Genomic DNA, 57,671 nt, shown 5'->3' on the forward strand with positions numbered 1-57,671 from the left:
CTTAGTGTCTATACATTCTTTAAATACTCCTTATTTATGGCCATTTTTTCCATTCAATCCACATGCGTTTTTGCATGTAGCATTCAGGCGATCCGTGTTATCATCAAAACTCCGTCCAAGCATCGTTCATCCATTGGATCGTTATCGCCAGCCAACCAATTGATTCTATCAATAGACACACCTCTTAGACATAAGTTGAATGATGAGGTGTGTTCTTCTTTGAGCCTTTCCTTTATTGCGGATTCTGAATGGGTATGATAAAGTAAATTTTAATTAAGCAAAGGATTAAAGGATGCTAGAGTGAATAGAGTATTTTTCACTTAACCAAAAAGCATGGAATGGGGGTCATTATGCTTTATCATGGAACAATGAAGATAAATGAACAAGGACATCTCGAAATTGGTGGCGTGGATTCTGTTAAAATTGTTGAAGAATATGGTACACCCGTTTATGTTTATGATGTTGCATTGATACGAAAACGAGCACGAGGATTTAAGCATACCTTTGATCAATTGGGAATAAAAGCACAAGTGGCTTATGCTAGTAAAGCCTTTTCCTCTGTTGCCATGATTCAACTTGCCGAGGAAGAAGGATTATCCCTTGATGTTGTTTCCGGTGGTGAATTATATACGGCAATTGTAGCCGAGTTTCCTGTTGAGCGGATTCACTTTCATGGCAATAACAAAAGCAAAGAAGAATTATCGATGGCGATTGATTATCACATTGGTTGTATTGTTGTTGATAATTTCTATGAGCTAGACTTATTGGCATCACTTTGTCAGCAAAAAAATCAAAAAATGAAAATTTTATTGCGCGTAACACCAGGAATTGAAGCACATACCCATGATTATATATTAACTGGTCAGGAAGATTCAAAGTTTGGTTTTGATTTGCAGAATGGACAAGTCGAAAAGGCGTTAAAGATTGCACTTGAATCTGAATGGTTAGATGTGTTGGGAATTCATTGCCATATTGGTTCTCAAATATTTGAAACAACAGGTTTTATTTTGGCGACGAGAAAAATCTTTGAAAAGCTAAATATATGGAGGGAGACACTCCGTTTTATTCCGACCGTCTTAAATTTAGGAGGGGGCTTTGGAATTAAATACACAGATGAGGATGCTCCTTTACAGCCTTCACAATATGTTGAAGCGATTATTGCCGAAGTAAAGGCAAATGCAAAGCAATTTCAAATGAACATTCCAGAAATTTGGATTGAACCGGGCCGTTCGCTTGTTGGGGATGCAGGTACGACACTTTATCGGATTGGTTCAAGAAAAGATGTTCCGCATGTTCGTCAATATTTAGCTGTGGATGGTGGTATGAGTGATAATATTCGACCAGCTCTTTATCAGGCAAAATATGAGGCAATCCTAGCCAATCGACCGTTGGAAAAGGTGGAAGAAACCGTGTCGATTGCAGGGAAATGCTGTGAATCCGGGGATATGTTGATTTGGGATTTACCGTTACCAAAGGCGGATAGCGATGATATTTTGGCTGTATTTTGCACAGGAGCATATGGGTATTCTATGGCCAATAATTATAATCGGATTCCAAGACCTCCCGTTGTTTTTATTGAGGATGGAAAAGCCAGATTGGTCATCAAGCGTGAGTCTTTTGCAGATATGATTAGGCAGGATCTTCCCTTAAAGGAAACAGCAAAAATGAGAGGATGACAATTGTCACCTCTCATTTTTTTTTAAGAGAATAAAGATTTTATGGCATCAATTAAAGATACAAAAAACTCCTTAAGCTTATCTAAAAACCCTTGACCTTCATCACTTTCCAGATATTTAGATATTTTATCCTTCGCTTTATTTAATTGGTCTCCCACTTGATTCCAATTAATATCTAAATCCTTTAGTTTATTGAATAAGTCAATTAAGCTTTGAATCTGCTTCTCCGTTAAGGTAATTCCTAAATCCTTAGCTGCGTCTTCGATAATTTTTCTTAAATCTGCCTCCGTTTTTGGAGGGTTTTTCGCCATTTCTTCTTTAATTTTGGCGAATAAGGCAGTTGCATTTTCATTTCCAATTGATTCCCCAAGCTTTGCACTTTCCACCATTTCCTCATTAGCGGCTTGTTTAACATCCTCTGGAATGGTCTTATCAGCAGAAATTTCGTATGCTTTAATAATACCTGTAAGGGCAGCAGTTCCGGACACTGGAATAGGGGCGGTAATATAGATGCTTGCATCCTTAACGCCAGCTGTAATTAATGCATTGATATACATTTCATCGGTTACCCATGTAATGTTTTTCGTTTCAACTTCTAAGCCTGAGCCTTGTGGGGCTATGGTTATGGCAGAGGAGGAGATGGCTCGAGTGCCAATTAATGATTTTGCTACATAGCTTCCTAAATATTTATGTTCTTCTTCATTAGATACCGTGATAATCTGTGCATCTTTAGGAGCCTTCATTTCGGTAAGAAGTGCATTTTTTTGCGCTTCTGTTAAATTTTCTCCTAGTGTGATAATGACGTCACCTTCTGCAACATCAGCAAATCCTTTCAGTGGCCAGGTTAATAGTAACGCTAGAATCATGACAATAATCTTACTTTTCTTCATTGGGTCCTCCTTCAAGCTTCAAACAATATGATTCATTCATATATTGAATTATAGCCGAATCGAAGAATAATTACATCTTGCGAACGAAAAGGCAATGGCATTATTATCTTTTTTCGTGTAAAATAATTACGGATTGTCTTTCCGTTAAGGTTTTTTATCCCACTCTTAACGGACAGTAAGATTCCCACTTCAAGATTTTGAGAATACGAAGAAGATAAGTGGGAGATCAACTGTCCGTAAAGGTCCGACGAGGGATTAAGGTCCTAGTCAGGCGAAGCCACAGGACGTGGCGTTATGAGCGTGATAAGTGAAATAAGATTTTTCTTTGGGCTTCAGCCCTTAGAAAAATCAATCAGGCTCTGCGTGACTAACCATCAGTGGGGGATGAATGGCAGACTAAAAGCGCGACGTCAACACACAAGTCTGTACACTTCACGTCCTGTGCGTCGAAAACCCCCACTGATGGAAGTTTCACTTTATAAGGAGGATTTTTATATACGATGAGACGGAGTAATAGGGCGCTATTCTTCTTTTTATTCGTCATTGCCCTTGCGTGGGGATTGGTTTACTGGCTGTTTATCGCATAAAGAAAACTCGCCGATTGGCGAGCCTTCAGGCGAAGATTAGGCGTAGTTCACCGAAAAAAGAAGAACGCTTTTTTCGGCTGCGAAGCGTCTCTCAGAAGCCTCCCTTTGTGCACTTATACTTTATTCCTAAAATTGGCTTCTACGTCGAATTTTTATCATTGCTGCCAATTTATAATTTCTTTAAGTATAAAATAAAGAATTGGATTGAACATCTATTTTAAGTTTTGTATGATTATATCATTATATAAAGAATTAGAACAAAGATTTAATCAAATACATATAATATGGAAAAAGAGTTTAAATGAAATAAATTAGGAAAAAATAGTCTATTATGTTCTTTTTAATAATGAGGGATAATTATGTTAATTCGCTATAAGAAATCATTTGAGAAGATTGCAATGGGTCTTATGTCTTTTATGCCAAATGAAAAAGATTTGAAAAGACTGCAACAGACGATTAAACAATATGAGGAATCAGAGGCCTGGCAATTGTTTTTATGGAAAGAGGACGATGACATTATTGGGCTAATTGGCGTCCAAATTAAATCGAATGAAATCGAAATTTATCATATTTCGGTTAATCCTTCCCATCGACATCAAGGGATTGGCAGACAGATGGTGAAGGAGTTGGATGAACTTTATCCAGATAAGCTCCTTCATGCAAATGAAGAAATCGCGTTATTTTTTGAAAAGTGTAAAATGATGGATTAAATTCATTGATGGTCTAATAAGGGAGAGTTTTAGGTCTGATTCATGTTTCATGAGTCAGACCTATTCTTTTTTCTTTTTTCTAAAGCAAAATTCCTCTCTAAAATGACACTCGTACGATCCCTTTGCGAATGCCGATGAATGAGCGCTTCATTTGCTAAATCACTTTGTGTTCCCCAAATGATTCCTTTTTCTTGGCAAAGGGAGAAGCACTGGTTTGTTAGATTTTGATCGATGATTGGTAGATTCATGCTTTGGTAGCATTGTCCAGCCTCTATTTCTTCTCGTCTTGAACGAATTAAGCTTAAGAATTGCTCCTGATTGATTCCTAATCGTTCTAGTTGGTCTGCTTTAGTTAAAAAAATATGGATGGCCTTTTCTATGGTTCTTAAGGCACCACTGAAGTTTTGACGGCGATGATGATATAATGATACAGATAATAAGATAAACCCAACCCAAATGGAGCTTTTATCTTGTGGTGTTGAAGTTTTCCAATATTCCTCTAATATTTCGTGGCATTCAAAATAGTCACGATCGCCATGAAAATGTACTAAGAATTCGATGTATTCCTTTGGAAACATTGGTTCTCCTCCTAATTTTCTTATCCATAGTTTAACATATGTATCCTGAGGATGAAAAAAGAAAACAGAGATTATGGGCACGAATAAGCAGGGTTAATTTTCTATTGGACAACACCACTAATCCTCTATACTATTAATATGAATGAAGAATCATATCATGAAAAAGAAATATTGGTGGAAATTATGCAATATAAAGTAAAAATTGATGCATTTGAAGGGCCGCTTGACCTATTGCTTCATTTGATTAATCGTCTTGAAATTGATATTTATGATATTCCGGTAGCAGAAATAACAGAACAGTACTTATTATATATACATACGATGAACGAGCTGGAGCTGGATGTGGCTAGCGAGTTTTTAGTTATGGCAGCGACACTTCTTGCGATTAAGAGTAAGATGCTTCTTCCAAAACAAGAAGAGGAATTACTAGATGATGAATTTGAAATGGAAATGGAAGAGGATCCTCGTGACGAGCTTGTTGAAAGATTAATTGAATATCGAAAATATAAGGAAGCGGCAAGTGATCTAAAGTATTTAGAATCTGAAAGAGGCTTAATTTTTACTAAACCTCCAAGTGATCTTTCTGAATACTCCAAAGAAGCAAAGAAAGAAGTAAAAGACATAAATGTATCCTTGTATGATATGCTTGCTGCTTTTCAAAAACTGTTAAGAAGGAAAAAACTACAAAAACCTTTAGCTACAAAAATAACCCGCCAGGAAATTCCAATCGAAACAAGGATGGGGGAAATCATAACGGTTTTACAAAAAAGAAAGCAGAGGATGAATTTCTTTGACCTATTTCCTTTTGAAGATAAAGAGCATATTGTTGTTACTTTTTTAGCGATTTTGGAATTGATGAAGAGAAATGAATTATTGGTAGAGCAGGAAGCAAATTTTGCAGATATTTTTGTGATGTCAGGGAAGGAGTGAGTTCAGTTGAGCATCGTTAATTGGAGTGGCATTGTTGAAAGTCTTCTTTTTGCTGCAGGTGATGAGGGCCTTACTACTAAGCAAATAGCGGAAGCAATAGAAGTGGAAGAATATGAAGTTGAGGAGATAATCCACAACCTTCGTGAAGAATATGAGACCAGTGATTCTCGCGGAATCAAAATTGTTCAACTTGCAGGTACATATCAATTAGCAACGAAAAAGGAAAATTCCAATTACTTAAAAAAACTAGTCGATTCTCCGAATACTTCTACCTTATCTCAAGCAGCATTGGAAACATTAGCGATAATTGCCTATAAACAACCCATAACAAGAGTGGAAATTGAAGAAATCAGAGGGGTAAAATCTGAACGGCCAATTCAAACCTTAGTTGCCAAGGTATTAATTAAAGAGGTAGGACGAGCGGAAGGCAGCGGAAGGGCCTATTTGTATGGAACAACAAAAGAATTCTTGGATTATTTTGGCCTGAGAAATATAAAAGAATTGCCCCCACTTCCAGAGAAGCTTGAAGAAGAATATGTTCAGGAAGAGGCAGACTTGTTTTTTGATCATTTTAAAGAGTCACTCGATTCTTGATTTTCTCGACCATTCCTGATGGATTATGATAAAATGAAATTACGAATTAGATATAGGGCTGACAGGTATAATGGAGTCAGCCTTTTTCTATAGGATGGCATTTTGCCTTTTTCATTTCAGGTTTCTATTGATTTAGAAACTTTTTCGGGGGAAGGGATGAATTCTGTTGATTATTAAAGAGTGCAAGGGCTATGAATTAAAAAAGGAAAAACCAAATACTTCTGAAGATTTTTTTAACAGAAGTGAAGTTACATATCTTCAAGATGGCAAGGAACAAACATTGCATGTATTATATGTACGTTATTTTGAAGAACAAATCTCAGCATTTACGCCTTTTAAGGAAGATCCCGTTTTTACAGCAGGGAATCGGGATGTTTTTTTTAAGGAGATTGTGGCAATCGTTTGTTTATTAAAAAACCCAGGATTAACGGAAAGAAAGCGAATATATATAAATGCACAAAGGGAATTTCAAGCGATTTTTGAGGGAATTGATTTTAGTAAGCTTCCAATAATATTTCAAAAACTGGAAGAAAACCAATCTTATGAGCTACAATCACCCCGAGATTTTTTTCAATCATAAAAAATTATTTCTAAATACGGAGGTATCTTAATCATGGGGAATACAATGGTAAAAACACAGTTAGAGGAAGTCAGCCTCTTTTTAACAAATGTTGTGGCAAAGATAGAAAATTTTCTAAATGAAACAACGATTACTGAATTGATGAAGGAAAAGAATGGCGATGAGCTATATTATAAAATGTTGCTAGCAAGTTTTCGTAAAATCCTTGTTTATTGTGATGAAAGCTTAGAGGCCTGTAAGATTGTTTTAAAATCCGAGACGTTCCCAAAAGGGGCAGCAGAAAAAACTCTATATAAAATTTACCATCAGTGCATTGAAGAGTTTTTCACCCCCAAAAACGATGCGTGGTATGAGGACAGTCGTTCAGCTTATACGGGAAGGAATTCGATTAAATTTCATCAGGAAGCGCCTGAGTCCATCAAAAAAATGTTGAAATCACTAGAAGGCGGTTTCCAAAGAGTTCGTGAGGAATTAGAATATTATGAAACAGATTATCGTACTAAAATGATTCAATCTAAATAATATCTAAAGTGAAAAAGTGGTCATTCGTACCACTTTTTTTATTTATCCCACTTTTAACGGACATTTTGACTCCCACTTCAAGATTCTGAGAATACGAAGAAGATAAGTGGGAGATCAACTGTCCGTAAAGGTCCGATAAGTGAAATAAGATTTTTCTTTGGGCTTCAGCCCTTAGAAAAATCAATCAGGCTTTGCGTGACTAACCATCAGTGGGGGATGAATGAAAACCCCCACTGATGGAAGTTTCACTTTATGATTCGAGGGTCAGGCTCTCTTTTCATATGATAGTGAGGAAGAAAGTATTGTGGAAAAGAGGGAATAAAGAATGAGCAAATTCGAGGACTATATTAGAGAGGTAAATCAGTGGAATCACGAAATCCAATCGTTGTTAGAATTTGAATCAATCAATAAGGATGAAGAGGTATGGAAAAGTCTTGATCGCTTTACAAGTATGATGGAGGGGCTTTCAACCTCGAATGAGGAAGATATGGTGCAGTTACAGCGAGAGGTGGAAATGCTGCATCAAAAGATGGAAGGCTATTTCAGTAAAAGACAGCAGATCGGCTCTATTTTCATAAAAGAGTCCTCTATTCCCATAGGTGAACATCGCTTGCCACGCTTGCCCTATGGATATAATGCCCTTGAACCTTATATCTCTGCTGAAATTATGGAGCTTCATCATACGAAGCATCATCAATCTTATGTAGATGGGTTAAATAAAGCGGAAAAAATGTTGGAAAAGGCTAGGAAGGAAAATGATTTTTCTCTAGTGAAGCATTGGTCAAGGGAATTAGCCTTCCACGGCTCAGGGCATTATTTGCATACCATCTTTTGGAATAATATGAGTCCTAAAGGTGGTGGTAAGCCACAAGGAAGCTTAATGGCAAAAATAGAAAATGATTTTGGCAGCTATGATGCCTTTGTCAAGCATTTTACAGAAGCAGCTAAACAAGTAGAAGGGGTTGGGTGGGCAATTTTAGTTTGGTCCCCAAGATCTCGTCATTTAGAAATTCTGCAATCTGAGCGCCATATGCTTTTAACTCAATGGGACACCATTCCACTATTGGTTTTAGATGTATGGGAACACGCTTATTATTTGCAATATAAAAACAATCGAGCGGATTATATCAAGAATTGGTGGAATATTGTCAATTGGCGTAATGTGGAAGAGAGATGGGAGCAAGCAAGAAAACTAAAATGGACAGCTTATTAAATCATGATGATGGCGAAAAACATAATTTGGTTTTTCGCTTTTTCCTTGTTTGGCCTTAAATCAATGAAGAAATTAGGAATTTGTCATATCCGTTTATCTTTGGCATAAACTTGTACAAACCATAAAAGGAGACGAGGTTTGTATGATGTTAACAAAATCGAAGTTATTCCTCCTTTTCCTCGCAATCTCATGTGTGTTCGAAATTATACCACAAAAAGCTCAGGCCTCCGTTTCGGTTAGCGCCAAAAGTGCCATTTTAATAGAGCAGGATTCTGGAAGAATTATATTTGAAAAAAATGCTAATGAGAAAAGAAGAATTGCCAGTATAACCAAAATCATGACGGCCATTTTAGCCATTGAATCAGACAAGCTAGATAAGACGGTGACAGTTAGCGAAAATGCGGTTTGGGCAGAAGGGTCATCCATTTATTTAAAACCCCATGAAAAGATTAAACTGAGTGATCTAGTATATGGAATGATGCTGCGATCTGGAAATGATGCCGCTGTTGCTATTGCCGAAAATGTTGGTGGAAGCGTTGATGGGTTTGTGTATCTAATGAATCAAAAAGCGGAGGAAATTGGCATGAAAAATACCCATTTCGCCAATCCACATGGTCTGGATGACCATGAGGACCATTATTCTACTGCTTATGATATGGCATTACTCACTCGGTATGCAATGAATAATCCTACATATCGTTCAATCTCCGGTACAAAAGTTCATAGAGCTCCGAACCCGGAGGAAAAATGGGATCGCGTCTGGAAAAATAAAAACCGTTTATTAACAGAGCTATACGAATACTGTACAGGTGGAAAAACAGGTTATACCAAAAGAGCGAAGAGGACCTTAGTTACGACTGCAGAAAAAGGAGATATGAAGTTAATCGCAGTCACTTTAAATGATTCTAACGATTGGAATGATCATATCCTTATGTATGAATCCGCATTTAAGCAATACGATATGGCAGAGGTGTTAGAAAAGGGTACCATTGACGATTTGAAAAATTCTTATTATCGTGGGAAAACTTATGTGAATCATTCTGTTACTTATCCAATAACCAATGAGGAAAAGGATTTATTTCGTATTGAATACAAAATGCTGAAGCCACAAAAAAATTGGAAGCATTCAGAAAATATTCCAGAAATCGTTGGGAGAGCGACTATCTATTTTAATCAACAACCGATCAAAAAGCTTCCAATTTATTACCGACAGAAAAAGGAAAAAGATCAAACTTCATTGGGGGAGTTTTTCAAAATAATCATTACGACAATGGTTGGAGTTAGGGAATATGGTTAATTTGATATGGGTTGCGTTAACAGTGATAGGAATTGGTTATGCGATGTTAAATGGAACCATAGATGAAGTGAATGAATCCGTTTTTAATGGAGCAAAGGAAGCAGTCACTCTATGTATAGGTTTAATTAGTATTCTTGTTTTTTGGCTCGGAATGATGAGAATTGCCGAGGATTCTGGCTTATTAAAAAAACTTTCCAGCCTATTTCGTCCAATAGTAAGCAAGCTTTTTCCGGAAGTGCCAAATGATCATCCGGCAATGGGGTATATCTTATCGAATATGATGGCGAATATGTTTGGACTGGGAAATGCAGCAACACCACTAGGGATAAAAGCAATGGAAGAATTAAAGAATTTAAATGGAGGGAAGAATGAAACAACGCGATCGATGATAACGTTTTTGGCTATTAATACCTCGAGTATTACCTTAATTCCCACTACCGTTATTGCGATTCGAATGAACTATCATTCTGCTTCTCCAACAGACATCGTTGGTCCAACCCTAGTGGCAACAATCATTTCCGGAATAGGCGCCATTTTGATTGATCGATATTTTTATTATAGAAGAAGCCGAAAAGGATGAGTAGGGATGGAAATAATTTCAGCTATTTCACTTTGGTTAATTCCGGTGTTAATCGGATTTATTCTTATATATGGAACAATGAAGAAGGTCCCTACGTACGAGAGCTTTGTCGAAGGTGGGAAGGAAGGCATTAAAATAGCGGTTTCAATTATCCCTTTTCTTGTTGGGATGCTGGTGGCTATTTCTGTTTTTAGAGCTTCAGGGGCATTAGATGCGATGATGAAATGGCTGGGTCCTCTGCTTCAGGCAATCGGAGTTCCACCGGAAGTTGCTCCACTAGCCATTATTCGTCCCATCTCTGGGACAGCAGCACTTGGCATGACTAGTGATTTAATTGCAACCTATGGTCCTGATTCTTTTATTGGAAGATTAGCAGCAGTTTTACAAGGAAGTACAGATACGACTTTTTATGTCTTGACGGTCTATTTTGGAGCAGTTGGCATCAAGAAAATGGGGGATGCATTGAAAGTGGGGCTGCTCGCTGATTTAATAGGGATTATTGCGGCAATTGTGATCGTGAAGATGGTTTTTGAAGGATAGGTGAAACCCAATTGAATAAATTTACAATAGAATACGTTGTTTGCGGCTAACTGTAGTGTTAGCCTTTTTTTTATTTGAAATGTCAGTCTTACTTTGAAAATAGGTCAAATTGTGTCATAATTCTTAGGATGGGAGTTCTAAAAATTATTATAGAAAACTATTTATGAGGTGAAATAGATGGAAAGGCTTCAAAAGATGATTGCACATGCAGGCTTTGCGTCGAGAAGAAAAGCAGAAGAAATGATACTCGATGGTCAAGTAAAGGTTAATGGGAAAATTGTTCGCGAATTAGGAGTAAAGGTTTCCACAACCGATAAAATTGAGGTGAATGGAATTCCTGTTGAAAGAGAAGAACCAGTTTATTTTCTTTTTTATAAACCACGTGGTGTGATTTCGAGTGTGAAAGATGAAAAAGGAAGAAAAGTCGTAACCGATTTCTTTCAAGCAGTGAAGGAGCGCGTTTACCCGGTAGGCAGATTAGACTATGATACATCAGGGCTTTTAATCGTAACTAATGATGGTGAGTTTGCCAACCTACTCATGCATCCGCGAAATGAAATTGAGAAGGTATATGTTGCAAAAATTAAAGGGGTTCCGACTCGTGAGGAAATCAGAAAAATAGAGGGCGGGATTATGCTTGAGGATGGAAAGACTGCACCGGCAAAAGCAAAAATATTAAGCTTTGATAAAAAGAAGGGGACATCCATTGTTGAATTAACGATTCACGAAGGCCGGAATCGCCAAGTAAGAAGAATGTTTGAAAAAATTGGTTATCAAGTTGTGAAGCTGAAAAGAGAAAGATATGGCTTTTTAACATTAAACAATCTGAAGTCGGGGGATGCAAGAGAACTTACGCCTCATGAAGTAAAACAATTGAGAGCATTAGCAACCAGCAAATCTTAAAAATTCATAGAAGTTTCACAGTTTGAATGAAACGTTTACAATATCAACATGTTGAAAAATGTTATAATGAAAGCAAAATGCGTGTATTTAGAGACGAATACAAATGGGGGGTTGTAAATGAAAAGAAAGAGGTTAGTGATTCGAACGGTTATTTTAGCCATTCTCGCAGCTGCAGTTATATATACGCTCTATGCCCATTTTTCAAAAGATGATATCGATCAAGTAGAGCTTGGTAAAACAGCACCTGACTTTGCACTAGTGGATTTGAATGGTCAAAAGCATCAATTATCCGAATACATTGGCCAAGGGGTATTTCTAAATTTCTGGGCTACGTGGTGTAAGCCTTGCGAACGCGAAATGCCTTATATTAATAAACAGTATGAAAAATATAAGGACCAAGGGGTTCAAGTCCTTGCTGTCGATGTTGGGGAATCAGATTTAGCGGTTAAGAATTATGCGGAAAAATATCATTTGAATTTTCCTATCGTAAATGATAAAAAAGGAGATGTCATGACGGCTTATGGCATTGACCCGCTTCCTACAACTTTTCTCATAGACAAAAATGGAAAAGTCGTTAAAATACATAAGGGTGAATTAGCAAAGGAAAAATTAGTCCAACAATTTATGGAAGAGATTAAACCATAAGGGTAAGAGGAGTTTTTTTTATGGATCAAGTTAAATGCGAATGTGGTCATGTCAATCCTCACGGGACGATTTTTTGTGAATCATGTGGGAGAATTCTTAAAGAACACGAAGGTGAAAAAGAAATTCTTGACATGCGCTACGAAGGAAGTGCAAGACGGTCACAAACTTATAATAAAACATTCATCGATAAAATCTGGAATTTCTTTTCTTCTGTAAAGGTTGGGGTTTGGCTTATTATTATTACGCTAATTGCTTCGGCAATCGGCACTATTTTACCGCAAGAAATGTACATTCCAGAAGTCGTGCCTCCAGCTGAATATTATGAACAGCAATATGGCTGGTTAGGAAAAATATATTATCAATTAGGCTTTAATAATTTATATGGCTCCTGGTGGTATTTAATATTAATTGCCATGATTGGAGTTTCCCTTGTTATTTGTAGTTTGGACAGGGTGATCCCTTTATATCGCGCTTTAAAGAAACAGCGCGTTACAAGGCATGAAGGTTTTTTGAAGCGGCAACGTGTATTTGGAATAACGACAGCTGATGTCACAGATGAAGATGTGACAAAGGTAAAAGAGAAATTAAAAAGGAAACACTATCAAATTCGTGAAGAAGACGGAAATATTTTAGCAGAAAAAGGACGCTTTTCCAGGTGGGGTCCATATATTAATCACGTTGGATTGATTATCTTCTTAATTGGGGCTATGCTTCGATTTGTACCAGGGATGTACATTGATAAGGTATTATGGGTTCGTGAAGGGGAAACGAAAGTTATACCAGAAACAAACGAAGAATATTATTTGAAAAATGAAAAGTTTGTCTTAGATTTTTATGAGAAGAACAAAGATAATAAGGTTTTTGAAAATGCCATCGAGAAGTCCGGTGGGATGGTGGCGAAGAACTATCAGTCTAATGTTGTTTTATATAAGAAAAAAGGAAATACGGTTGCTGGTGAAGAACCTCAATTAGAGAAAGTAAAGGATTTCAGTATCCGCGTCAATCAACCTTTAAAGTTTGATCAATTTTCACTCTATCAAGTTTCTTATAAACTAAATGAGCTAAATAAAATGTCATTCTCTTTAATAGATAAGAAGACTCAGAAGGATTATGGGAATATAACGGTTGATTTATATAATCCACAAAAGAAATATGATTTAGGGAATGGCTATTCTGTGGAAATTATGAATTATTTCCCTGATTTTGAATTTAATGATGAAAAAGAGCCTACAACGAAATCTAAAGTACCAAATAATCCTGCGTTTGTCTTTAAGATGTTCGCTCCTGACAAAAAGGATGGAGAAATAAGTTTTGTTGCCATTAGACAAACACTAGAGCCATTTGGCGATAATAAATACAAAATGGCATTTAAAAATATAGAAACGAAAAATGTTTCAGCGTTAACCGTTAGGAAAGATTTGACTTTATGGGTCATCATTCTTGGAGGTATCATTTTCATGATTGGTGTTGTCCAAGGAGCCTATTGGAATCATCGAAGAATTTGGTTAAGACGTGCTGAAGGGGAAGTTTGGGTTGCAGCACATACGAATAAAAACTGGTATGGATTAAGAAAAGAGATTCAATCCATTCTTTCGAATACACAGATTCAAGTGCCTGTTGATAAGCTGCACAATGAGAAAAACGAATAGGGAGATGAGTGCGGGATGGTTAGTTTAAGTTCTAATTTATTATACATTGCCTTCGTCCTTTATTTGGTAGCGACCTTATTTTTCGGTGGTGCCATTAAAGATAAACGAAATAAACAAGATGGTCCAAATCGTTGGGCAAAACTAGGAATTATTATTACCATGATTGGATTTATTTCTCAACTTGGTTACTTTATTACACGCTGGATTGCTGCAGGTCATGCTCCTGTCAGCAATATGTTTGAATTTGTGACATTCTTTGGAATGGCGCTGGTTGGAGCGTTTATTGTCATTTATTTTCTATACAAGACACCATTATTAGGCTTATTTACACTCCCAATTGCGATTTTGATTATTGCGTATGCGAGCATGTTTCCTAGAGACATATCACCATTAATTCCTGCGCTACAAAGTGATTGGCTCCAAATTCATGTAACCACTGCAGCGATAGGCGAAGCGATACTATCGATCAGTTTTGCTGCTGGATTGATTTATTTAGTAAAAGTAGTCGATCAAACGAAGGCCAATAAAAGAGCAGCATGGTTAGAGGTTGTGATGTTTGCACTTGTGGCGGTGGTAGGATTTATCGTGATTTCGACAACTTTTACCGTAATGGGGTACCAATCTAAATTTGATTGGGTTGATAAAAATAACAATCAGGCAACATTAGAATATACGATGCCTGCACTTGTTGGCCCTCATGAAGGGGAGCTTAAAACCGCAGGCCATTTTGAACCTCTCTTTGAGGTACCAGCCTATATAAATGCTAAAAAACTTACAACCGTCATTTGGTCGCTTGCTACTGGACTTATTTTATATGTTCTTATTCGTTTGATTTCACGCAAACGGATTGGTGCATTACTACAACCTTTAGTGAAGAAAATAAACTTAGACTTAGTCGATGAAGTGGGCTATCGTTCTGTCCTCATTGGTTTTCCGGTATTTACTTTAGGGGCCTTAATTTTTGCGATGATATGGGCTCAGATTGCATGGACGAGATTTTGGGGTTGGGATCCAAAAGAGGTATATGCCCTCATTACATGGCTGTTTTATGCAGCATTTTTACATTTACGGTTGTCTAAAGGATGGCATGGAGAAAAATCTGCTTGGCTAGCGGTTATTGGGTTTGTTATTATTATGTTTAATACGATTGTTGTGAATTTAGTTATTGCTGGTCTCCATTCCTATGCAGGTTCTTAATTCATATTTTTAATATTCACAAGTGTTTCGTCTCATCCGTCAAAATATATGAATAAAACAATGGAATAATAAAGAATACTCATTTAAATGCTGACACTATGATTTGCAAGGGGGATTATCTAAATGGAAAAAGATGTCCATATTTTAATTGTTGATGATGAAGAAAGAATTCGACGTTTGTTAAAAATGTATCTAGAGAGAGAAAATTATATAATCGATGAAGCTGAAGATGGAAATGAAGCATTATCAAAAGCTATTACAAATGATTATGATGTCATTTTATTAGATTTAATGATGCCTGGAAAAGACGGGATTGAGGTTTGTAGAGAATTAAGAGAAAAAAAGGCTACTCCTGTTATCATGTTGACAGCTAAGGGTGAAGAAGTAAATAGAGTCCAAGGTTTTGAAGTTGGAACGGACGATTATATTGTGAAGCCATTTAGTCCTCGTGAAGTTGTGTTACGGGTGAAAGCATTATTACGCCGTTCTTCGAAAACAAGCTATTTGCAAACTGAAACCACAACGAAGGATGTTATCGTCTTCGCACATTTAACAATTGATAATGATGCCCATCGCGTTTTAGCAGATGGAAAAGAAGTGAGTTTAACTCCGAAAGAATATGAGCTTCTTTATTTCCTTGCAAAATCTCCAGATAAGGTATTTGATCGTGAACAGCTTTTGAAAGAAGTCTGGCACTATGAATTTTTTGGAGATCTTAGAACAGTTGATACACATGTCAAACGGTTACGTGAGAAATTGAACAAGGTTTCTGAACAGGCAGCCAGAATGATTGTAACCGTTTGGGGAGTTGGGTATAAGTTTGAGGTCGTCAATGAATGAGACTCTTTCGAAGTGTTGTAGGTAAGCTTTGGATTACCATTCTTTTATTAGTATCCTTTGTCTTATTTATCTTAACAATCTTGCTACTGGAATTTTTCGAAAATTATCATATTGATGAAATGAAACGGGAATTAACATCCAATGCTAATAAAATCGCCAATGTTTTAGAATCAAGAAATGAGGCAATTGGTCTGGATGTTTCTTGGGGATTTTTGGATGATGTGACAAAGGTTGTTGTGGTGAAAAAGGATAAAATTTATTATTCACCCGATAATGAGAGTTCCATCCACTTGCCCGCCTCCTATTTCATAAAAGATAAGAGCTTAAATAACGTGCTTGAAAAAGGGAAAATGGTTCAGAAAATTGCAGATATTTCTAGTAAACATGTTAAGAATCCGGATGATTCCAAAGTATTAATAGTGGGTGTTCCGATACAAGTTAATGATCAGCAATCTGGAGCTGTTTACATTTATCAATCTCTGCAAGATATGAAAAAAACTACAGATAAAACAACGAAATTTATTTTATTAGCGGCAGGTGTCGCAATTGTTTTAACGACCATATTTGCTTTCTTCCTTTCTACAAGGATTACGTTGCCATTAAGAAAATTAAGAGAGGCTGCTTTTGAGGTAGCCAGAGGAAAATTCGATACGAAAGTACCTATTTTGCAGCATGATGAAATTGGGGAGCTTGCGATTGCGTTTAATCAAATGGGCAGACAATTGAAATTTAATATGGACGCATTAAAGCAAGAAAAAGAACAGCTTTCCAGCATATTAAGCAGTATGGCAGATGGAGTCATTACCTTTAATCGGGATGGAACGATATTGATTACCAATCCACCAGCTGAGCTTTTCTTGCAAAGTTGGGTTTATGATCAGGATCAAAATGTCGGTACAAGTGCGGTTCCCTCAGAGGTGATGGAGCTCTTTCAATCGGCAGTTGACACAGAAAAGGAACAAATTGGTGAGGTATCAATTCAAGGTCGTTTTTGGGTGATTATTGTTAGTCCTCTCTATAATAATAAGTTTATCCGCGGTGCCGTCGCCGTGATTCGGGATATGACAGAGGACCGGCAATTAGATAAGTTAAGAAAGGACTTTATCGCCAACGTCTCTCATGAATTAAGAACTCCAATATCCATGATGCAAGGCTATAGTGAAGCCATTGTTGATGGAATTGCTGAAAGTGAAGAAGAAAAGAAGGAAATGGCGAAGGTTATTTATGAGGAATCGCTCAGAATGGGGCGCCTTGTTAATGAGTTATTGGATCTTGGAAGAATGGAAGCCGGTCATATTCAATTATCGATTGAAAAAATTAAAATCCATCCGTTTATTCAAAGAATTATTCGTAAGTTCCAAGGACTAGCTAAGGAAAAAGAAATATCGATTAATTATATGATGAGCGACCAGATTGATTATTTTGATTTTGATTCGGATCGGATTGAGCAAGTATTTACGAATTTAATTGATAACGCCTTAAAACACACCCCTACAGGTGGGCGAGTTGATGTTATTGAAAAAGTAAATGAAAAGGGACTTCATTTTGAAATTTGTGATTCAGGTTCCGGTATACCCGAGGAAGATTTGCCTTTCATCTTTGAAAGATTCTATAAGGCTGATAAAGCAAGAACACGTGGTTCTGGTACCGGATTAGGACTAGCTATCGCGAAAAACATTATCAACGCTCATAAGGGCAGTATTACCGTTCATAGCAAGTTAGGACAAGGAACGACATTTTCCTTCTTTATTCCGCGAAGGAAAGCGTAATTTCGGGATAGATGACGATTGTTCTTGATTCACAAGAAACAATTTATAAAGTGAAACTTCCATCAGTGGGGGTTTTCTACGCACAGGACGTGCTAGTGTAGACGTCGCGATTGACGTCGCGATTTTAGTCTGCCATTCATCCCCCACTGATGGTTAGTCACGCAAAGCCTGATTGATTTTTTTAAGGGCTGAAGCCCAAAGAAAAATCTTATTTCACTTATCACGCTCAAGGGACGCCACGTCCTGTGGCTTTCGCCTGACTAGGACCTTAATCCCTCGTCGGACCTTTACGGACAGTTGATCTCCCACTTATCTTCTTCGTATTCTCAGAATCTTGAAGTGGGAGTCAAAAGTCCGTTAAGAGTGGGATAAAAGTAACGATTCATATTAAATGAAAATTCAGCTCATAAGTCTTAAGAGTAATAGATGAAAATGTTAAGGAAGGATTTTCCTAAAAAAATCCTTCCTTTTTTTTATGAAAAATAATATATTTTAAACATGTAACTTTATTATTTAATTGCTCGACTAATTAGGTGAAACGGGGAGGAGATACCAATGGACTCCGTTTTTGATGAACTATATAGAAAATATCATCATGACGTATTTCAATTTTTGTATTATATGGTGAATAATAGAGAGCAAGCTGAAGACCTTGTTCAAGAAGTATATATTCGGGTTTTAAAATCCTATAAGCAATTTGAAGGAAAAAGCAGTGAAAAGACATGGTTGTTTTCGATTGCGAGAAATGTTGCCATCGACTCTTTTCGCAAGCAAAAAAATTGGCGACAACGCATTTTGGAAAAATTTGATTGGTCTGAACAACAGGTCAAGGATGATGCCCCAATCCCTGAAGAAATAACATTACAGCAGGAAGAAATTCAATTTGTTTATCAATGTTTAAATGATTGCACTTTAGACCAAAAAATGGTCATTATCATGCGTTATATTCAAGAGCTATCAATCACGGAAACTGCAGTCGTATTAGACTGGACAGAGAGCAAGGTAAAAACCACTCAGCATCGTGCACTGAAGGCATTAAGGCAAAAGGTGGAGGAAAAACTAGAAAAGGAGGGAAGTCGCGGTGAAAAAGTCAGAGTTGAGCGATAAGCAGCTAATTGAATGGTTATCGAACATGCCAGAAGTGAAAGATCATCGCGATCCTCGTGACATCTATCAAAATATTTCACTAAGATTAGCTAAAAGGAAAAAGAGAATAGTATGGATTATGCCAACAATTGCTGCAGCAACTGCTATTATTCTTATCTTTATTTTAGCCTCTAATCAAGTAATAAATTCCGATTCAAAACAAATTGCGCTGAAAAGTGAAAATAACGTAAATAAAAATGAAAGACTGGATAAGGCAACTCCAGTAAAAGAGGATTTAAACCAAGATAATAAAAAAGAAAAACAAGCGGAAAAAGTAGAGACTGCTCAAGATGAGAATAAATCTGATCATGTAAAGGGCGAAAATCGATTCGCTGCAGGAAATATTGAAATGGATGAACTTGATGGAACAACTGCTGTTTATCGAGAGGATCTAGAGGATCATGATGTATTAACATATGGGATACCAGATGAGAGTGCACAAGTCGTTGTTCCGGTAAGTGTCCTGGTACCGAAAAGTGGAAAATCCTTTCTAGAAAAATGGAAGGATACCATGTCTGAATTAAAAGAAAAGGAATGGGGACTAAGTGACTATTATCCGATAAATGGAAATATTAGCTTAGACGAGGATGACAATCAATTAAATGTGGATGTTCCTGCAGATCAGCAGTATGGAATGGGGAGCGTAGCACCAATCCTATTTAAGGATGTCTTATTACAGCTTCTTAATGATATGAATTTGAAAAAAATGAACCTATCTACTGAAGGAACTCCGGGTATTCATTTAGGAAATTTAGGAGATATGACGGAAATTACAGCAGAAGCAAAAAGAAATCATGCTTATTATTTATTTTCCCCAAATAATCGTACGGAACCATTTATGGTGCCATCCGCTGAAGAATTTGATTCAATTGAACAAGCGTTAGTCTCCATGAAACAAGATGCCAATCCTGACTTAAAGGCTTCGATTCCTGAAGATATTGATGTAAATTCCATTAATACTTCAGGTGATTCCTTAATTATTAAACTTCGAGATAGCAAGGAGTTAGAAAATAATAAGAGAACTCTGCAGATGATTGAAGCAATATTACTAACAGCAAAGGACTTCAATTATGATAAGGTAAAATTTGAAAATCCGCCTACAGAGCAAATTGGAAAATTTCAAATTTCAAAGGACTTAAATGTTCCTGTAGCGGCAAATAAAGAGTTTATCAATCAATAGTGGGATTAGAAAAACTGACTTTTATAGGTCAGTTTTTTTGTTTTCAAAAATATTATTGTGAGATTTTTGCATAAAAAGGTGAAAAATGTCCAAATAATAACAAATGTGCTTTTGGATTTGTACTCTTAACTGACGTGAAGTTCTAAAATAGAACATGTTGTCATAATGTAAAAAGGGGGTACAAGAACAAGGAGGAAGAGAATGCGAGACTATTTAAAAAGATTATTAATTGCAGGGTTAATGGCGCTCTGTGTTAGCTTATTATTTCTTGGAGGAAAGCACTCTCAAGCGGCAACATTTGATATTTCAGAAGCAACAAAGGATTGGGTATGGCCGGCAAATGGTACGATTACGGATCTATATGGAACAAGAAATGGGCAACATAAAGGCATCGATATTGCAGCCGGCTATGGGGCTCCTATCCATGCCGTGGATGACGGAGAAGTTACTAAATCTTATTACTCGACATCTTATGGAAATGTGATATTTATTAAGCACAAGAACCATACAGAGACGGTGTATGCACATTTAAAGAGTCGATTGGTTGAAGAAGGAAAAAAAGTTAACCAAGGAGAGCTAATTGGAGAAATGGGGAATACAGGAGATTCATCCGGAGTTCATCTCCATTTTGAAGTACATAAGAATAAATGGACATTTGACAAGAAGAATGCAATGGACCCAGTTTTTGCCTTAGGAGGAGGGAAAATTGGACAAACCGTGTATGCTTTACATAAAAGAGTGTTAAAAGAAGAAGTAATAGAGGCAGCTGCTCAGCTGCGTCTCTCAAATGAAAGAGTAGAGAATAAAGAACATAAAGCAATTGAAAAGAAAAAATCAGATTCAGAAAACCATTTTCATATTGTCAAGCAAGGGGAAACATTATGGTCGATTGCCAAGAGCTATGGAACAACCGTTGAGATGATAAAATCAATGAATAATCTTGAAGCGGATGAGATTAAGGCTAACCAAAAATTAATGGTACGTGAACAAAACAAGCGCTATATTGTCAAGCAAGGGGATACACTCACAATGATAGCGAAAAAGGCAAATACATCTGTTCAAAAAATAAAGGCACTGAATCAACGAACAAATGATATCATTAGACCGAAAGAAATGATCAAATTACCTTGATGCAATAGATAAGAATTGTCTACAATATAAAGTTAAAATAAGCGGGAAAAATGAGTCTATTCTTCCCGCTTATTTTTTTTAAAGCAAAATTCGGTTAATGGAAATAATATCATCCTGCTGACTTAAAAGTGTAAAGGATTCATCATCTAATGGCTTATCAAAAGTTAAGACCATGATCGCATCTCCACCTGCATTTTTTCTACCTACCTGCATAGTGGCGATATTAATTCCCTTTTCACCTAAGATATTTCCAACGCGTCCGATGACCCCAGGACGGTCAATGTGTTGGATATACAATAAATTACCTTCAGGAACAAGGTCAATATTAAAACCATTTAAGAAGACAATTCTTGAACCGTAATGGTCAACATAAGTTCCACGAACGATAAATTCAAAATCTTCCCCTTTTGCCTTCACTTCAATGCAATTATCATAACCAAAAGAATTGGTTGAAACTTTTTCACCAACTGTCATCCCACGTTCCTTGGCAATGACAAGCGCATTTACTTCATTGACATTGACATCAATGCGATTTTTAAAGAAGCCAGAAAGTAATGCTTTAGTTAAATAATTCGTTTCTAGGTTTGTAACGGATCCAGAATAGGTTACCGTTAATTCAAGAATAACGTCTTTTTGTGATTGAGAAACGATTGAACCAATTTGCTTTGCAAGGCTATGGAAAGGATGGATCTTTTCATAAATATCTTTAGACATTGCTGGTAGATTAATAGAATTTGAGACAGGCTTTCCTTCAAAGAAGGTTCGTACCTCTTTTGCTACTTGAGTTGCAACATTTAATTGTGCTTCTTTTGTAGAGGCACCTAAATGTGGAGTAAAGATTACATTATCAAATTTGAATAAAGGATGTTCACCTGGTGGTTCAGTTACAAACACATCAAGTGCAGCACCGGCTACATGACCGCTGCCAATGGCGCTTGCTAATGCCTGTTCATCAATAATGCCACCGCGAGCACAGTTTAAAAGGTAAACGCCTTTTTTCGTTTTGCGAATGGCTTCTTCATTGATAAGTCCTTTTGTTTGTGGTGTTAATGGGGTATGGACGGTAATGATATCTGCCTGTTGTAAAACTTCATCCAAAGTGCAGGATTTAACCCCCAAGTTTGCTGCCCGGTCTTTTGTTAAAAATGGATCAAAAACAGCGACATCCATTCCAAATACTTTCGCACGTTTGGCAATTTCAGACCCAATTCTGCCTAAGCCAATAATACCTAAAGTTTTACCATGTAATTCAGTTCCAATAAATGCATTTCTTTTCCATTCAAGATTTCTGACTGATTGATAAGCTTGCGGGATATTTCTCATTAATGATGCCATCATCGCAAAGGTATGTTCAGCAGTTGAAATAGTATTTCCGTCAGGTGCATTCACAACGATGACCCCGCGCTTTGTCGCTGCAGGCACATCAATATTATCAACACCAACGCCAGCACGGGCTATAATCTTTAATTGTGGCATTTTTTCAAGTAATTCTTCTGTTACTTTTGTCGCACTTCTAACGAGGATGGCGTCAATTTGGTCTAAATCGACCTCCGCATCATTTACTTTTTTCTGAATAACCTCTGCAGACTCCATTTCTAATAATGGCTGCAATCCAACTTCGCTTATGGCATCTGCCACTAATACTTTAAACATGATTTAACCCCCAGAAAAAACGATATAATTTTCTGATTATTGTACAAAACGAATAATTATCTGTCAATTGCAAATGAATGTTCGCCATTAAATGAAAACGCTTTATATCAATAAAGTCATAAAAAATTTAAAATATGATATATTTTTTTGAAATTGGTATGTCATATTTATTTGTGCTTTAAAAAGATGATATGTTAAAACGCAGCCCATTATGGGCTGCGTTTTTTGAAAAAGGAGTAATCTTAACCACGTGCATTCAGAATATCTGTTAAAACTGGAACAATTTGTTTTTTTCGTGATACGACGCCTTTAAGAATGGCTGTATGGTCCTTCAATTGTACTTGGTAAGCTTCTTCAACAGCATCAGCAGAACGTCCAAGAGCGATTGCAGTAGAATCATTATTTAAAATATCCGTAATGACAAACAAGAATAGGTCTAAATTTTTGCTGTCAATGATTTTATTTAGGGCAGCTTCAACTTCTGATTTACGAGAAAGAACATCTTGAATATCAACAGCATTCACTTGCGCAATTTCTACTTTTTGACTACCCATCTGGAATTCTTTTGCATCAAGCGAAATTAATTGTTCTACAGATTTATCGCTTAAATCAGCTCCTGCTTTTAGCATTTCTAAACCGTAGCTTTCTGCATCTACTTCGGCGATTTCAGCTAATTCACGTGCAGCAGCAATGTCTTCTTCTGTGCATGTAGGTGACTTGAATAATAAAGAATCGGAAATAATGGCTGAAAGCATTAATCCAGCAACTTTTTTCGGGATTCCTATACCGTGTTCTTTATATAATTTTTTCAAAATGGTTGCTGTACAGCCGACAGGTTCTGCTCGATAGTATAAAGGATCACTTGTTTCAAAGTTAGCAATACGATGGTGATCAATAACCTCAAGTATACGAACCTTTTCAATATCGTTTGCACTTTGTTGTCTTTCATTATGGTCGACAAGGATAACTGCATTTACTTCTTCAGCTACATTTTCCACTAATCGAGGGGCATCTGCCTTAAAAGTATCTAAAGCATATTGAGTCTCACCGTTAATTTTTCCTAAACGAATAGGTTCTACATTTAGACCTAATTTGCTTTTTAAATCAGCATAGGCTAAAGCAGAACAAATTGAATCAGTATCTGGATTTTTGTGACCGAAAATAAGAATCTTTTCCATGTTAATCTCCTTTATTTATCAATCTTTTATGTATTTCATATTTACCCTATAAATTTATCATAAATTAGTATTTTCAACAAAATATTTTACAAATTGACCAACTTTTCTTCACAAAAAGAGAATAGTGAGTTATAATTAGCTTGATTTTAATATGGTTCTATCTTCGGGGCAGGGTGTAATTCCCGATCGGCGGTAATGAAAATTTTCTTCTAAGCCCGCGAGCCTAATCGTTTAGGCAGGATTTGGTGCGATTCCAAAGCCGACAGTATAGTCTGGATGGGAGAAGGTGGAGGTTCTGCAGATGTTCAAAAATTGCAGGTTTTGAATGTTTATTAGGCGTGCCTTTGTAAATTCTCCCTCAAGTGATGTGCTTGAGGGTTTTTCTATTTACAAAAGCATGAAACTGCTGAACCTTTCTTCTTTAGGTGAGATGGGATCCTAAAAAGGAGAGAGGAAAAAGATGAAAAAATTTAGTATTAAAGCTTTAGTATCAATTGGGATGTTAAGTAGTTTGGCGTATGTGCTTATGCTGTTAAACTTCCCAATACCACCATTTCCAAAATTTTTGATGATTGACTTTAGTGATTTACCTGCATTAATTGCTACTTTAATCATCGGACCATTAGCTGGAATCTTAGTGGAGTTCTTAAAAAATGTTCTAGATTATTTTATGACTGGTAGTGAAACAGGGGTGCCTGTAGGTCATATCTCTAATTTTGTTGCTGGTATATTATTTGTCTTACCAACCTACTATATTTACTTGAAATTAAAAACGAAAAAAGGCATGACACTAGCATTAATTATTGGTTCTGTAACCATGGCGATTTTGATGAGTTTTTTGAATTATTTCGTTTTCTTACCAGCCTATACTTTCTTTTTAAATTCACCGGCTATGTCCGGACCACAGTTGCGTCAATATATCGTAACGGGTATTTTGCCGTTTAATATTGTGAAGGGCTTAGCAATGAGTATTGTCTTTATGTTAATATTTACTCGTTTACATTCATGGATAGGAAGACAAAGTTCATACCGAAATGCATAATATAGATTAAAAAGCAACGGAATAAACTGTACCGTTGCTTTTTTTATGGAAGGCATTTTTGAAGACTTTGTTTTTGGGATAAAATAGTTAGAGACCATTCGGATATTTGCACAAAAACGGATTATGTCTGAATCAAAGAATTATTTGGACAGCTTTAGTGAAATCCAAAGGAGCCGAGTCCAAAACAGCGATTCAATTGGACAGGAAAAGGAGATTTCGAAGCAATTGAGTCCGAAACAAGGGTTTATTTGGACAGGAAAGGGGATTTCGAAGCAATTGAGTCCGAAACAGTGGACATTCGGACAGTTTGGACGAATCCAAAACAGTGGAGTCCTAACCACAAGCTCTATGGAAAGAGTTTAATAATGAAATCAAAAAGGACAGCCCTCATGAAAAGAGCTGTCCTTTTTTTGGTATTATTCAAATTTTGTAGGGTTTCCGTCAAAAGCTTCTTCAGCAACTTTAATGGAATCAGTTGGGCATCCTTCAAATGCATCCATCATATCATCGATTAATACATCTGGAATTTCAACAATTCCTTGATTATCGTCTAGAGTAACGAAGGCAATACCTTCATCGTCGTAATCATAAATATCTGGTGCTGCTGCCCCGCATGCCCCACATGCGATACATGTTTCTTTGTCTACAATTGTATACTTTGCCATGAAAAATAACCTCCCAAAAAATAAACATAGTGCCTTTATTCCATCCCATGGTAAAACCATATGGAATCCATTCCTCAAACCTATTGTAAAACTGTATGCTTAACTTTTCAATAGAAAAAATACTGAGATTGGTTATTATTATAAGCTTTATGACAAAATTTCCTAATTTAATACTTAATTCATTGTTTCTCTTATATTCATGTTAAAATGAATCATAACCAAAAGAATGGCTTTTATAGGATGACTCGCGAATAAGAAATTATGTAAAATCGGACAAACCATAAATTGGGTGATTATAATGAAACAAAATTACTTTGAAATTATTGTTCTCTATTGTTTAGAAAAAATCAAATCAGAAAGAACAATCTACTCGATCTTTCATTTATTAAAAGGGAAGAAATCGGCACAAACGATTCAAGATTCCCACATGTATCAGTTGACCTCATTTTTTCAACTCTATCCCTACGTAACAAGAAATAGGTTTGATGAAGCAATTCGGTCTTTGCTTTCAGCTGGTTATTTAGAAGAATTAAATGATCAATATTTTATTCTAACGGATAAAGGGAGAGAGCAATTACATAAAAACTTGAAAATCTATCCAATTCCAAAATATTTAAATGGATGGAAATTTCATCCCCAAACAGATATCTTTTGGAAAAGGCTATCTCTGCTCGTTCAAGTATGTTCAAATCTAAATCATCATCATACACAATATATGCCAGTTCAAAAAGATAAGGACATTCAACTATGGCTAAAGAAATTTATTCATCATGCAACATTAAAAAAAACAGAAATGGCAAAATGTTTATATCAGGAATTAATGCTTCTTTTGCAAGACTCCAAAAATATTCTTCCATCTGCCTTTGTCATTCGGCTATCAGGTTTCGAGGCTTTTGGTTTAACAGCTACACAAGCATCAGAACGATTGCAGTTAGATGGCTATTATTATGAAGCTCAGTTTACAAATGTCATTCATTATATGCTCGAAAGGATGCAATTAAAGCCGACAGAGATTCCTTTCCTTTGTAAGATTATTGAGGATATTCCGATGAAAGAGCCATTAACAAAATCCACCAAAAGGACATTTGCATTGATTCAAAAAGGTTACAAAATTGATGAAATTGCCCTAATGCGAAATTTAAAGAGGAACACCATTGAAGACCATTTAGTTGAACTTGCCATAAACTTGAAGGATTTTGATATTCATCCATATGTCAACGTTGAAAAACAGAAAAAAATCATGAATGCAGCGAAAAAGGCCTCTTCAAGGCAACTCAAGCAAATTCGCCAGTTTGCGCAGGAAACAAGTTATTTTGAAATTAGATTAGTATTAGCGAAAAATGGAGTGGAAGAATGAATATTGAAGAAGCGTTGCACACTTATTTTCAATTTAATGCTTTTAAACCGGGTCAAAGGGAAGTAATATCCTCTATTCTTGAAGGAAGAGATACTGTAGCTGTTCTGCCAACAGGCACGGGAAAATCTTTATGCTATCAACTGCCAGGCTATTTATTATCTGGTAGTGTCGTGATTGTCACGCCATTATTATCATTAATGCAGGATCAAGTTGAGCAAATGGCCATGAGGGGTGAAAAGAAAGCTGTTGCGCTGAATTCATTTTTGAGCTCAAATGAGAAGAGAAAGGTATTATCAAATCTACACACATATAAATTTATTTTTATTTCCCCAGAAATGTTATCCTTCCATTCGATCCTAATACGATTACAGCGACTTGAAATTTCATTATTTGTCATTGATGAAGCTCACTGTATATCACAATGGGGATACGACTTTCGACCAGATTATCGCAAGCTTGGGAATATTCGCGAACAACTCGGTTTTCCGATCACTCTTGCACTTACAGCAACTGCCACAAAGAAAGTAATTCTGGATATCACAAAAACTTTAGAATTAAATTCATGGAAAGAATTTATTCTTTCAGTTGATCGTCCAAATATTTCGATGAAAATCGAAAAAATGAAGGATTTCTTCGAAAAAAAAGATAGATTGCTGGAAATTGTTCAAAATATTAAGGGACCAGGGATAATTTACTTTTCTAGTAAACGTTTAGCAATGGAGATCGCCGAGTTTTTAAAAAAAAATGGTCAAACACGTGTTAGCGCCTACCATGGAGGAATGAATCAGGAAAATCGGATTCTTATTCAACAGCAGTTTATTCATGGTCAGCTGAATATAATATGTGCGACTAGTGCATTTGGAATGGGAATTAATAAAGAAAATGTGAGGTATGTTCTCCACTTTCATTTACCGTTACAATTAGAATCTTATTTACAGGAAATTGGTAGAGCGGGGAGAGATGGGAAGCCCAGCCTTGCGATTTTACTATATTCTGATGGTGATGAACAGCTCGCTTTTCAATTAATTGAACGAGAAATTCCGCGTCGGGAACAGTTAGACTGGATATATCAAAAGCTTCAGGAAAATCCAAAATTACTGGAAGAAATCGAATCAAATGCAGAGAATATTTGTTCCTCTATTGGGGCATCTGAAATTCAATGGAGAATCATTCAGGATTTTTTAATGGAATTGTCTGAAAATCGGACTTTTTCTGAGCAAGCTTTTGCAGAATTTCAAGATTTTATTAGGTCAAGAATCGAAACAAAAAGAAAAAATGTGTGGGAAATGGTAAAATGGGTACATTCTACTAGCTGCCGAAGAATGGGAATCCTTTCTTACTTTGGCGAAGAAAAAACCGCTACAGTGGAAAATTGCTGTGATCATTGTGGAATTGATTTTCGATTATTTCAGCAGCATCAAATAGTAGAGGATACCCTTCCCTTCAATTGGCAAGATTATTTGAAAGCACTATTCTATTAGATTGAGTGAGTTGTTATATATGAAAAATAGACAAGCAGAAGTCATTAAGCAATTAACAGATAAGGAATTGTTATTTCATCTCTATGCCACTCAAATTTTGCTATTAACGATTTCCTTTATTTTAGGTATGATATTATTTGATAGCTTGACAGGTTTTACTCAGCTTTTTCACTTCAATCAGGTTAGTAGTTATGTAGTAGGTGGATTAGTGGGCTTGGGGGTTGTTCTACTTGATTCGATTTTGATGAGAGTTCTTCCAGAACGGTATTATGATGATGGCGGTTTAAATCAACGGATTTTCCGCACTAAGGGTATTCTTCATATTGCTTTTATTGCAGGAATCGTTGCTATTAGCGAGGAAATTCTGTTTAGAGGTGTCATACAAACCCATGTTGGGCTCTTGATTTCAAGCTTCATTTTTGCCTTCGTTCATTTCCGCTATCTTTATAATTGGTTTTTATTTCTTAATATCGTTGCATTAAGCTTTTTAATAGGCTTTATCTATTATCTTTCTGGAAATTTAGTAGAGACCATCTTTATGCATTTTATTATTGATTTTTTATTAGGATTGAATATTCGATTGGCTGAAAAGAAGAAAGAACTTGGACAGGAAGGGATTACCCATGAATAAAGAGGATCCATATCGTGATCAGGCAGAGCGACTAAGACAAAGAGTTGTTTTACATAAAGAGGAAGAAAGTACACTCATTTCAGATACTTTACCGTCAAGATCTGAAACTCATAAGCAAAAGCAAAAAAGAAAAAGGACCAAAATAAAAATCAAATATCCACTTATTCGTATTTTAGTTCTGTTTTTTATTCTTCTTCCCATTACCATATATAGTATCTATTCTTACCTTGCTGATCAAAATAACGGAAGAACGAAAGATGCTTCTACCGATAACGGTAAATTTGAAACCGTTAATCTCGATACCAATCAATCTGATGAAGAAATGACAGATGATTCGCAAACGACTAATGATCAATCAAGTGATTCAAACTCTACTGATTCAGATGCAAAAAAGCAAAATGAGAATCAAGGATCGTCTGATACGAAACCAGAGATAAATACAGAAACAGAAACTAAAACAGTACAGCAAACCAATCAATCGAAAGAATCTTCTTCAACTCAGAGTTCAGAAGTTGAGAAAGAAAGAACAGTTGCAGCTAATCCTCAAACAGAAACACATCAGAATCAAACAGAAAACGAGGATAAACAGAAGATTATCTATCATAAAGTGCAACTTAAAGAGACTCTTTTCAGTATTGCAATGAAGTATTATTATTCACAATCAGGAATTGAAATCATCAAAAATGCAAATAATCTCCAAGGAGAAGAAATCCAAGTGGGACAGGTCTTAAAAATCCCCCTAAATAATGAATAATCCATCAATAAGGTGTATACCCATCAAGCAGTATATACCTTTTTTATTTTTCAAAGGCTTTGACAGTTTAAGGTCATATTTCATAAGACGAGCTCATACATTATTTTGACAAGGAAAAGTGCAAGCCAATACAAAGCATCAATATGAACAAGTTTAGGAGGGAGAGAGATGGAGGCACCGATATTGATGTTGGATGAACATACGGATCAAGCTACGAAACAAATGCTTCAAAAAGTCGTTGATAAGAAAAAAAAGTTTGATAAGTATAAATTTAGACATAACATGGTGATATGGTTAACGATTATGACGGCATTTATCTATCTTCTTTATTTGTATTATTCCATCATATTGCCCTATTCGTACTCCTTTGCAGCGATGTTTTCGGCCTTTGTAGATAATTCTAAAAATCTCTATATGCTGATTTTAACGATTGGACTTTACGGATTTATGAATTTACTAAGGCAAAAGCAGGAAAAGGCAGAAAAGGAATTTCTTGATTTACGAAGGGAAATTGTTGATAAGAGCAAGGATTTATGGAAAAAGGAAGAAGCATGGAAAAGTCGCCATCATGTTTTTGAAATGATGAAGAAACATTACGATATAAATCTATTCTACGAAAGCAAATAAGAAGCAGCTTTAGCTGCTGCTTCTAATCTCATTAAAAGACTTTCTTTTTTCCCTGCTCTTCTTTCAATATTTCAACTGCCTCTCTAAAGCGTTGCGAATGAATAATTTCACGTTGTCTTAAAAATCTTAGCCCATCGTTTAAGTCTGGATCATCACTCATATTGATAATCCATTGATAAGTGGCCCTGGCTTTTTCTTCAGCGGCAATGTCCTCATAAAGATCGGCAATTGGATCGCCTTTTGCCTGAATATAAGTGGCTGTCCATGGTGCACCTGCGGCATTTTGATAGAATAGGGCGTTATCATGATTTGCATAATGGCCGCCTAATCCTGCTGCCTTCATTTGATCCGGAGTAGCATCTTTTGTTAATTTATACACCATAGTCGCGATCATTTCTAAATGTGCAAATTCTTCCGTTCCGATATCCGTAAGGAGACCAATGACTTTATCCGGGATGGAATAGCGCTGATTAATATATCGCAAGGCAGCAGCAAGCTCTCCGTCAGCTCCGCCATATTGTTCAATTAAAAATTTGGCAAGCATTGGATTACATGTGCCAACTCTTACCGGGTACTGCAGTTTCTTTTCATAAATCCACATCTCTCATTCATCCCTCCTTAAAAAATCTTATAATTGCCATGGCCACGGTGGATCATTCCAATTCCAAGGGGTTCCTGAGTAGCTGTTTCCAAATTGCATTAAGGGTCCATAATTTGCTTCAATTAATTTTTTTAATCTTTTTCTTTCCTTCGCAAAATGGTTAAACTGGTTGATCGCCTCCGTGTCTTGATCATGAGTATCTAAATAAAGGGTTAATTCCACTAAAACAAAATCGACTGCTTGCAATTGCTCCATTAAATGATAAAATTCATTTGGCAGTTGTTTCACGGATTCCCTCCCTCCCTTGGTTTCTCAATTGGACTATAATATGGATCGTAAAAAACTTTCCATAATGTTCCTGCTTTTAATGCTTCTATAGGAGAAAATTGTGGGAGATTTGGAGGCTGAAATCCGAGATAAAGATTAGGTGGTGTTGAGTAGGTTTTAACAGTAATGGGAGTACAAGGATCAAACGGGCTCACATAAGGATAGTAAACTTTATGGTGCGAAAACATGTTTATCCTCCTTTTGATAAATTAATACGATTAAGCAGGCATGATTGGAAGAGGTTAGACTAAAAAGAGTAAGATAAACAAAGGATATCCATTTGCTAAGTAGTATTTATTAATTGGATGGATGACTTAATCAATTGATTGTATGTAAGGAATTTTGTTTTTATGTTGATAATAGAATGAAATAAAGGAAATTTAAATGGCATTGTGGAATTATATACATAGGTGAAATAACACATGAGGTGATGACGATGTTCGTTAAAAGTATTATGATACCAACACATTTGACGATTGCTGTACAAGAAACGGATACGTTAAAGATTGCATTGGAGAAATTAGAAAGTCACGGGATTGATGGGTTGCCAATATTAAATGGAGATTTATATGTTGGCGTACTTACTCGTTTTAATATTTATGAAAACTATTTCAAATCTAATTTGGCAAAAGAAGATTATTTAACTCAAACATTAGCAAAGGATATCGCATCACATCAAAATCAATATTTATTAGGCAAAGAATTATTTGAAAAAACTTTATTAGAGTTAAAAGATTTTCCACTGCTTGCAGTTGTAGATGAAAATCGTAAATTTTTAGGGGTAGTTACACGAGCAGATGTTTTGGAACAATTTGAATCTGTTTTTGGAACAAACCGACCAGGTATTCGAATTACCTTTACATCAGTTGAAACGGAAGGAAGACTAGCGCGTTTATCAGAGATTGCGCATAATTTTCGCATTCATGTGATCTCATTAGTAACCTTTGATGAAACGGATAAGCTTGTTCGCAGAATCGTAATGAAAATAGAGCCAAGTCCACATAAGGATAAATTTATTCAAAAGTTAGAGCAATCGGGATTTAGAGTATTGGATATCCATGAATTAGGTTAATTCATTTTGGATAAAGTGAAACTTCCATCAGTGGGGGTTTTTATTCATCCCCCACTGATGGTTAGTCACGCAGAGCCTGATTGATTTTTCTAAGGGCTGAAGCCCAAAGAAAAATCTTATTTCACTTATCGGACCTTTACGGACAGTTGATCTCCCACTTATCTTCTTCGTATTCTCAGAATCTTGAAGTGGGAGTCTTACTGTCCGTTAAGAGTGGGATAAAGATTCCCTTCCAAACCTTTGTTTGGGAGGGATTTTCGTTAAAGCGATCAGATTTTATTCCATGCTGGAATGAACATTGTGAACAAGGAGGAGAGGTTTATCATCTTCGTCTTCATTATCGGGGTATCATTGATATGTGCTCTTATGGTTTATATGTATAAGGAAGCTTATGAGAACAGAGTGGTTTATCATGAATTAATCTTTCCTCATTTTCCAGAAGGTTTCGGAAAGATTCAGATTTTTTTTATTTCGGATATTCATAAACGAATTATCGATGATTCCATCGTGACAGAAGTGAAAGGGAAAGCGGATATGGTCATTATCGGCGGCGATTTACTCGAGAAAGGAGTAAGTTTGAGCAAAGTAAAAACGAACTTAATGAAGCTAAAGGAAATTGGACCGGTCTTCTTTGTTTGGGGAAATAATGACTATGAGATTGATTATCATTTACTTGATGCTGTTTTACTTGAGCATGGAGTTAAAATTCTAGATAATACAGCTGCTGTTTTTGAATCAGAAGAAAATGAACGATTTGTTTTATTGGGTATTGATGATATTAGTCAGGAAAGAGACCGCCTTGATTTAGCACTGCTGGATGCAGGAAGTGATAGTTTTAAAGTATTAGTTAGCCATAATCCAAAGGTTATGAATCAGATTCAAGAGGAACAACATATTTCCCTTGTCCTTTGTGGGCATACACACGGTGGTCAAATTCATATATTCGGTTTTAGTCCATTTAAAAAAGGGGGAATTGAAAAAATTGAAAATACACTTCTTTTTATTAGCAATGGCTATGGAACAACTAAATTACCGCTAAGGCTGGGAGCAAAAGCAGAAACGCATTTGATTTCTTTAAGAAAAAAATAAAAAGTTAAATGGTAGAGATTTGCGGTTATTTTCTTGGTTAAATCTCCGGCGATAAAATCTAGACGAATCACCAACTAACAAATGATTCATACACTAAAGCAAGAGTTCTGTTCAGGGCAGGAGGCATAATGATGCGCTTGGAACGATTAACCTATAATAAAATCAAAATATTTTTAACAACAGATGATTTATCGGATAGAGGTTTAACGAAAGAGGATATATGGAAGGATTCCCTGAAATGGCATCAACTTTTTCATGAAATGCTGGAGGAGGCAAATGAAGAATTTGGCGTAGATTTTCATGGCTCAGTAGCGGTAGAAATATTCTCCATTCAAGCAACTGGGATGATCATGATTGTGACAATCGAGGACCAAGAGGAAGAGAACCTCAATGATTCATTCTTAGAAATGCATGTTTCCTTCAATGGCAGAGAGGAATTGTTATTTGTCTTTCATGACTTTGAAGATATCATTCAGTTAGCTAGAAGGCTCCAATCAGTTGGATATTTGGATGGAAGCATTTATTTTCTGAACGAAAAGTATTATTTTTATATCAACAATATTCAAGATGATTCTATTGCTTCCGTAACGGCTATTCTTTCAGAGTTTGGACAATGCTCGTTTCTAAGCATCCATTTTATCGAGGAGTATGGGAAGAAAATAATCGATCATCATGCAGTTCATGTGATAACCCATTACTTTCAAAATTGAATATGGGCAATGTTTTTAGGCAAGCAGATGCTTGCCTTTCATTATGAAAAAACCACGTTATATTAAGATAGTTTTAATTAACATAAATTATGCATGAGCTACCCTTTTTTATACACATAAATAGGTGGAAGATGGCTAAAAATATGGAGATTATATTAGGGATAAATGCTTTATATATTAGGGATGGTAGCGATTACATTATTTTGTTATTATATTTAGAATAGTCTTTTTTTCTTCTTGCATAAATTAAACAAAGGTGTATACTTGTGACTGAATGCGCCATATACGCAAAAGTGATTTTTAGGAGGTTTACAAATGGTAGCCGAGAAAGGTACTGAAAATACAAAACATGATGTATTAAAGTCAACACAAACTGTTATTCATAAAGCCTTAGATAAGTTAGGTTATCCCGAAGAGGTATATGAGTTATTAAAAGAGCCTTTAAGAATGTTAACGGTAAAAATCCCTGTCAGGATGGATGACGGTTCTGTAAAAATCTTTACTGGCTACCGAGCCCAACATAATGATGCAGTAGGCCCAACTAAAGGTGGAATTCGCTTTCATCCAAATGTAACAGAGACAGAAGTTAAAGCGCTTTCGATATGGATGAGCTTAAAATGTGGAATTGTTGATTTGCCTTATGGTGGTGGAAAAGGTGGAATTGTATGTGATCCTCGTGATATGTCCTTCAGAGAATTGGAGCGATTGAGCCGTGGCTATGTACGTGCCATTAGCCAGATTGTCGGACCTACAAAGGATATACCAGCTCCTGATGTATTTACAAACTCGCAAATTATGGCTTGGATGATGGATGAATACAGTCGCATGGATGAGTTTAATTCTCCCGGATTTATTACGGGAAAGCCTCTTGTACTAGGCGGCTCTCATGGAAGAGAATCAGCAACGGCAAAAGGGGTAACCATTTGCATTCGCGAAGCGGCAAAGAAGAAAGGGATTGAATTAAAGGGAGCTCGTGTAATTGTCCAAGGATTTGGAAATGCAGGAAGCTTTTTATCTAAATTTATGCATGACGCCGGTGCAAAGGTTGTTGGTATTTCCGATGCTTATGGAGCACTATATAATCCGGATGGACTAGATATTGATTATTTATTAGATCGAAGAGATAGCTTTGGTACGGTTACAAAACTATTTAATAATACGATTACAAATAAAGAATTGCTTGAGCTGGACTGTGAAATTTTAGTACCTGCAGCGATTGAAAATCAAATCACGGAAGTGAATGCCCGTAATATTAAAGCGAGTATTGTTGTAGAAGCTGCAAATGGTCCAACCACTTTAGAGGCTACACAAATCCTTACAGAAAGAGGAATTCTGTTAGTTCCAGATGTCCTTGCTTCAGCTGGCGGGGTAACGGTTTCCTATTTTGAATGGGTTCAAAACAATCAAGGCTATTATTGGACGGAAGAAGAAGTCGATGAAAAATTAGAAAAAGCAATGGTGAAGTCTTTTAATAATATTTATGAGACTGCACAAACTCGCCGAGTGGATATGCGCCTTGCTGCTTATATGGTTGGGGTAAGGAAAATGGCCGAAGCTTCAAGATTCCGTGGCTGGATTTAATATAAGGATTGAAAAGATTGCATCAAATCAAAAATTCTCCTATCATGAATTGGTAGGAGAATTTTTAATGATGAGTGTCCTTTTAGGGAGTGACAAAAAGTGAAAAAAGAAGAGGCTATTATTATTGGCGGCGGGCCATGCGGTTTAGCGGCAGCAATTTCGTTAAAGGAGATAACCAAAAATCCTTTGGTAATTGAAAAAGGAAATGTTGTCAATGCTATTTATCATTATCCAACACATCAAACTTTCTTTAGCACAAGCGAAAAGCTAGAAATTGGAGATGTACCATTTGTGACAGAGGAGTATAAACCCAAACGAAATCAGGCGCTTGTATACTATCGTGAGGTAGTGAAAAGAAAGGATATTCGAGTTCATGCATTTGAAAGAGTATTGACTGTTGAAAAAGGAGAGAATGAACAATTTATTGTTCGTACCGAAAAAGACGAATATATGACGCCATACGTCATTATTGCTACTGGATATTATGATCATCCAAACTATATGAATGTCCCGGGTGAAGACTTACCAAAAGTATTTCATTATTTTAAGGAGGCACATCCTTTTTTTAATAAAGATGTTGTCGTCGTTGGCGGAAAAAATTCCAGTGTTGATGCAACGATTGAGCTTGTTAAAGCAGGAGCAAGAGTGACGGTAATCTATAGAGGAAGTGAATATTCTCCAAGCATTAAGCCTTGGATTTTGCCGGAATTTGATTCTTTGATTCGACACGGGATCGTTAGGATGGAATTTCAGGCAAATATTAAGGAAATTCAAGAAGAGTCGGTTATTTATGTAAAAGACGGACAAGAATATCAAATAAAGAATGATTTTGTTTTCGCGATGACAGGTTATCATCCTGATCACAGCTTTCTCCAAACAATGGGGATAAATGTGGATTTTCACACAGGACGTCCCGTCTATAATGAAGAAACCATGGAGACAAATGTCTCGGGTATTTTTATAGCGGGAGTGATTGCTGCAGGTAATAATGCCAATGAAATCTTTATCGAAAATGGCCGCTTTCATGGTGGACAAATTGCCGCGGCGATTCAAAGCAAAGAAGATGATAGATAAAAGCAAGATAACCAAGGACCATGATGGTTGCCTTGGTTATTTTTGATTTGCACAATGATTGATTTGTTTAAACATGAAAAATAGCTTCAATCTCTTTCAGATTATTCGTTGTTTCTAAGGCAATGAGTAATTTTAGACGAGCTTTTTGACCATTCAAGCCATTAGAGAAGATAACGCCTAAATCTTTCAAATGTTTTCCTCCTCCTTCATATTCATATACATCTTGTGCAATACCATTAAAACAGCGGGATACGAGAATAATAGGAATTTTATCAGCCAATAATGCCTTGATCCCGTTAATGGTGGCAGGTGGTAAGTTACCTTGACCAAGTGCTTCAATGACAACACCATCAAAGCCAAGGTCTTTGATTGCCAATAATAGTGCAGAGTCCATTCCAGCATGGGCTTTCATTAAAACTACTTTTTTGGTTACATCAAGGATAGGGTAGCATTCTCTTTTAGTCGGTGCATGATGAAAAATTATGCCGCGCTTTGTGACAATGCCAATTGGACCATACTGTGGGCTTTGAAAGGTAGAGACATTACTTGTATGGGTTTTCGTTACATTCTCAGCGGTGTGAATTTCATCATTTAAAACAACGAGTACACCTTTATTTCTTGCCTCCTTGCATTTAGCTACTTTAATGGATGAAATTAAATTGTACAGCCCATCCGAGCCAATTTCATTACTAGAACGCATTGCACCAGTTACCACAATAGGTAGTTCCGTTTTTACAGTTAAATCTAAGAAATAGGCAGTTTCCTCTAAAGTATCCGTTCCATGAGTAATGACCACACCAGAAATTTCTTTTTTTTCAAGATGCGTTTCAATAATCTCCTTAATCTGCAGCATTTCTCTTGTTGTTATATGGGGGGAAGGCAATTGAAAGGGCTCTTCAATAATGAGATCAGCAAGCGTCAATAATTCTTTTGAGTTTTCTTTAATAGGATTTGTTTCACTTGGTTTGACAGCACCGGTTTCAAAGTCCTCGCTCATTGAAATGGTTCCGCCTGTATGAATGACTAAAATCTTTTCTTTCATGGTTCTCCTCCCAATCGATGTCGAAAATAAGATTTTCCCAAAAATGAATAATCCATTTTCTTTCTTCACATTACATGATACGATTAAGAAAACAGATTGAAAAGAGGATTCTCATGCTGGGAATATTATCCGCAGGTATAGCTCCTGGGTTAGCGTTATTAAGCTATTTTTATTTAAGAGACCAATATGAATCTGAACCTATCCCAATGGTCTTTAGAACCTTTATTTTTGGTGCTTTACTTGTTTTTCCAATCATGTTTATCCAGCATGTTTTAAATACAGAAAACCTGCTGAATTCAAATATAATAAATGCTTTCTTATCGACCGCTACATTAGAGGAATTTTTTAAATGGTTTATCCTTTTTTACACGGCATACCAACATGTTGAATTTGACGAGCCTTATGATGGTGTGGTTTATGGCGCATCTGTTTCATTAGGATTTGCTACCGCAGAAAATATTCTATACCTTGTTTCCAATGGTTTGGGATTTGCTCTTGGCCGAGCGTTACTGCCTGTATCTAGTCATGCTCTATTTGGAGTCATTATGGGCTATTATATGGGAAAAGGGAAATTTACGTCAAAGTCAAGAAGTACATGGCTGATTTTATCATTAGTCATTCCTATTCTTCTTCATGGTGTTTATGATTATATTATTATTGCAATTGAGCATTGGCTGAATTATATATTACCGTTTATGGTTTTCTTATGGTGGCTCGGATTAAAAAAAGTGAAAAGCGCCCGGGTCTTAAGTGCCCAATATGCAAGAAAACAAATTGGAATACAAAAAACCCTTCATTTATAAAAAATGGAGGGTTTTGTTTTGGAAATTTTAAAAGGATGATAAAAACAGGACAAGAATCTTGCATAAAAATCCATCTACTACAAAAAATAGGTTTACTGTTAAAAAGATTTGCATCTGGGGGTTAAATATATGACATTAAAATATTTGAAAGTTTTGATTATTGTTACTCTTTGTATTTTGATTCTCCCTTTTCGCCCTTTTGAACAAAGAGCAAGTGCGTTTTCAAATCAAGTCATTCAGCAAGGTGCAACAGGAGATGATGTGATTGAATTACAAGCAAGATTACAATATTTAGGATTTTTTACTGGGAAAATAGATGGAGTATTTAGTTGGAGAACGTATTGGGCATTAAGAAACTTTCAATATGAATTTGGTTTACCTATTGATGGACTCGCAGGTGCAACCACAAAGGCAAAATTAGTCAAAGCGTCAAAATATAATAAGCAATATGTCATGAATCAGATTGCGAAGGGTAAATCATTCACACATTATGGAGGAATGGATTTAGCAAAACAAAGTAAACAGCCAGCAAATAAGAAATCAGCTCCTGTGAAAAAGCCAACTTCAAAAGCTAAAACAAAGCAAAGCCCAACGAACCCACCATCTCAGGCTAGAACAAATGCTAATCCTAAGTCGAAGGCATCAGCAGCAAAGGGTGCCACAGCAGCAAATGTCCCAAATGGGTTCTCTCAAAACGATATACGACTAATGGCCAATGCTGTTCACGGGGAGTCGCGTGGAGAGCCATATATTGGGCAGGTTGCAGTAGCTTCCGTTATTTTAAATCGAGTGCAAAGTGCCTCTTTCCCTAATACCGTTTCTGGTGTCATTTTTGAGCCAGGTGCCTTTACAGCTGTAGCAGATGGTCAAATTTGGTTGACTCCAAATGAAACATCCAAAAAAGCCGTTTTAGATGCCATCAATGGCTGGGACCCAACAGGTGAGGCGATTTATTACTTTAATCCAGATACAGCAACGAGTGCTTGGATTTGGGGAAGACCACAAATAAAACGGATTGGAAAACATATTTTTTGTAAATAGTGAGGTGATTGATTTGTTAAGAGGAATATTGATTGCAGTGTTAGTATTAGGAATTGCTGGAACAGCCTTTTGGGGATATCAAGAACATCGTGAAAAAAATGCCGTCCTGCTTAATGCGGAAAATAATTATCAGAGAGCCTTTCATGACTTAACGTTTCAGATGGATCTATTAAATGATAAGATTGGGACAACTTTAGCGATGAACTCTAGAAGCTCCCTATCTCCTTCTCTTGCAGAGGTTTGGAAAATAACCTCTGAGGCTCATAGTGATGTTGGCCAGCTTCCGCTTACCCTTTTACCCTTTAATAAAACAGAAGAATTTTTGGCGAACATTGGTGATTTTAGCTATAAGGCGGCAGTAAGAGATTTAGATAAGGAGCCGCTTACCGATAAGGAGTACTCCACTTTAAAAAAGCTCTATAGCCAATCGGCGGATATTCAAAGTGAGCTTAGAAATGTTCAACATTTAGTTCTAAAAAATAATTTACGCTGGATGGATGTAGAGCTGGCTCTTGCAACAGGTAAAGAAGCAAAGGATAACACGATTATCGATGGATTTAAAACAGTCGAACAGACCGTTCAAAGCTTTGGTAATACAGAGTTAGGGGTTACAATGGTAGATATGAAAAAAGAGGATGATCATTATAAATATTTAAAAGGGAAAGATATTACGAAAAAATCAGCCGTAGCGATGGCGAAGAAATACGCTGTCTTAGGTTCTAATGTCAATGTTCAAGTTACAGAAAACGGAAAAGGATCTGATTTCGGGTTTTATAGCATTTCCATCCAAAACAAATCATCAAAGGCAGAAGCAAATATGGATATCACGAAAAAAGGTGGTTATCCAATCTGGTTTATTCTATCCCGAGATGTAATGAAGCAAAATATTAGTTTAAATGATGCAAGCAATAATGCTGCGAAATTTTTAACTCAAAATAATTTCAAGTCCTTAGTTCCTTTTGAAAGTGCTCAATATGATCATATTGGAGTCTTCACCTTTGTAACAGAACAGGATGAGGTAAGAATTTATCCTGAGTCCATCAAAATGAAAGTGGCACTTGATAATGGAAAAATTATTGGGTTTTCAGCGGAGGATTATTTAAAAACCCATCATTCACGAAAAATAGGTAAACCAAAGATTTCGAAAGATCAAGCAAGAAAAGAGATAAACCCAAAACTTAAGGTAATGGAAGATCGACTTGCTGTCGTCGTGAACAATCTAAATAAAGAAGTTCTTTGCTATGAATTTTTGGGCACATTAGGTGATGATACTTATCGTATTTTTATTAATGCAACTTCTGGCATTGAAGAAAAGGTTGAAAAACTGGATAATGCAGAACCAATATATGAGAATGCGGTATAAGAGAGGGACATAACAGTTCCTTTCTTTTTTTCTTATGAAGAAGATTCTTTGAGCATTGTATTGCTCCTGCTTAAGAGACATGTCATAATTAGGGTGCAAATTGTAATTAAAGAAAGAATGTGGGAAACATGATAAAAATAGGGGATATCATTACGTTAGAATTAAAATATTCAGATAAATTCGAGAAATATAGATGTAAACTAGTTGAAAAACAAGGGGAAAATCTGTATATTGATTATCCGACTAATAATGAAACGAATAAAACGGCCTTTCTCATGGATGGGACTCAATTAAAATGTACCTTTCTGGATCATAACGGGACAGTATATTTATTCGAATCTGAGGTATTGGGAAGAGTTAAGCAAAATATTCCCATGCTCAAGTTATCCTTTCCCGGTGAAGACCATTTAGTGAAAATACAGCGCAGGCAATTTGTACGCATTGAAACTCCTGTTGATATTGCGATTCATCCAAAGGATAAGGAATTTCCTGCTTTTACAGCTATTTCAGAAGATATTAGTGCAGGTGGTACCGCTATCATAATCTCTAATAAGACGAAGCTAAAGCAAGGAATGAATGCCTTTATATGGTTAGTGTTACCCATGCAAAATGGTGATTATCATTATATGAAGCTTGAAAGTAAGGTAGTTCGAATCATTCCTATTAGTGAGATAAGCTGCAAAATATCGATACAATTTATGAACGTTCAGCCCCATGAACGTCAGATTCTTCTTCGCTTTTGCTTTGATCGGCAGTTAGCATTAAAGAAAAAAGGTGTTGAAATGTAGCATAAAATTAGCAAAATCTTCCGATAATGAAAGTAAAAACGGAGATGGCCATGAAAACCTTTGAAAAAATTATTATAAAAATGATCATGATTCAATTCATTTTCTTAATGGTTGCCCAGATTATTTTTCATCATTTTCACCAATTTCCAGAATTACAAAAACTGACTCAGTATGAAGGAGTAGGGAAAAATAACTTTACTGATTTTTTAGAAACCTTAAGCAGAAAATAGGCGGGAGAAATTCCTGCTTGTTTTTTTTTGGAAAAATTGTTTTGAAAGGTGAAATTTTCGAATGGGATAAGAATTAAGGAAATTTCATAAGTTAATTGAGAGGAATTCACAATCATATGATAAAATAATAGAAGGTACGGAAAAGAGAATTCCATTATTCAAATCCGCTTGCATATTTCATTAGCATTCAGTAATAACATTCGGAAGAAAATGAATCGCACAAGGAATATGATTACAACATAGATGAATTTAGGAGGCATTATGAAGAAAATATCAATAGCATTAGATGGTCCAGCAGCTGCAGGTAAAAGCACGGTCGCAAAAATTGTAGCAGAAAAACTATCGTATATATACATAGATACTGGAGCCATGTATCGGGCCATTACATACAAGGCAATAAGTGAAGGAGTTAACCTTGAAGATGAAACAAAGCTCATTAATCTACTAAATGACACAAAAATTGAACTCTTTCCAAGTGACCAGGGTCAATTAGTATATCTTAATGGTCAAAATGTAACAGCTGAAATTAGAACTCCGAAAGTCACCAATTCTGTTTCGATTGTGTCCAAACACCGTCTTGTACGTAAAGAAATGGTTAAAAGACAGCAAAGTCTCGCAAAAGGCGGCGGTGTCGTGATGGATGGTAGAGATATCGGGACACATGTTCTTCCCTCTGCAGAGGTGAAGGTCTTTATGCTTGCAAGTGTGGAGGAACGCGCTTTGAGACGGCATCAAGAGAATTTGCAAAAAGGCTATCCATCAGATTTAGAAAGAATTAAAGAAGATATTGCAACCCGTGACAAAATTGATTCAGAAAGGGAAGTTGCTCCACTTAAGAAAGCGGAGGATGCAATCGAAATTGATACAACTTCTTTAACGATTGAAGAGGTTGTAAACAATATCATTGCATTAGCGAAGGAAAGGATCGGATCATTTTGACGTTTTACTCGTTTGCAAGAAACGTTGTTAATAGATTGTTAAAACCTATTTACCGATTTGATGTAAGAGGAATCGAAAATTTTCCAAAGGAAGGTGGGGTTCTCGTCTGTACGAATCATATTGATAACTTGGACCCTCCAGTTGTTGGGATAACGGCACCGCGCCCCATCCATTTTTTTGCTAAAGAGGAATTGGCGCATATTCCCATTTTAGGGAAGGTGATATTGAATTTAAATATCGTTCCTGTAAAAAGAGGTATGAGCGACCGCGAAGCATTACGGAAGGGATTGGCTGTTTTAGGAGAGGGGAAGGTGCTTGGATTATTTCCCGAAGGTCATAGAAGTAAGACTGGGGAATTAAACAAAGGGCAAGCAGGTGCAGGGTTCTTTACATTGCGTTCTGAAGCCTTAGTTGTTCCTTGCGCTATTATTGGCCCATATAAAGCTTTTAAAAGATTGAAAGTCATATATGGGAAGCCAATTGATATGAGTGAGTATCGGGCTCGTAAGGCATCTGCCAAAGAGGTTACCGAGGTTATTATGGCAGAAATAAAAAAGCTAATAGATGAGAATCGTTAGAATATTTCTTGCTTGACAAAATAAAGCTTTTGTAAGAAGTTAGTAAAAAGGGCAAAATAAAGTTAGCTTAATTAAATAAGCAATTCGTATTTAAAAGTGAAACTCACAATCATCATAGGGAATCATTGCTGGTATTTCGATTGTCATTGGATTAAGGAGGAATACATATGTCAGAAGAAATGAATTCAGTAGAAGTAAAAAATTTTGAAGTTGGTGAACATGTTTTAGGAACTGTAACTAAAATTGAAGAAAAACAAGTTATCGTGAGTGTACCTGATAGCAAGCTTGATGGCATTATCCCAATCAGTGAACTTTCTAGCCTGCATGTAGAAAAAGCAGCGGACGCAGTTACAGAAGGCGAACAATTAGAGCTAGTTGTCACAAAGGTTGAAGAGGATGCCTTAATTTTATCTAAACGAAAAGTAGATGCAGAAAAAGCATGGAATGAATTGCAAGTGAAATTTGAAAATGGAGACATATTTGAGGCGGAAATTAAAGATGTTGTCAAGGGTGGTTTGGTTGTCGATTTAGGAGTTCGCGGCTTTGTACCTGCATCTTTAGTAGAAGCTCATTTTGTTGAAGATTTTTCCAATTATAAAGGGAAGAACCTTTCCTTAAAAATCGTAGAATTGGACCGTGAAAAGAATCGCTTAATTCTGTCCCATCGTGCTGTAATCGAAGAGGAAAAAGGAAAACAAAAACAAGCCTTAATCGACTCTTTAGAACCAGGTCAGGTTCTTGAAGGAACCGTTCAAAGAATTACTAACTTTGGTGCATTTGTGGATATTGGCGGTGTGGATGGTTTGGTTCACATTTCTCAATTATCCCATGAACATGTTGAAAAACCTTCAGATGTGGTTGAAGAAGGACAGAAAGTACAGGTTAAAGTTTTAAATGTTGATCGCGATCATGAACGGATTTCATTGTCTATTAAAGAAACCTTGCCTGGACCTTGGGCCAATATTTTAGAGCGTACCCCTAAAGGTTCCATTCTAGAAGGGACTGTTAGAAGACTTGTATCATATGGTGCATTTGTCGAACTATTCCCTGGAGTTGAAGGTTTAGTGCATATTTCCCAAATCTCTCATAAGCATATTGGAACTCCGCATGAAGTGTTAAAGGAAGGCCAAGTGGTTAAGGTAAAAGTACTTGATGTAAATGAACAAGAACAACGTATATCATTAAGCATTAAAGAATTGGAAGAAAAAGAATCAGATATTCCTTCAGATTACCAAATGCCGGAAGAATCTAAAGGATTTCAACTAGGGGAAATGATTGGGGATCAGCTTAAGAACTTAAAATAATTGCGGTGATTGTAAGAATGTCAAGATCGAAGCGAAAATGGGAGCATATTCAACATGCGCTATCAACCGGTCAAAAGCGATTAAATGGATTTGAAGATATAGCTTTTGTCCATCAAAGCCTACCTGATTCTTCTGTAAATCTTGTAAGTTTAAATACAAAAATTGGCGAGCTTTCTTTGAGTTCGCCAATTTTAATTAACGCCATGACCGGTGGCGGTGGAGAAAGAACAAAACAGATTAATCGAAATTTAGCAGAAGTGGCAAAAGTTACTGGTGTCGCTCTTGCTGTTGGTTCTCAAATGTCAGGATTAAAGGATCCTTCTGAAGTTGAGACTTATAAAGTCATAAGAGAAGTCAATCCAAAAGGCCTGATTTTTGGAAATTTAGGTAGTGAGGCAACTGTCGAGCAGGCTAGAAAAGCGATTGAGATGATTGAAGCAAATGCTTTGCAAATTCATTTGAATACGATACAAGAGCTAACGATGCCTGAAGGAGATCGCAATTTTATTGGAGCTCTCACTCGAATTGAAAAAATGATTCAACAAATCGAGATACCGGTTATTGTGAAGGAAGTCGGTTTCGGAATGAGCCGGGAAACCGTTCAACTTCTTCAATCAATAGGGGTAACAGCCATTGATATTGGCGGATTTGGTGGAACGAATTTTGCCGAGATTGAAAATAAACGAAGAGAAAAATCTCTAAGCTTTTTCAATGAATGGGGTATCCCAACGGTTGTCTCAATTATTGAAGCAAACGAAGATAGTCATGAAATCGATATTATCGGTTCTGGAGGTCTCCAATCAAGCCTTGATATTATAAAAGCATTAGCGCTTGGGGCTAATGCAACGGGTTTAGCTGGTTATTTCCTAAAAGTGCTAGTGAAAGAAGGAATGGAATCATTAATCAAGCAAATTGAACAAACTCATCAGGAGCTGATGATCATCATGACAGCTCTCGGGGCAAAATCAATTCAAGAATTGAAAAACATTCCGCTTGTTATTTTTGGTGATACCCATCATTGGCTAAATGAACGAGGCATCGATACGAAAAAATTCAGTCAAAGAAGTAATATAAAGTGAAAAAAGCTCTCACATAGAGAGCTTTTTTCATTATTAACTATAATGTGAATCGTTTAATTTGCGAGCTTCTTCTGGACTTTGCAGTTTAGTTGCTCCAGGATAGTGAAGAGCTTGATCTCTATCTGATTCAACTTGGCCACTATTTTTAAGCTTTTTTTCTTGTCGATCTTTACCCATGAAATAAAACACCTCCCATATAAATAAAATGACGCTTAATCGAAAAGTTTATACAGGGAAAGAGATTAAAGTACATAGCCCTGAGTCATAATGGAAATAATAGGAGGTGTCATGTGGAAGGAATTTTATTTTATTGGGTTGGTTGGTTTTATTGGATTATCGTTACTTTTTTTGTCAGTAAAAATAATATGAACAGAATGAAATTAGCCATCTGGCTTTTGCTTTGTATTATTTTTTCTATAAGGAGAATCGACCTTTTTTCTAGTTCATTTTCGCTTTCATCGTTTTTTATCATTCTTACTGTTTATTGTTTAGCTTCAAAATATTCCTGGAAAAAGAGACTCTATTTTCTGATTTCATCATTTATCGTCATGCTTTCCTATGTCAGTATGCTGATGTTCGAAATATTTGACCCGGTCTTATTGATATTTCCACGTGAATGGTTATTTCCATTGCTTTTAACATATTGTGTTTTTCTTATGTATAATGATACCAAAATGAGAATTTTGACACTTTTATCAGGGACGGTCCATGGAGAAATCCTATTTTCCTTTATTGTGAAAAAATTGACTTCTGGCTATACCGTTGGCTCCCTGTCCTATTTGGATGTAGTGGCCATCACCACTGCTTTTATTTTACTTTGGAATGGTATAGAAAAAACAGCTACTTATTTCAATCATCATTTCAGTCAAATAGAGAAGGAAAAGGAGAAGACATCTTAATCATTTATTTACCTTTAAACATGAAAGTATAAGATTTTCATCAGTGGACCGTTTAAATGTTCCCATTGCTTGGAAGTTTTCTCTTTGGTAAGATATTTAAGTTAGTAAGCCTCATGAGTATTTGATTTTATCCCGCTCTTAACGGACATTTTGACTCCCACTTCAAGATTCTGAGAATACGAAGAAGATAAATGGGAGATCAACTGTCCGTAAAGGTCCGATAAGTGAAATAAGATTTTTCTTTGGGCTTCAGCCCTTAGAAAAATCAATCAGGCTCTGCGTGACTAACCATCAGTGGGGGATGAATACCAGACTAAAAGCGCGACGTCATGTCGCAACGTCTGCACTAGCACGTCCTGTGCGTCGAAAACCCCTACTGATGGAAGTTTCACTTTATCCCAATTGATGGATGCAATAGAAAGCGGTGATTAAATTCAAACTTATATATTGCTCACTGATGGGGCTTGTTTTTTGAATGACAGCTTATACTATTCATGTGATTAAGTTACATAAATGGCTGATTTATTTTGAAATTGAGAGGATGATGCGTATGACTAAACCGGTGGTAGCAATTGTAGGAAGGCCAAATGTAGGGAAGTCAACGATCTTTAATAGAATTGTTGGTGATCGAATTTCAATCGTTGAGGATATACCTGGTGTAACAAGAGATAGAATCTATAGCTCCGCAGAGTGGCTGACTCATGATTTTAATATCATTGATACGGGCGGAATTGATATTGGTGATGAACCTTTTTTGGAGCAAATTCGAGCGCAAGCGGAAATAGCGATAAACGAAGCGGATGTCATTATTTTTTTAACGAATGGCCGCGAGGGTGTAACAGCAGCAGACGAAGAAGTAGCAAAAATTTTATATAGAGCTAAAAAACCAGTAGTTCTTGGGGTAAATAAAATTGATAATCCTGATATGCGTAGTCTAATTTATGATTTTTATGCATTAGGATTTGGCGAACCCTTTCCGATATCAGGATCTCACGGGCTTGGTTTAGGAGATCTTCTAGATGAAGCAGCAAAGCATTTTCCAAAGGGAAAGGAAAAAGACTACGGAGATGATGTAATAAAATTTTCATTAATTGGTCGTCCAAATGTAGGAAAATCTTCATTAGTTAATGCTATTCTTGGAGAAGACCGGGTAATTGTAAGTGATATTGCTGGAACAACAAGGGATGCGATTGATTCAACCGTTACATACAATGGCGAAAAGTATGTCATCATCGATACAGCTGGAATGAGAAAAAAAGGAAAGGTATATGAAAGTACCGAAAAATACAGTGTATTAAGAGCTTTAAAAGCAATTGAACGATCCGATGTTGTGTTAGTCGTCCTTGATGGCGAAGAAGGAATTATTGAGCAGGATAAAAAAATTGCAGGATATGCTCACGAAGCAGGACGAGCGGTTATTATCGTTGTGAATAAGTGGGATGCAGTTGAAAAAGATGAAAAGACAATGAAAGCATTCGAAACGAATATTAGGGAACATTTTCTCTTTTTGGATTATGCACCAATTGTTTTCTTGTCTGCTAAAACGAAAAAACGAATTCATACCCTGATTCCAATGATTAATTTAGCTAGTGAAAATCACAGTAGACGGGTGGAAACAAGTATTCTGAATGATGTCATTATGGATGCAGTAGCCATGAATCCGACACCTACAGATAAAGGAAAACGCTTGAAAATCTATTATGTGACCCAGGTTTCTGTAAAGCCACCAACCTTTATTGTTTTTGTCAATGATCCGGAATTGCTGCATTTTTCCTATAAGCGGTTTTTAGAAAATCGAATCCGCGACGCCTTCGGATTTGAAGGGACGCCTATTCGATTATTAGCCAGAGAGAGAAAATAAGAAGGAAGTGTTCATGATGGGAAAAGCTGAAATCATAACTGTTTTAGGTGCAGGTAGCTGGGGTACAGCATTAGCAATGGTTCTTGCCGATAATGGGCATGATGTAAGATTATGGGGAAATAATGCAGAGCATATTGAAGAAATCAATCGTAAACATATGAATAGCAAATATTTGCCAGAAATTATCTTACCTGAGACAATTAAGGGCTATTTATCATTGGAGGGAGCATTGTCGCAGGTTTCGACAATTGTTCTAGCGGTCCCTACAAAGGCGATTCGGGAAGTTCTGCAAAAAACAGTTGCTGTTCGTAAGGAGCCATTAACTATTGTCCATGTAAGCAAAGGGATTGAGCCGGATACACTTCTTCGGATATCAGAAATGATTGAAGAAGAGATTCCAGCCGAATTAGTTAATGATATCATTGTTCTTTCTGGTCCAAGCCATGCGGAGGAAGTAAGCTTACGCCATCCAACAACGGTTGCGGTTTCATCGAAAAATATGGATGCAGCTGAAAAAATTCAAGATCTATTTATCAACCAAAATTTCCGCGTTTACACAAATTCGGATCTCGTTGGTGTGGAAATCGGGGGAGCCTTGAAAAATATTATTGCCTTAGCTGCAGGTATTTCTGATGGATTAGGGTATGGTGATAATGCGAAGGCGGCCTTAATGACAAGAGGAATTGCTGAAATTGCCAGATTAGGAACGAAAATGGGGGCAAGCCCTTTAACTTTTTCGGGATTAGCAGGTATTGGGGATTTAATTGTTACTTGTACAAGTGTTCATTCTCGGAACTGGAGAGCTGGAAATTTACTCGGAAAAGGGCATAATCTTCAAGAGGTGCTGGATAATATGGGAATGGTGGTCGAAGGTGTCAGAACGACAAAAGCCGCTTATCAGCTTTCACAGAAGTATGAGGTATCCATGCCTATTACGTTTGCTTTATACCGAATTCTATTTGAAAATAAAAATCCAAAAGATGAAGTGGATTCATTAATGGGTCGTCCGAAAACGCATGAAATGGAAGACCTTGCAAATGAACTGGATAACAAAAACAGCTTATAAATGGAAAATATGTAAAATAAATGCTATGATCACATACATTTAACGATTATTCCATACAAAGGACATTTTCCTTATTTTATGTTTAAAATATAGGCTTTCTTAGGATACAAGAAACTATTAATTTGCATAAAATGCTTTGAAGCAAACTGGTGGAATCAGCATGTGTGTGTGTATTTAGTCAATATGGACTGAAGTAAGAAATTAGCCCCTTCTTTACTTCAGTTTTTTTATGTTTAATGGGGGACCGTTATGTTATAATACTCTCGGATAAGGAGAGGATGGAATTGTCAGAGTCAATGCTAAAAATGTGGATTTCGATAGCTGGAATGGGATTTATGGTTATCTCAATTTTATTAATCTTATTGAGCCGTTATAAGTTAAAGGGGATTTTTAAATTTATCGTTGCGTTTATCGCTTATTTTTTTATGATTATTTCAGGCTTTATTATCATTCTAATTGTTTTTAGCGGACCAACTACATAATGAAGTTCTACATAGAGGATTGATGAAAATGAAAATGAAAAAAAGTTTAGTATTTTTATTCGTGGCTTGTATGTTTTTTCTAATGGCGGGTTGTGCCTACCCACAGGAAAAAATGAAAGAAAGCCAAGTGCCGTATGAAGACCAAGTTAGTGCTGTCCAAAAAGCAGTAGATCATTATCAGAAGGATAATGATGGAATTTTACCAATTAAAACAAGGGATCAGTCGACGCCAATTTATCAAAAATACCCAATTGATTTTAAAAAATTGGCTCCTCAATATATGGCGGAGCCTCCTGGCAACTCTTATGAATCAGGAGGTGTCTTTCAATATGTATTGGTGGATGTTGAGAAAAAGCCGACTGTGAAAATATTTGATTTAAGAATCGCGGAAACCATTCGAGAATTAAAACTTCGAATTCAGGCAAAAAAGTATCCTCCATTTAAAGAGGTGTTGGGGAAGAATATTTTTACGCTTGACTATAAAAAGCTGGGAATGAAAGAAGAACCTGTTGTGACAAGCCCATACTCAAAGCAAAGCTTGCCATTTGTTATTACAGGGGATGCTGAAATTTACGTTGACTATCGAAATGACTTAGTTCAAGCCCTGCAAAAGCATAAAAATACCTATCATCAAGGTGAGGATATCAGAGATATACTCGTAAAGGATTCCATGTTTGTTCCTGCCTATTCTTTGCCATATACTATTGATGACAAGTCGAAAGAACCAATCTTTTTAGAGAAATAGTCATAACCCTTTTTTTACAAAATATATTGTAAAAGAAGGGTTATTTTTTTATCACATTATGAAATCATGATTAGAAAATGATATTTCCAATAAAAACTTAGAGTAAGGAGGAAAATATTTTAAAAAATGGTCATAACGTTGTAGGACAACAACATAAATATATATTGTTTAAACAATTAATAGGATAAAATTATCCCACTAACTCACGATTCAGGAGGGGATCACTTGGAAAAGGTAGATATTTTTAAAGATATTGCCGAAAGAACAGGCGGCGATATCTATCTTGGAATAGTAGGTGCTGTGAGAACTGGAAAATCCACATTTATTAAAAAATTTATGGAGCTTGTTGTTATTCCGAATATAAACAATGAAGCGGAGCGTGCTCGTACGCAGGATGAATTGCCTCAAAGTGCTGCCGGAAAAACAATTATGACAACAGAACCTAAATTTGTCCCTAATCAAGCAGCATCGATTCATGTTGATGAGGGGCTGGATGTAAACATTCGCCTTGTGGACTGCGTTGGTTATACAGTGCCAGGAGCAAAGGGATATGAGGATGAAAATGGTCCTCGAATGATTACAACTCCTTGGTATGAAGAACCAATTCCTTTTCATGAGGCAGCTGAAATTGGCACTAGAAAGGTCATCCAAGAACATTCAACGATTGGGGTGGTCATTACCACCGATGGGACGATTGGAGAGATTCCAAGAATAAATTACTTGGAAGCTGAAGATCGGGTGATTAATGAGCTTAAGGAAGTAGGTAAGCCCTTTATCATGGTTATTAATAGTGTTCAACCGCATCATCCGAATACGGAGGCATTACGAAAAGAGCTTGCCGAAAAATACGATATTCCAGTTATTACTATGAGTGTAGAAAGTATGAGGGAATCTGATGTCCTTAACGTCATGAGAGAAGCCTTGTATGAATTCCCAGTTCTTGAAGTGAATGTAAATCTTCCAAGCTGGGTGATGGTACTCAGAGAGAATCATTGGTTACGTGAAAGCTATCAGGAAGCTGTTAAAAACACAGTTAAAGATATTAAAAGATTACGAGATGTAGATAGAGTGGTTAATCAATTTACGGATTATGATTTCATTGAAAATGCAAGTCTTGCAGGAATTGAAATGGGTCAAGGAGTAGCGGAAATTGACCTTTTTGCACCTGATGAGTTATATGATGATATTCTCAAGGAGATTGTTGGCGTAGAAATTCGCGGTAAGGATCATCTACTTGAACTGATGCAAGACTTTTCTTATGCAAAGCAAGAATATGATCAAATTGCTGATGCCTTAAAAATGGTTAAACAGACAGGGTACGGAATTGCGGCTCCTTCTTTAGCTGATATGAGTCTCGATGAACCGGAAATTATTCGCCAAGGGGCGAGGTTCGGTGTTCGTTTAAAAGCGGTCGCTCCATCCATTCACATGATTAAAGTGGATGTAGAATCAGAATTCGCTCCGATTATCGGAACGGAAAAGCAAAGTGAAGAGCTTGTTCGTTATTTAATGCAGGATTTTGAAGATAACCCACTATCGATATGGAATTCAGATATTTTTGGACGTAGCTTAAGTTCTATTGTTAGAGAAGGAATTCAGGCAAAACTATCACTAATGCCAGAAAATGCACGCTATAAATTAAAAGAAACACTTGAAAGAATCATCAATGAAGGTTCGGGCGGTCTCATAGCGATTATTTTGTAATAGTGACTCCTTTTGGGGTCTTTTTTTATGCCGTTGACTTTTAAAGTGGTTTTTGCTGATTTCGAGGAAAGCTTTTGCAAATTTGGAGAGTGAAGAGAAGAATTAAGGAAAAAGTATGAAAAAAATAGGAAAATTAATAGGAATTTGATGAAAAATAAGAAAAGAATCCCACAAAACAAGAAATTTTCTTGATATGCCAAGTTTATTGTGATAATCTTTTATCAGAATTACTGTTGCGACGGGTCTTGAAGCCTTGTGAATAAAGGTTTTATCACCAAAAAAGTTGATTTTTTTGGTCTTCTATTTTAATATAAGACAAGTTCTCTTAAAAATTTTATCGCAACGAATAAAATTCCAGTTTTTTGTTTAGAAATGAAGATAAGATTCCTTATTTTATCTAGTTTTTGGGAGGAGGTGAATGGCATGAACAAGACAGAATTAATTAACGCAGTTGCAGAAGCTAGTGAATTATCTAAGAAAGACGCTACTAAAGCCGTTGATGCTGTATTCGATTCCATTTTAAATGCTTTAAAAGATGGTGACAAAGTACAATTAATCGGTTTTGGTAACTTTGAAGTTCGCGAACGTGCTGCACGTAAAGGTCGTAATCCTCAAACTGGGGAAGAAATTGAAATTGCTGCAAGCAAAGTTCCTGCATTTAAACCAGGTAAAGCGCTTAAAGATGCAGTTAAATAATTACATAAAACTTTAAGCTTTCACAAAAGGTTGCGAGTCATCGCAACCTTTTTGTTATATAAAGTGAAACTTCCATCAGTGGGGGTTTTCGACGCACAGGACGTGCTAGCGCAGACGTCGCGATTGACGTCGCGTTTTTAGTCTGCTATTCATCCCCCACTGATGGTTAGTTGAACTTATCGGACCTTTACGGACAGTTGATCTCCCACTTATCTTCTTCGTATTCTCAGAATCTTGAAGTGGGAGTCTTACTGTCCGTTAAGAGTGGGATAAAAATAAAAACTTCAACTTTGCTTGGACTGAAATGATTGTGCTAATATTAAAAATGTTAAGTAGGAATCATCTTAGGAGGAAGAATCATGTCAAATGTAAATCGTGCCCAGATAGAAGAGGCGGTACGTTTAATATTAGAAGCAATCGGAGAGAACCCGAATCGTGAAGGACTATTAGATACACCGAAGCGAGTAGCAAAAATGTATGAAGAAGTTTTTAGTGGAATGAATCAGGATCCAAAGGAATATTTTGAAACAATCTTTGGAGAGGATCATGAAGAGGTTGTCTTAGTAAAAGACATTCCCTTTTATTCAATGTGTGAGCATCATTTAGTTCCTTTCTTTGGGAGTGCACATGTTGCCTATATTCCGAGAAATGGCAGAGTGACAGGATTGAGCAAGCTTGCGAGAGCCGTGGAAGCTGTTGCGAAAAGACCTCAGCTTCAAGAAAGGATTACATCAACGGTTGCGGATGCAATTATGGAAAAGCTTGATCCTCATGGAGTGATGGTGGTTGTAGAAGCAGAGCATATGTGTATGACGATGAGAGGGGTCAAAAAACCTGGCTCAAAGACCGTTACATCCGCAGTTAGAGGTACATTAGCTAAGGATGCCATCGCAAGATCTGAAATCTTGGCACTAATTAAAGAATAAAGGTCAATCGAAGGCTGGAAGATGGTTTTCTTTTAGCCTTTTCAAGAGATTTGCACTAAAAAAATGAAGGAATTTCTAGTGAGACACTGAGGTGAAATGATGGATAATAAATCAAGTTTAACTGGAGAATATATTGTAATTAAGGCTATGGAAGATGGAGTAAATGTCATTGGGTTAACGAGAGGTTCTGATACCCGTTTTCACCACTCAGAGAAGCTTGACAAAGGGGAAGTCATGATTGCTCAATTTACTGAACATACTTCTGCAATGAAAGTAAGAGGAAATGCGCAAATTATTACATCTCATGGTGAAATAGAGAGTGAATCAAAAAAATAATCAGATTGATAACAGAAAGGAATCATTTTTTTATTCTTATAATCATCACTATGATGTTCGCTTTTATGATATAATTGTCAAGTCTGTGTTTGATATAAATGAAATAATTACATATATTCGATAATGAATTCAATGGTTGAATAGATACTGTTAGAGAAGATACGAATACAAAACATAGGAATACATAAATAGAACTTAGGGGAAACAAGGGTGATGACTTTGACGATTCAAGATACTTTTAATCATGTAAAAAAGCAGATAGAAAAAAGGGTACTACATCCTTACTTAATTCGCTTTATTACGTCACCAAAAATAGATCAGCAGAAATTGCTTATCCTCACTTCTATGCTACAAAAACTAGGTCTTACGAAGAATCAACTTGAAACTTATGCTGTTACGACAATGCTGATTCAAATAGCCCTTGATACCCACGACACAGTAAAAACAGATGAAAATCAGGAACAAAGGAATCTCCAGTTAACGGTTTTAGCAGGTGACTACTATAGTGGTCTTTATTACAAAATCCTCGCTGAGAATAAGGATATTGATTTAATTCGGATTCTTGCTGAAGGCATTAAAGATGTCAATGAACAAAAAATTAATCTATATCAAAAAGAATTTAAACATATGGATGATTTAATGGAATGCGTCAAAAAAATTGAATCAGCATTGTTTACAAAGATTAATCATTTTTTTCACTGTTCATCATGGAATCCATTTGTGCAAAACTTTCTTCTCCTTAAAAGATTATTAGCGGAGAGAAAGTATTTTCTTCAAAGGGGAAATTCGATTGTGATCGAAGGGATGAATCGATTAATCCAATCCAACAATTGTGAGCAGGTGAACAATAGCTTGATGGGTGAGCCAAATTCCAACGCCTTAATTTGTGATTATTATATTGAGCTGATTGCTTCACAGGTTGAAATGGAAAGCCTGAAGATTCCTTTTATAAATGAATCGCTCCAACAAACCATTCAATCCTTATTATTCGAGAATAAACAATTAGCTAGAACGCTTGCGGAGGAAGGGTAAGAACATTATGCAGCAATCAAAGGAAGAACGTGTCCATCATGTCTTTGAAAGTATTTCTGATAATTATGATAAGATGAACTCGGTGATTAGTTTTAAGCAACATCTTAGATGGCGGAAGGATACCATGAGTCGAATGAATGTTCAAAAAGGTAAGAAGGCCCTTGATGTTTGTTGCGGTACCGCAGACTGGACGATTGCTTTAGCTAATGCGGTGGGCACTTCAGGTGAAGTAATCGGTTTAGATTTTAGCCAAAACATGTTAAAGATTGGCCAAGAAAAGGTCGCCAATTTAAAATTGGATCAAGTTAAATTAGTTCAAGGAAATGCGATGGAACTTCCCTTTGAAGATGGTACATTTGATTATGTGACCATTGGATTTGGGCTAAGGAACGTACCGGACTACCTGCAAGTATTGAAAGAAATGAATCGGGTCTTGAAACCGGGCGGATTAGCTGTTTGTCTTGAAACTTCACAGCCAACCTTGTTTGGCTATAAACAGCTATTTCATTTTTATTTTCGGTTTATTATGCCAATGTTTGGAAAATTATTTGCGAAGAGCTATGAGGAATATTCTTGGCTACAGGAATCTGCCCGGGATTTTCCAGGTATGAAAGAACTTGCTAAAATGTTTAAACAGGCGGGCTTTAAGAAAGTTACCTATAAGCCGTACAGTGGTGGGGCGGCAGCTGTTCATTTTGGAAGCAAATAGGATGAAATGGATAAATTTGTGAAAATATTCATAAATGAATAAAATGCGGAATATAAGTGACAGGATTTTTTTAACCAGGGTGAAGTCATATGAAATTACAAATGATGTTATCATTTTTAAACCAGGATATTAATATAATTGAAAAAACACTTGAGGAAACGATTCATGCTGATTCTCCCATATTGCATCAAGCATCCTTGCAATTAATCAAAGCTGGGGGGAAAAGGATTCGCCCTATTTTTGTATTATTATCTGGAAAATTCGGTCAGTATGATATCAATAGAATAAAGAATGTTGCGGTTGCTCTTGAACTGATTCATATGGCTTCCCTTGTTCATGATGATGTGATTGATGACGCTGAATTAAGGCGCGGCAGACCTACGATTAATACAAAATGGGACAATAAAGTAGCAATGTATACAGGTGACTATATTTTTGCTCGAGCACTTGAATTGATGACGAAAATCGAAAATCCTGAGGCACATAGAATCTTATCTAATACGATGGTCGAATTAACAATTGGTGAGATTGAACAAATAAAAGATAAATATCGATTTGATCAAAATATTAAGGATTATTTTCGAAGAATTAAACGGAAAACAGCGTTACTAATTGCAGCAAGCTGCCAATTAGGAGCTATTGCCGCCGATGTAGAGAAAAATGTTCAACAGAAATTATCCCGCTTTGGTTATTATGTTGGTATGAGCTATCAAATCATCGATGATATTCTGGATTTTACTGGAAATGAGAAGGAATTGGGCAAACCTGCAGGAGGGGATTTACTGCAAGGAAATATAACACTTCCGGTGCTTTTTGCTATGGAGGATGAAGAAATTCACTCAAGAATTTGCAAGGTTCATGAACATACAACACGTGGGGAAATCGATCAGATCATTGCGTTAATTAAACAATCAGATTCGATTAAAAAATCGGTTGCTGTCAGTGATCATTATTTAAATAAGGCTCTTGCCATCATTGATGAACTTCCACAGAATAAAGCCAAACGAGCTCTAAAGGATATTGCGAATTTTATTGGAAAACGAAAATTT

Annotated in this window: 63 protein-coding genes and 1 riboswitch (2 of these 64 running past the window's edge); of the genes, 53 read left to right on the forward strand and 10 right to left on the reverse strand. The window is 36.4% G+C overall.

Annotated elements, in window-relative coordinates; all coding sequences use genetic code 11:
• On the forward strand, positions 1-163 hold the 3' end of the coding sequence (locus tag ACE38V_RS03870; protein WP_375839859.1) for a spore germination protein. Its footprint begins 1,316 nt before the window's first position; the window shows 163 of its 1,479 coding nt (coding positions 1,317-1,479); its start codon lies off the left edge, out of view; its stop codon occupies positions 161-163.
• Between the two features lie 187 nt (positions 164-350).
• Positions 351-1,676, forward strand: a complete 1,326-nt coding sequence (gene lysA, locus ACE38V_RS03875) for a diaminopimelate decarboxylase (protein ID WP_375839860.1) — start codon at positions 351-353, stop codon at positions 1,674-1,676.
• A gap of 23 nt (positions 1,677-1,699) precedes the next feature.
• Here lysA and ACE38V_RS03880 read toward each other — a convergent pair whose 3' ends face one another.
• Positions 1,700-2,566, reverse strand: coding sequence for a DUF1002 domain-containing protein (locus ACE38V_RS03880; protein ID WP_375839861.1), 867 nt, complete (start codon positions 2,564-2,566; stop codon positions 1,700-1,702).
• Between the two features lie 946 nt (positions 2,567-3,512).
• Here ACE38V_RS03880 and ACE38V_RS03885 point away from each other — a divergent pair.
• Positions 3,513-3,863 carry a GNAT family N-acetyltransferase gene (locus ACE38V_RS03885; protein ID WP_375839863.1) on the forward strand — a complete coding sequence of 117 codons (351 nt, stop codon included), beginning with the start codon at positions 3,513-3,515 and terminating at the stop codon, positions 3,861-3,863.
• A 47-nt stretch (positions 3,864-3,910) separates the two neighbouring features.
• Here ACE38V_RS03885 and ACE38V_RS03890 read toward each other — a convergent pair whose 3' ends face one another.
• Positions 3,911-4,441: a DUF309 domain-containing protein gene (locus ACE38V_RS03890; protein WP_375839864.1), complete on the reverse strand. Its 531-nt coding sequence runs from the start codon at positions 4,439-4,441 to the stop codon at positions 3,911-3,913.
• A 183-nt stretch (positions 4,442-4,624) separates the two neighbouring features.
• Between ACE38V_RS03890 and ACE38V_RS03895 the strand changes: the two genes are divergently transcribed.
• From ACE38V_RS03895 to ACE38V_RS03975, 17 genes are all read left to right on the forward strand, one after another.
• Positions 4,625-5,371, forward strand: coding sequence for a segregation/condensation protein A (locus ACE38V_RS03895; RefSeq protein ID WP_375839866.1), 747 nt, complete (start codon positions 4,625-4,627; stop codon positions 5,369-5,371).
• A gap of 6 nt (positions 5,372-5,377) precedes the next feature.
• Entirely contained in the window at positions 5,378-5,965 is a 588-nt protein-coding gene (gene scpB / locus ACE38V_RS03900) for an SMC-Scp complex subunit ScpB (protein ID WP_375839867.1), read from the forward strand.
• Between the two features lie 166 nt (positions 5,966-6,131).
• Complete coding sequence (locus ACE38V_RS03905; protein WP_375839869.1) at positions 6,132-6,545, forward strand: hypothetical protein; 414 nt, start codon at positions 6,132-6,134, stop codon at positions 6,543-6,545.
• Between the two features lie 33 nt (positions 6,546-6,578).
• The gene (locus ACE38V_RS03910) at positions 6,579-7,067 is read left to right on the forward strand and encodes a YpuI family protein (protein ID WP_375839871.1); all 489 of its coding nucleotides are present in this window, start codon (positions 6,579-6,581) and stop codon (positions 7,065-7,067) included.
• A 325-nt stretch (positions 7,068-7,392) separates the two neighbouring features.
• Complete coding sequence (locus tag ACE38V_RS03915; RefSeq protein WP_375839873.1) at positions 7,393-8,280, forward strand: superoxide dismutase; 888 nt, start codon at positions 7,393-7,395, stop codon at positions 8,278-8,280.
• 142 nt (positions 8,281-8,422) lie between these two features.
• A complete protein-coding gene (locus ACE38V_RS03920) occupies positions 8,423-9,577 on the forward strand; it encodes a D-alanyl-D-alanine carboxypeptidase family protein (protein ID WP_483863911.1) in 1,155 nt (384 codons plus the stop codon).
• A complete protein-coding gene (locus ACE38V_RS03925; RefSeq protein ID WP_375839874.1) occupies positions 9,570-10,157 on the forward strand; it encodes a nucleoside recognition domain-containing protein in 588 nt (195 codons plus the stop codon). The genes ACE38V_RS03920 and ACE38V_RS03925 overlap by 8 nt, the downstream gene beginning before the upstream one ends.
• Before the next feature lie 6 nt (positions 10,158-10,163).
• Entirely contained in the window at positions 10,164-10,697 is a 534-nt protein-coding gene (locus ACE38V_RS03930) for a spore maturation protein (protein ID WP_375839875.1), read from the forward strand.
• 177 nt (positions 10,698-10,874) lie between these two features.
• Positions 10,875-11,600, forward strand: coding sequence for a pseudouridine synthase (locus ACE38V_RS03935; protein ID WP_375839877.1), 726 nt, complete (start codon positions 10,875-10,877; stop codon positions 11,598-11,600).
• A gap of 117 nt (positions 11,601-11,717) precedes the next feature.
• A complete protein-coding gene (gene resA, locus ACE38V_RS03940) occupies positions 11,718-12,245 on the forward strand; it encodes a thiol-disulfide oxidoreductase ResA (protein WP_375839879.1) in 528 nt (175 codons plus the stop codon).
• A gap of 20 nt (positions 12,246-12,265) precedes the next feature.
• Positions 12,266-13,894 carry a cytochrome c biogenesis protein ResB gene (gene resB, locus ACE38V_RS03945; protein WP_375839880.1) on the forward strand — a complete coding sequence of 543 codons (1,629 nt, stop codon included), beginning with the start codon at positions 12,266-12,268 and terminating at the stop codon, positions 13,892-13,894.
• 15 nt (positions 13,895-13,909) lie between these two features.
• Positions 13,910-15,091 (forward strand): c-type cytochrome biogenesis protein CcsB, encoded by a 1,182-nt coding sequence (ccsB, locus tag ACE38V_RS03950; RefSeq protein WP_375839881.1) that lies wholly within the window; start codon positions 13,910-13,912, stop codon positions 15,089-15,091.
• Positions 15,092-15,214: 123 nt separating this feature from the next.
• Complete coding sequence (locus ACE38V_RS03955) at positions 15,215-15,931, forward strand: response regulator transcription factor (RefSeq protein ID WP_375839882.1); 717 nt, start codon at positions 15,215-15,217, stop codon at positions 15,929-15,931.
• On the forward strand, positions 15,928-17,700 hold the full coding sequence (locus ACE38V_RS03960; RefSeq protein ID WP_375839883.1) for an ATP-binding protein: 1,773 nt from the start codon (positions 15,928-15,930) through the stop codon (positions 17,698-17,700). The genes ACE38V_RS03955 and ACE38V_RS03960 overlap by 4 nt, the downstream gene beginning before the upstream one ends.
• A 555-nt stretch (positions 17,701-18,255) precedes the next feature.
• Positions 18,256-18,807 carry an RNA polymerase sigma factor SigX gene (gene sigX / locus ACE38V_RS03965; RefSeq protein WP_375839884.1) on the forward strand — a complete coding sequence of 184 codons (552 nt, stop codon included), beginning with the start codon at positions 18,256-18,258 and terminating at the stop codon, positions 18,805-18,807.
• The gene (locus tag ACE38V_RS03970) at positions 18,782-20,026 is read left to right on the forward strand and encodes a GerMN domain-containing protein (RefSeq protein ID WP_375839886.1); all 1,245 of its coding nucleotides are present in this window, start codon (positions 18,782-18,784) and stop codon (positions 20,024-20,026) included. Before sigX ends, ACE38V_RS03970 begins: the two co-directional genes overlap by 26 nt.
• Before the next feature lie 201 nt (positions 20,027-20,227).
• Positions 20,228-21,157 carry a peptidoglycan DD-metalloendopeptidase family protein gene (locus ACE38V_RS03975; RefSeq protein ID WP_375839887.1) on the forward strand — a complete coding sequence of 310 codons (930 nt, stop codon included), beginning with the start codon at positions 20,228-20,230 and terminating at the stop codon, positions 21,155-21,157.
• Between the two features lie 78 nt (positions 21,158-21,235).
• Here ACE38V_RS03975 and serA read toward each other — a convergent pair whose 3' ends face one another.
• Positions 21,236-22,810 (reverse strand): phosphoglycerate dehydrogenase, encoded by a 1,575-nt coding sequence (gene serA / locus ACE38V_RS03980; RefSeq protein WP_375839889.1) that lies wholly within the window; start codon positions 22,808-22,810, stop codon positions 21,236-21,238.
• Positions 22,811-23,052: 242 nt separating this feature from the next.
• Complete coding sequence (locus tag ACE38V_RS03985; RefSeq protein WP_375839890.1) at positions 23,053-23,988, reverse strand: manganese-dependent inorganic pyrophosphatase; 936 nt, start codon at positions 23,986-23,988, stop codon at positions 23,053-23,055.
• Positions 23,989-24,143: 155 nt separating this feature from the next.
• A riboswitch (FMN riboswitch) is annotated at positions 24,144-24,280 on the forward strand.
• Between the two features lie 168 nt (positions 24,281-24,448).
• Between ACE38V_RS03985 and ACE38V_RS03990 the strand changes: the two genes are divergently transcribed.
• A complete protein-coding gene (locus ACE38V_RS03990; RefSeq protein ID WP_375839891.1) occupies positions 24,449-25,030 on the forward strand; it encodes an ECF transporter S component in 582 nt (193 codons plus the stop codon).
• Between the two features lie 225 nt (positions 25,031-25,255).
• A complete protein-coding gene (locus tag ACE38V_RS03995) occupies positions 25,256-25,393 on the forward strand; it encodes a hypothetical protein (protein WP_375839892.1) in 138 nt (45 codons plus the stop codon).
• A 53-nt stretch (positions 25,394-25,446) separates the two neighbouring features.
• On the opposite strand, the gene ACE38V_RS04000 is transcribed toward ACE38V_RS03995, so the two are convergent.
• On the reverse strand, positions 25,447-25,695 hold the full coding sequence (locus ACE38V_RS04000) for a ferredoxin (protein WP_375839893.1): 249 nt from the start codon (positions 25,693-25,695) through the stop codon (positions 25,447-25,449).
• Positions 25,696-25,993: 298 nt separating this feature from the next.
• Between ACE38V_RS04000 and ACE38V_RS04005 the strand changes: the two genes are divergently transcribed.
• The 5 genes from ACE38V_RS04005 to ACE38V_RS04025 all read left to right on the forward strand — a co-directional run bounded on the left by ACE38V_RS04005 (position 25,994) and on the right by ACE38V_RS04025 (position 30,545).
• Entirely contained in the window at positions 25,994-27,052 is a 1,059-nt protein-coding gene (locus ACE38V_RS04005; RefSeq protein WP_375839894.1) for a YpbB family protein, read from the forward strand.
• Positions 27,049-28,533 (forward strand): RecQ family ATP-dependent DNA helicase, encoded by a 1,485-nt coding sequence (locus ACE38V_RS04010; RefSeq protein WP_375839895.1) that lies wholly within the window; start codon positions 27,049-27,051, stop codon positions 28,531-28,533. The genes ACE38V_RS04005 and ACE38V_RS04010 overlap by 4 nt, the downstream gene beginning before the upstream one ends.
• Before the next feature lie 19 nt (positions 28,534-28,552).
• Positions 28,553-29,164 carry a CPBP family intramembrane glutamic endopeptidase gene (locus ACE38V_RS04015; RefSeq protein ID WP_375839896.1) on the forward strand — a complete coding sequence of 204 codons (612 nt, stop codon included), beginning with the start codon at positions 28,553-28,555 and terminating at the stop codon, positions 29,162-29,164.
• Positions 29,157-29,918, forward strand: a complete 762-nt coding sequence (locus ACE38V_RS04020) for a LysM peptidoglycan-binding domain-containing protein (RefSeq protein WP_375839897.1) — start codon at positions 29,157-29,159, stop codon at positions 29,916-29,918. The genes ACE38V_RS04015 and ACE38V_RS04020 overlap by 8 nt, the downstream gene beginning before the upstream one ends.
• A 168-nt stretch (positions 29,919-30,086) precedes the next feature.
• Complete coding sequence (locus ACE38V_RS04025) at positions 30,087-30,545, forward strand: DUF2663 family protein (protein ID WP_375839898.1); 459 nt, start codon at positions 30,087-30,089, stop codon at positions 30,543-30,545.
• A gap of 31 nt (positions 30,546-30,576) precedes the next feature.
• Here ACE38V_RS04025 and ACE38V_RS04030 read toward each other — a convergent pair whose 3' ends face one another.
• From ACE38V_RS04030 to ACE38V_RS04040, 3 genes are read right to left on the reverse strand one after another with little or no spacing between them, the layout of a single operon-like run.
• Positions 30,577-31,146 carry a manganese catalase family protein gene (locus ACE38V_RS04030; protein WP_375839899.1) on the reverse strand — a complete coding sequence of 190 codons (570 nt, stop codon included), beginning with the start codon at positions 31,144-31,146 and terminating at the stop codon, positions 30,577-30,579.
• Between the two features lie 27 nt (positions 31,147-31,173).
• Entirely contained in the window at positions 31,174-31,434 is a 261-nt protein-coding gene (locus tag ACE38V_RS04035; RefSeq protein ID WP_375839900.1) for a spore coat protein CotJB, read from the reverse strand.
• A complete protein-coding gene (locus tag ACE38V_RS04040) occupies positions 31,431-31,661 on the reverse strand; it encodes a spore coat associated protein CotJA (RefSeq protein ID WP_375839901.1) in 231 nt (76 codons plus the stop codon). Before ACE38V_RS04040 ends, ACE38V_RS04035 begins: the two co-directional genes overlap by 4 nt.
• Before the next feature lie 248 nt (positions 31,662-31,909).
• Here ACE38V_RS04040 and ACE38V_RS04045 point away from each other — a divergent pair, with 248 nt between their 5' ends.
• From ACE38V_RS04045 to ACE38V_RS04065, 5 genes are all read left to right on the forward strand, one after another.
• Positions 31,910-32,545 (forward strand): CBS domain-containing protein, encoded by a 636-nt coding sequence (locus ACE38V_RS04045; RefSeq protein ID WP_375839902.1) that lies wholly within the window; start codon positions 31,910-31,912, stop codon positions 32,543-32,545.
• A gap of 366 nt (positions 32,546-32,911) precedes the next feature.
• The gene (locus tag ACE38V_RS04050; RefSeq protein ID WP_375840131.1) at positions 32,912-33,634 is read left to right on the forward strand and encodes a metallophosphoesterase; all 723 of its coding nucleotides are present in this window, start codon (positions 32,912-32,914) and stop codon (positions 33,632-33,634) included.
• A gap of 131 nt (positions 33,635-33,765) precedes the next feature.
• Positions 33,766-34,344, forward strand: coding sequence for a genetic competence negative regulator (locus tag ACE38V_RS04055; RefSeq protein WP_375839903.1), 579 nt, complete (start codon positions 33,766-33,768; stop codon positions 34,342-34,344).
• Positions 34,345-34,659: 315 nt separating this feature from the next.
• Entirely contained in the window at positions 34,660-35,925 is a 1,266-nt protein-coding gene (locus tag ACE38V_RS04060) for a Glu/Leu/Phe/Val family dehydrogenase (protein WP_375839904.1), read from the forward strand.
• A 99-nt stretch (positions 35,926-36,024) separates the two neighbouring features.
• Positions 36,025-36,999: a YpdA family putative bacillithiol disulfide reductase gene (locus ACE38V_RS04065; protein WP_375839905.1), complete on the forward strand. Its 975-nt coding sequence runs from the start codon at positions 36,025-36,027 to the stop codon at positions 36,997-36,999.
• 67 nt (positions 37,000-37,066) lie between these two features.
• Here ACE38V_RS04065 and ACE38V_RS04070 read toward each other — a convergent pair whose 3' ends face one another.
• Positions 37,067-38,041: an asparaginase gene (locus ACE38V_RS04070; RefSeq protein WP_375839906.1), complete on the reverse strand. Its 975-nt coding sequence runs from the start codon at positions 38,039-38,041 to the stop codon at positions 37,067-37,069.
• A 113-nt stretch (positions 38,042-38,154) separates the two neighbouring features.
• Between ACE38V_RS04070 and prsW the strand changes: the two genes are divergently transcribed.
• From prsW to fni, 9 genes are all read left to right on the forward strand, one after another.
• Entirely contained in the window at positions 38,155-38,844 is a 690-nt protein-coding gene (gene prsW / locus ACE38V_RS04075; protein WP_375839907.1) for a glutamic-type intramembrane protease PrsW, read from the forward strand.
• 129 nt (positions 38,845-38,973) lie between these two features.
• A complete protein-coding gene (gene sleB / locus ACE38V_RS04080; protein ID WP_375839908.1) occupies positions 38,974-39,885 on the forward strand; it encodes a spore cortex-lytic enzyme in 912 nt (303 codons plus the stop codon).
• Between the two features lie 13 nt (positions 39,886-39,898).
• The gene (ypeB, locus tag ACE38V_RS04085) at positions 39,899-41,248 is read left to right on the forward strand and encodes a germination protein YpeB (RefSeq protein ID WP_375839909.1); all 1,350 of its coding nucleotides are present in this window, start codon (positions 39,899-39,901) and stop codon (positions 41,246-41,248) included.
• A 128-nt stretch (positions 41,249-41,376) separates the two neighbouring features.
• Positions 41,377-42,036, forward strand: coding sequence for a flagellar brake protein (locus tag ACE38V_RS04090; RefSeq protein ID WP_375839910.1), 660 nt, complete (start codon positions 41,377-41,379; stop codon positions 42,034-42,036).
• Positions 42,037-42,086: 50 nt separating this feature from the next.
• Positions 42,087-42,266 (forward strand): YpfB family protein, encoded by a 180-nt coding sequence (locus tag ACE38V_RS04095; RefSeq protein WP_375839911.1) that lies wholly within the window; start codon positions 42,087-42,089, stop codon positions 42,264-42,266.
• Between the two features lie 258 nt (positions 42,267-42,524).
• Positions 42,525-43,205 carry a (d)CMP kinase gene (cmk, locus tag ACE38V_RS04100; protein WP_375840132.1) on the forward strand — a complete coding sequence of 227 codons (681 nt, stop codon included), beginning with the start codon at positions 42,525-42,527 and terminating at the stop codon, positions 43,203-43,205.
• Positions 43,202-43,783, forward strand: a complete 582-nt coding sequence (locus ACE38V_RS04105; protein ID WP_375839912.1) for a lysophospholipid acyltransferase family protein — start codon at positions 43,202-43,204, stop codon at positions 43,781-43,783. The genes cmk and ACE38V_RS04105 overlap by 4 nt, the downstream gene beginning before the upstream one ends.
• 167 nt (positions 43,784-43,950) lie before the next feature.
• Positions 43,951-45,087, forward strand: a complete 1,137-nt coding sequence (gene rpsA, locus ACE38V_RS04110) for a 30S ribosomal protein S1 (RefSeq protein WP_375839914.1) — start codon at positions 43,951-43,953, stop codon at positions 45,085-45,087.
• A 17-nt stretch (positions 45,088-45,104) separates the two neighbouring features.
• The gene (gene fni, locus ACE38V_RS04115) at positions 45,105-46,166 is read left to right on the forward strand and encodes a type 2 isopentenyl-diphosphate Delta-isomerase (RefSeq protein WP_375839915.1); all 1,062 of its coding nucleotides are present in this window, start codon (positions 45,105-45,107) and stop codon (positions 46,164-46,166) included.
• Between the two features lie 33 nt (positions 46,167-46,199).
• On the opposite strand, the gene ACE38V_RS04120 is transcribed toward fni, so the two are convergent.
• A complete protein-coding gene (locus ACE38V_RS04120; RefSeq protein ID WP_375839916.1) occupies positions 46,200-46,343 on the reverse strand; it encodes a YpzI family protein in 144 nt (47 codons plus the stop codon).
• 113 nt (positions 46,344-46,456) lie between these two features.
• On the opposite strand from ACE38V_RS04120, the gene ACE38V_RS04125 reads away from it, so the two are divergent.
• The 12 genes from ACE38V_RS04125 to hepT form a co-directional block, all read left to right on the forward strand.
• Positions 46,457-47,065: a YphA family membrane protein gene (locus ACE38V_RS04125; RefSeq protein ID WP_375839917.1), complete on the forward strand. Its 609-nt coding sequence runs from the start codon at positions 46,457-46,459 to the stop codon at positions 47,063-47,065.
• Positions 47,066-47,615: 550 nt separating this feature from the next.
• A complete protein-coding gene (der, locus tag ACE38V_RS04130; protein ID WP_375839918.1) occupies positions 47,616-48,926 on the forward strand; it encodes a ribosome biogenesis GTPase Der in 1,311 nt (436 codons plus the stop codon).
• A gap of 13 nt (positions 48,927-48,939) precedes the next feature.
• Positions 48,940-49,992: an NAD(P)H-dependent glycerol-3-phosphate dehydrogenase gene (locus ACE38V_RS04135; RefSeq protein ID WP_375839919.1), complete on the forward strand. Its 1,053-nt coding sequence runs from the start codon at positions 48,940-48,942 to the stop codon at positions 49,990-49,992.
• Positions 49,993-50,276: 284 nt separating this feature from the next.
• Positions 50,277-50,474 carry a DUF2768 domain-containing protein gene (locus tag ACE38V_RS04140; protein ID WP_375839920.1) on the forward strand — a complete coding sequence of 66 codons (198 nt, stop codon included), beginning with the start codon at positions 50,277-50,279 and terminating at the stop codon, positions 50,472-50,474.
• 34 nt (positions 50,475-50,508) lie between these two features.
• A complete protein-coding gene (locus ACE38V_RS04145; protein ID WP_375840133.1) occupies positions 50,509-51,219 on the forward strand; it encodes a hypothetical protein in 711 nt (236 codons plus the stop codon).
• 225 nt (positions 51,220-51,444) lie between these two features.
• A complete protein-coding gene (gene spoIVA / locus ACE38V_RS04150) occupies positions 51,445-52,923 on the forward strand; it encodes a stage IV sporulation protein A (RefSeq protein WP_375839921.1) in 1,479 nt (492 codons plus the stop codon).
• Positions 52,924-53,346: 423 nt separating this feature from the next.
• Positions 53,347-53,619 carry an HU family DNA-binding protein gene (locus ACE38V_RS04155; RefSeq protein WP_256239942.1) on the forward strand — a complete coding sequence of 91 codons (273 nt, stop codon included), beginning with the start codon at positions 53,347-53,349 and terminating at the stop codon, positions 53,617-53,619.
• A 359-nt stretch (positions 53,620-53,978) separates the two neighbouring features.
• The gene (gene folE / locus ACE38V_RS04160; protein ID WP_375839922.1) at positions 53,979-54,545 is read left to right on the forward strand and encodes a GTP cyclohydrolase I FolE; all 567 of its coding nucleotides are present in this window, start codon (positions 53,979-53,981) and stop codon (positions 54,543-54,545) included.
• Between the two features lie 99 nt (positions 54,546-54,644).
• Positions 54,645-54,881, forward strand: a complete 237-nt coding sequence (gene mtrB / locus ACE38V_RS04165; RefSeq protein WP_375839923.1) for a trp RNA-binding attenuation protein MtrB — start codon at positions 54,645-54,647, stop codon at positions 54,879-54,881.
• A gap of 213 nt (positions 54,882-55,094) precedes the next feature.
• The gene (locus ACE38V_RS04170) at positions 55,095-55,913 is read left to right on the forward strand and encodes a heptaprenyl diphosphate synthase component 1 (protein WP_375839924.1); all 819 of its coding nucleotides are present in this window, start codon (positions 55,095-55,097) and stop codon (positions 55,911-55,913) included.
• Positions 55,914-55,920: 7 nt separating this feature from the next.
• Positions 55,921-56,622 (forward strand): demethylmenaquinone methyltransferase, encoded by a 702-nt coding sequence (locus tag ACE38V_RS04175; RefSeq protein WP_375839925.1) that lies wholly within the window; start codon positions 55,921-55,923, stop codon positions 56,620-56,622.
• Between the two features lie 89 nt (positions 56,623-56,711).
• Positions 56,712-57,671, forward strand: partial view of a heptaprenyl diphosphate synthase component II gene (gene hepT, locus ACE38V_RS04180; protein ID WP_375839926.1) — the 5' portion only. 3 nt of this gene lie beyond the right edge of the window; 960 of the gene's 963 nt are visible here — the first part of the coding sequence; the start codon lies at positions 56,712-56,714; its stop codon lies beyond the right edge, outside the window.

Source organism: Cytobacillus sp. Hz8 (assembly GCF_042263505.1).
In the GTDB taxonomy this organism is placed as follows: domain Bacteria; phylum Bacillota; class Bacilli; order Bacillales; family Cytobacillaceae; genus Bacillus_BE.

What these genes read in the sequence shown, in the direction of transcription:
- lysA (WP_375839860.1), top strand. Translation starts at nt 351, where the DNA reads ATGCTTTATCATGGAACAATGAAGATAAATGAACAAGGACATCTCGAA.
- ACE38V_RS03880 (WP_375839861.1), bottom strand. Translation starts at nt 2,566, where the DNA reads ATGAAGAAAAGTAAGATTATTGTCATGATTCTAGCGTTACTATTAACC.
- ACE38V_RS03885 (WP_375839863.1), top strand. Translation starts at nt 3,513, where the DNA reads ATGTTAATTCGCTATAAGAAATCATTTGAGAAGATTGCAATGGGTCTT.
- ACE38V_RS03890 (WP_375839864.1), bottom strand. Translation starts at nt 4,441, where the DNA reads ATGTTTCCAAAGGAATACATCGAATTCTTAGTACATTTTCATGGCGAT.
- ACE38V_RS03895 (WP_375839866.1), top strand. Translation starts at nt 4,625, where the DNA reads ATGCAATATAAAGTAAAAATTGATGCATTTGAAGGGCCGCTTGACCTA.
- ACE38V_RS03910 (WP_375839871.1), top strand. Translation starts at nt 6,579, where the DNA reads ATGGGGAATACAATGGTAAAAACACAGTTAGAGGAAGTCAGCCTCTTT.
- ACE38V_RS03915 (WP_375839873.1), top strand. Translation starts at nt 7,393, where the DNA reads ATGAGCAAATTCGAGGACTATATTAGAGAGGTAAATCAGTGGAATCAC.
- ACE38V_RS03920 (WP_483863911.1), top strand. Translation starts at nt 8,423, where the DNA reads ATGATGTTAACAAAATCGAAGTTATTCCTCCTTTTCCTCGCAATCTCA.
- ACE38V_RS03925 (WP_375839874.1), top strand. Translation starts at nt 9,570, where the DNA reads ATGGTTAATTTGATATGGGTTGCGTTAACAGTGATAGGAATTGGTTAT.
- ACE38V_RS03930 (WP_375839875.1), top strand. Translation starts at nt 10,164, where the DNA reads ATGGAAATAATTTCAGCTATTTCACTTTGGTTAATTCCGGTGTTAATC.
- ACE38V_RS03935 (WP_375839877.1), top strand. Translation starts at nt 10,875, where the DNA reads ATGGAAAGGCTTCAAAAGATGATTGCACATGCAGGCTTTGCGTCGAGA.
- resA (WP_375839879.1), top strand. Translation starts at nt 11,718, where the DNA reads ATGAAAAGAAAGAGGTTAGTGATTCGAACGGTTATTTTAGCCATTCTC.
- resB (WP_375839880.1), top strand. Translation starts at nt 12,266, where the DNA reads ATGGATCAAGTTAAATGCGAATGTGGTCATGTCAATCCTCACGGGACG.
- ccsB (WP_375839881.1), top strand. Translation starts at nt 13,910, where the DNA reads ATGGTTAGTTTAAGTTCTAATTTATTATACATTGCCTTCGTCCTTTAT.
- ACE38V_RS03955 (WP_375839882.1), top strand. Translation starts at nt 15,215, where the DNA reads ATGGAAAAAGATGTCCATATTTTAATTGTTGATGATGAAGAAAGAATT.
- ACE38V_RS03960 (WP_375839883.1), top strand. Translation starts at nt 15,928, where the DNA reads ATGAGACTCTTTCGAAGTGTTGTAGGTAAGCTTTGGATTACCATTCTT.
- sigX (WP_375839884.1), top strand. Translation starts at nt 18,256, where the DNA reads ATGGACTCCGTTTTTGATGAACTATATAGAAAATATCATCATGACGTA.
- ACE38V_RS03975 (WP_375839887.1), top strand. Translation starts at nt 20,228, where the DNA reads ATGCGAGACTATTTAAAAAGATTATTAATTGCAGGGTTAATGGCGCTC.
- serA (WP_375839889.1), bottom strand. Translation starts at nt 22,810, where the DNA reads ATGTTTAAAGTATTAGTGGCAGATGCCATAAGCGAAGTTGGATTGCAG.
- ACE38V_RS03985 (WP_375839890.1), bottom strand. Translation starts at nt 23,988, where the DNA reads ATGGAAAAGATTCTTATTTTCGGTCACAAAAATCCAGATACTGATTCA.
- ACE38V_RS03990 (WP_375839891.1), top strand. Translation starts at nt 24,449, where the DNA reads ATGAAAAAATTTAGTATTAAAGCTTTAGTATCAATTGGGATGTTAAGT.
- ACE38V_RS04000 (WP_375839893.1), bottom strand. Translation starts at nt 25,695, where the DNA reads ATGGCAAAGTATACAATTGTAGACAAAGAAACATGTATCGCATGTGGG.
- ACE38V_RS04005 (WP_375839894.1), top strand. Translation starts at nt 25,994, where the DNA reads ATGAAACAAAATTACTTTGAAATTATTGTTCTCTATTGTTTAGAAAAA.
- ACE38V_RS04010 (WP_375839895.1), top strand. Translation starts at nt 27,049, where the DNA reads ATGAATATTGAAGAAGCGTTGCACACTTATTTTCAATTTAATGCTTTT.
- ACE38V_RS04015 (WP_375839896.1), top strand. Translation starts at nt 28,553, where the DNA reads ATGAAAAATAGACAAGCAGAAGTCATTAAGCAATTAACAGATAAGGAA.
- ACE38V_RS04020 (WP_375839897.1), top strand. Translation starts at nt 29,157, where the DNA reads ATGAATAAAGAGGATCCATATCGTGATCAGGCAGAGCGACTAAGACAA.
- ACE38V_RS04025 (WP_375839898.1), top strand. Translation starts at nt 30,087, where the DNA reads ATGGAGGCACCGATATTGATGTTGGATGAACATACGGATCAAGCTACG.
- ACE38V_RS04030 (WP_375839899.1), bottom strand. Translation starts at nt 31,146, where the DNA reads ATGTGGATTTATGAAAAGAAACTGCAGTACCCGGTAAGAGTTGGCACA.
- ACE38V_RS04040 (WP_375839901.1), bottom strand. Translation starts at nt 31,661, where the DNA reads ATGTTTTCGCACCATAAAGTTTACTATCCTTATGTGAGCCCGTTTGAT.
- ACE38V_RS04045 (WP_375839902.1), top strand. Translation starts at nt 31,910, where the DNA reads ATGTTCGTTAAAAGTATTATGATACCAACACATTTGACGATTGCTGTA.
- ACE38V_RS04050 (WP_375840131.1), top strand. Translation starts at nt 32,912, where the DNA reads ATGGTTTATATGTATAAGGAAGCTTATGAGAACAGAGTGGTTTATCAT.
- ACE38V_RS04055 (WP_375839903.1), top strand. Translation starts at nt 33,766, where the DNA reads ATGCGCTTGGAACGATTAACCTATAATAAAATCAAAATATTTTTAACA.
- ACE38V_RS04060 (WP_375839904.1), top strand. Translation starts at nt 34,660, where the DNA reads ATGGTAGCCGAGAAAGGTACTGAAAATACAAAACATGATGTATTAAAG.
- ACE38V_RS04070 (WP_375839906.1), bottom strand. Translation starts at nt 38,041, where the DNA reads ATGAAAGAAAAGATTTTAGTCATTCATACAGGCGGAACCATTTCAATG.
- prsW (WP_375839907.1), top strand. Translation starts at nt 38,155, where the DNA reads ATGCTGGGAATATTATCCGCAGGTATAGCTCCTGGGTTAGCGTTATTA.
- sleB (WP_375839908.1), top strand. Translation starts at nt 38,974, where the DNA reads ATGACATTAAAATATTTGAAAGTTTTGATTATTGTTACTCTTTGTATT.
- ACE38V_RS04090 (WP_375839910.1), top strand. Translation starts at nt 41,377, where the DNA reads ATGATAAAAATAGGGGATATCATTACGTTAGAATTAAAATATTCAGAT.
- ACE38V_RS04095 (WP_375839911.1), top strand. Translation starts at nt 42,087, where the DNA reads ATGAAAACCTTTGAAAAAATTATTATAAAAATGATCATGATTCAATTC.
- rpsA (WP_375839914.1), top strand. Translation starts at nt 43,951, where the DNA reads ATGTCAGAAGAAATGAATTCAGTAGAAGTAAAAAATTTTGAAGTTGGT.
- fni (WP_375839915.1), top strand. Translation starts at nt 45,105, where the DNA reads ATGTCAAGATCGAAGCGAAAATGGGAGCATATTCAACATGCGCTATCA.
- ACE38V_RS04120 (WP_375839916.1), bottom strand. Translation starts at nt 46,343, where the DNA reads ATGGGTAAAGATCGACAAGAAAAAAAGCTTAAAAATAGTGGCCAAGTT.
- der (WP_375839918.1), top strand. Translation starts at nt 47,616, where the DNA reads ATGACTAAACCGGTGGTAGCAATTGTAGGAAGGCCAAATGTAGGGAAG.
- ACE38V_RS04135 (WP_375839919.1), top strand. Translation starts at nt 48,940, where the DNA reads ATGATGGGAAAAGCTGAAATCATAACTGTTTTAGGTGCAGGTAGCTGG.
- ACE38V_RS04145 (WP_375840133.1), top strand. Translation starts at nt 50,509, where the DNA reads ATGAAAAAAAGTTTAGTATTTTTATTCGTGGCTTGTATGTTTTTTCTA.
- ACE38V_RS04155 (WP_256239942.1), top strand. Translation starts at nt 53,347, where the DNA reads ATGAACAAGACAGAATTAATTAACGCAGTTGCAGAAGCTAGTGAATTA.
- folE (WP_375839922.1), top strand. Translation starts at nt 53,979, where the DNA reads ATGTCAAATGTAAATCGTGCCCAGATAGAAGAGGCGGTACGTTTAATA.
- mtrB (WP_375839923.1), top strand. Translation starts at nt 54,645, where the DNA reads ATGGATAATAAATCAAGTTTAACTGGAGAATATATTGTAATTAAGGCT.
- ACE38V_RS04170 (WP_375839924.1), top strand. Translation starts at nt 55,095, where the DNA reads ATGACTTTGACGATTCAAGATACTTTTAATCATGTAAAAAAGCAGATA.
- ACE38V_RS04175 (WP_375839925.1), top strand. Translation starts at nt 55,921, where the DNA reads ATGCAGCAATCAAAGGAAGAACGTGTCCATCATGTCTTTGAAAGTATT.